This window comes from Neorhizobium sp. SHOUNA12A, from assembly GCF_023006505.1.
Lineage (GTDB): Bacteria > Pseudomonadota > Alphaproteobacteria > Rhizobiales > Rhizobiaceae > Neorhizobium.
On the sequence record NZ_JALBGV010000053.1, the window covers coordinates 1 to 43,056 of the forward strand.

At 61.6% G+C, this 43,056-nt stretch carries 50 protein-coding genes; 31 read left to right on the forward strand and 19 right to left on the reverse strand.

Annotation, left to right across the window (positions count from 1 at the left end; all coding sequences use genetic code 11):
- Positions 1–108 precede the first annotated feature (108 nt).
- The gene (locus tag MOV63_RS21240; protein ID WP_247036578.1) at positions 109–690 is read left to right on the forward strand and encodes a DUF1349 domain-containing protein; all 582 of its coding nucleotides are present in this window, start codon (positions 109–111) and stop codon (positions 688–690) included.
- A 23-nt stretch (positions 691–713) separates the two neighbouring features.
- Here MOV63_RS21240 and MOV63_RS21245 read toward each other — a convergent pair whose 3' ends face one another.
- The 4 genes from MOV63_RS21245 to MOV63_RS21260 all read right to left on the reverse strand — a co-directional run bounded on the left by MOV63_RS21245 (position 714) and on the right by MOV63_RS21260 (position 3,529).
- Positions 714–1,079 carry a tRNA-binding protein gene (locus MOV63_RS21245; RefSeq protein WP_247036580.1) on the reverse strand — a complete coding sequence of 122 codons (366 nt, stop codon included), beginning with the start codon at positions 1,077–1,079 and terminating at the stop codon, positions 714–716.
- A 10-nt stretch (positions 1,080–1,089) separates the two neighbouring features.
- Positions 1,090–1,908 (reverse strand): pyrroline-5-carboxylate reductase, encoded by an 819-nt coding sequence (proC, locus tag MOV63_RS21250; RefSeq protein WP_247036582.1) that lies wholly within the window; start codon positions 1,906–1,908, stop codon positions 1,090–1,092.
- The gene (locus MOV63_RS21255; RefSeq protein WP_038544200.1) at positions 1,908–2,408 is read right to left on the reverse strand and encodes a YbjN domain-containing protein; all 501 of its coding nucleotides are present in this window, start codon (positions 2,406–2,408) and stop codon (positions 1,908–1,910) included. The genes proC and MOV63_RS21255 overlap by 1 nt, the downstream gene beginning before the upstream one ends.
- Before the next feature lie 866 nt (positions 2,409–3,274).
- Positions 3,275–3,529, reverse strand: a complete 255-nt coding sequence (locus MOV63_RS21260) for an accessory factor UbiK family protein (protein WP_007758074.1) — start codon at positions 3,527–3,529, stop codon at positions 3,275–3,277.
- Positions 3,530–3,748: 219 nt separating this feature from the next.
- Between MOV63_RS21260 and lgt the strand changes: the two genes are divergently transcribed.
- From lgt to MOV63_RS21300, 8 genes are all read left to right on the forward strand, one after another.
- Positions 3,749–4,573, forward strand: coding sequence for a prolipoprotein diacylglyceryl transferase (gene lgt / locus MOV63_RS21265; RefSeq protein WP_405029362.1), 825 nt, complete (start codon positions 3,749–3,751; stop codon positions 4,571–4,573).
- Positions 4,574–4,587: 14 nt separating this feature from the next.
- Complete coding sequence (locus MOV63_RS21270) at positions 4,588–5,688, forward strand: class I SAM-dependent methyltransferase (protein ID WP_247036586.1); 1,101 nt, start codon at positions 4,588–4,590, stop codon at positions 5,686–5,688.
- A 132-nt stretch (positions 5,689–5,820) separates the two neighbouring features.
- Positions 5,821–6,615, forward strand: coding sequence for a peptidoglycan editing factor PgeF (pgeF, locus tag MOV63_RS21275; protein WP_247036588.1), 795 nt, complete (start codon positions 5,821–5,823; stop codon positions 6,613–6,615).
- Between the two features lies 1 nt (position 6,616).
- Positions 6,617–7,768, forward strand: coding sequence for a Xaa-Pro peptidase family protein (locus tag MOV63_RS21280; protein ID WP_247036590.1), 1,152 nt, complete (start codon positions 6,617–6,619; stop codon positions 7,766–7,768).
- Between the two features lie 81 nt (positions 7,769–7,849).
- Positions 7,850–8,629: a hypothetical protein gene (locus tag MOV63_RS21285; protein WP_247036592.1), complete on the forward strand. Its 780-nt coding sequence runs from the start codon at positions 7,850–7,852 to the stop codon at positions 8,627–8,629.
- A gap of 174 nt (positions 8,630–8,803) precedes the next feature.
- Positions 8,804–9,736, forward strand: coding sequence for a ribose-phosphate pyrophosphokinase (locus MOV63_RS21290; RefSeq protein ID WP_038544209.1), 933 nt, complete (start codon positions 8,804–8,806; stop codon positions 9,734–9,736).
- A gap of 63 nt (positions 9,737–9,799) precedes the next feature.
- Positions 9,800–10,237, forward strand: coding sequence for a hypothetical protein (locus tag MOV63_RS21295; protein ID WP_247036595.1), 438 nt, complete (start codon positions 9,800–9,802; stop codon positions 10,235–10,237).
- Positions 10,238–10,351: 114 nt separating this feature from the next.
- Complete coding sequence (locus tag MOV63_RS21300; RefSeq protein WP_038544211.1) at positions 10,352–10,609, forward strand: hypothetical protein; 258 nt, start codon at positions 10,352–10,354, stop codon at positions 10,607–10,609.
- 6 nt (positions 10,610–10,615) lie between these two features.
- Here MOV63_RS21300 and MOV63_RS21305 read toward each other — a convergent pair whose 3' ends face one another.
- Positions 10,616–12,679, reverse strand: a complete 2,064-nt coding sequence (locus MOV63_RS21305; RefSeq protein WP_247036597.1) for a bifunctional diguanylate cyclase/phosphodiesterase — start codon at positions 12,677–12,679, stop codon at positions 10,616–10,618.
- Between the two features lie 138 nt (positions 12,680–12,817).
- Positions 12,818–14,263: a hypothetical protein gene (locus MOV63_RS21310; RefSeq protein ID WP_247036599.1), complete on the reverse strand. Its 1,446-nt coding sequence runs from the start codon at positions 14,261–14,263 to the stop codon at positions 12,818–12,820.
- Positions 14,264–14,508: 245 nt separating this feature from the next.
- Between MOV63_RS21310 and MOV63_RS21315 the strand changes: the two genes are divergently transcribed.
- The 6 genes from MOV63_RS21315 to prmB all read left to right on the forward strand — a co-directional run bounded on the left by MOV63_RS21315 (position 14,509) and on the right by prmB (position 20,783).
- Positions 14,509–15,114: a 50S ribosomal protein L25/general stress protein Ctc gene (locus MOV63_RS21315; protein WP_038544217.1), complete on the forward strand. Its 606-nt coding sequence runs from the start codon at positions 14,509–14,511 to the stop codon at positions 15,112–15,114.
- Positions 15,115–15,328: 214 nt separating this feature from the next.
- Entirely contained in the window at positions 15,329–17,707 is a 2,379-nt protein-coding gene (locus MOV63_RS21320; RefSeq protein WP_247036601.1) for an EAL domain-containing protein, read from the forward strand.
- A gap of 67 nt (positions 17,708–17,774) precedes the next feature.
- On the forward strand, positions 17,775–18,500 hold the full coding sequence (locus MOV63_RS21325; RefSeq protein ID WP_247036603.1) for an ABC transporter substrate-binding protein: 726 nt from the start codon (positions 17,775–17,777) through the stop codon (positions 18,498–18,500).
- Between the two features lie 79 nt (positions 18,501–18,579).
- Positions 18,580–19,308, forward strand: coding sequence for an aminoacyl-tRNA hydrolase (gene pth, locus MOV63_RS21330; protein WP_247036606.1), 729 nt, complete (start codon positions 18,580–18,582; stop codon positions 19,306–19,308).
- A gap of 5 nt (positions 19,309–19,313) precedes the next feature.
- Positions 19,314–19,757, forward strand: coding sequence for a GNAT family N-acetyltransferase (locus MOV63_RS21335; protein ID WP_247036608.1), 444 nt, complete (start codon positions 19,314–19,316; stop codon positions 19,755–19,757).
- An 81-nt stretch (positions 19,758–19,838) separates the two neighbouring features.
- A complete protein-coding gene (gene prmB, locus MOV63_RS21340) occupies positions 19,839–20,783 on the forward strand; it encodes a 50S ribosomal protein L3 N(5)-glutamine methyltransferase (RefSeq protein WP_247036610.1) in 945 nt (314 codons plus the stop codon).
- Positions 20,784–20,789: 6 nt separating this feature from the next.
- On the opposite strand, the gene clpS is transcribed toward prmB, so the two are convergent.
- From clpS to MOV63_RS21355, 3 genes are all read right to left on the reverse strand, one after another.
- Positions 20,790–21,098 (reverse strand): ATP-dependent Clp protease adapter ClpS, encoded by a 309-nt coding sequence (gene clpS / locus MOV63_RS21345; RefSeq protein ID WP_038588323.1) that lies wholly within the window; start codon positions 21,096–21,098, stop codon positions 20,790–20,792.
- A 101-nt stretch (positions 21,099–21,199) separates the two neighbouring features.
- On the reverse strand, positions 21,200–21,598 hold the full coding sequence (locus tag MOV63_RS21350; protein WP_247036612.1) for a type II toxin-antitoxin system VapC family toxin: 399 nt from the start codon (positions 21,596–21,598) through the stop codon (positions 21,200–21,202).
- On the reverse strand, positions 21,588–21,854 hold the full coding sequence (locus MOV63_RS21355) for an AbrB/MazE/SpoVT family DNA-binding domain-containing protein (RefSeq protein ID WP_247036614.1): 267 nt from the start codon (positions 21,852–21,854) through the stop codon (positions 21,588–21,590). Before MOV63_RS21355 ends, MOV63_RS21350 begins: the two co-directional genes overlap by 11 nt.
- 146 nt (positions 21,855–22,000) lie before the next feature.
- On the opposite strand from MOV63_RS21355, the gene ychF reads away from it, so the two are divergent.
- The 3 genes from ychF to MOV63_RS21370 are packed head-to-tail and all read left to right on the forward strand — an operon-like array spanning position 22,001 to position 24,060.
- Positions 22,001–23,104 carry a redox-regulated ATPase YchF gene (gene ychF / locus MOV63_RS21360; protein ID WP_038544226.1) on the forward strand — a complete coding sequence of 368 codons (1,104 nt, stop codon included), beginning with the start codon at positions 22,001–22,003 and terminating at the stop codon, positions 23,102–23,104.
- 21 nt (positions 23,105–23,125) lie between these two features.
- Entirely contained in the window at positions 23,126–23,596 is a 471-nt protein-coding gene (locus MOV63_RS21365) for a MaoC family dehydratase (RefSeq protein ID WP_247036616.1), read from the forward strand.
- Positions 23,593–24,060: a MaoC family dehydratase gene (locus MOV63_RS21370; RefSeq protein ID WP_247036618.1), complete on the forward strand. Its 468-nt coding sequence runs from the start codon at positions 23,593–23,595 to the stop codon at positions 24,058–24,060. The genes MOV63_RS21365 and MOV63_RS21370 overlap by 4 nt, the downstream gene beginning before the upstream one ends.
- 44 nt (positions 24,061–24,104) lie before the next feature.
- Here MOV63_RS21370 and MOV63_RS21375 read toward each other — a convergent pair whose 3' ends face one another.
- From MOV63_RS21375 to petA, 4 genes are all read right to left on the reverse strand, one after another.
- Positions 24,105–24,644: an adenine phosphoribosyltransferase gene (locus MOV63_RS21375; RefSeq protein ID WP_247036620.1), complete on the reverse strand. Its 540-nt coding sequence runs from the start codon at positions 24,642–24,644 to the stop codon at positions 24,105–24,107.
- Positions 24,645–24,756: 112 nt separating this feature from the next.
- Positions 24,757–25,632 carry a cytochrome c1 gene (locus MOV63_RS21380; protein WP_247036622.1) on the reverse strand — a complete coding sequence of 292 codons (876 nt, stop codon included), beginning with the start codon at positions 25,630–25,632 and terminating at the stop codon, positions 24,757–24,759.
- Positions 25,633–25,659: 27 nt separating this feature from the next.
- Positions 25,660–26,931, reverse strand: a complete 1,272-nt coding sequence (locus MOV63_RS21385) for a cytochrome b N-terminal domain-containing protein (protein WP_038544238.1) — start codon at positions 26,929–26,931, stop codon at positions 25,660–25,662.
- 14 nt (positions 26,932–26,945) lie between these two features.
- A complete protein-coding gene (gene petA / locus MOV63_RS21390) occupies positions 26,946–27,524 on the reverse strand; it encodes a ubiquinol-cytochrome c reductase iron-sulfur subunit (RefSeq protein WP_038544239.1) in 579 nt (192 codons plus the stop codon).
- A 392-nt stretch (positions 27,525–27,916) separates the two neighbouring features.
- Between petA and MOV63_RS21395 the strand changes: the two genes are divergently transcribed.
- Complete coding sequence (locus MOV63_RS21395; RefSeq protein WP_038544243.1) at positions 27,917–28,855, forward strand: endonuclease/exonuclease/phosphatase family protein; 939 nt, start codon at positions 27,917–27,919, stop codon at positions 28,853–28,855.
- Positions 28,856–28,860: 5 nt separating this feature from the next.
- Here the strand turns inward: MOV63_RS21395 and MOV63_RS21400 are convergent, their stop codons facing one another.
- Positions 28,861–30,723, reverse strand: coding sequence for an ABC transporter ATP-binding protein (locus MOV63_RS21400; RefSeq protein WP_247036624.1), 1,863 nt, complete (start codon positions 30,721–30,723; stop codon positions 28,861–28,863).
- A gap of 154 nt (positions 30,724–30,877) precedes the next feature.
- Here MOV63_RS21400 and MOV63_RS21405 point away from each other — a divergent pair, with 154 nt between their 5' ends.
- Both MOV63_RS21405 and MOV63_RS21410 read left to right on the forward strand, forming a co-directional pair.
- Entirely contained in the window at positions 30,878–31,138 is a 261-nt protein-coding gene (locus MOV63_RS21405) for a CopG family ribbon-helix-helix protein (RefSeq protein ID WP_247036626.1), read from the forward strand.
- A complete protein-coding gene (locus MOV63_RS21410; protein ID WP_247036628.1) occupies positions 31,138–31,416 on the forward strand; it encodes a type II toxin-antitoxin system RelE/ParE family toxin in 279 nt (92 codons plus the stop codon). The genes MOV63_RS21405 and MOV63_RS21410 overlap by 1 nt, the downstream gene beginning before the upstream one ends.
- A gap of 59 nt (positions 31,417–31,475) precedes the next feature.
- Here MOV63_RS21410 and MOV63_RS21415 read toward each other — a convergent pair whose 3' ends face one another.
- Positions 31,476–33,332: an ABC transporter ATP-binding protein gene (locus tag MOV63_RS21415; protein ID WP_247036630.1), complete on the reverse strand. Its 1,857-nt coding sequence runs from the start codon at positions 33,330–33,332 to the stop codon at positions 31,476–31,478.
- A gap of 377 nt (positions 33,333–33,709) precedes the next feature.
- On the opposite strand from MOV63_RS21415, the gene MOV63_RS21420 reads away from it, so the two are divergent.
- The 4 genes from MOV63_RS21420 (at position 33,710) to MOV63_RS21435 (ending at position 35,706) form a co-directional block, all read left to right on the forward strand.
- Positions 33,710–34,195, forward strand: coding sequence for a tRNA (cytidine(34)-2'-O)-methyltransferase (locus MOV63_RS21420; RefSeq protein WP_247036632.1), 486 nt, complete (start codon positions 33,710–33,712; stop codon positions 34,193–34,195).
- A gap of 66 nt (positions 34,196–34,261) precedes the next feature.
- The gene (soxR, locus tag MOV63_RS21425) at positions 34,262–34,741 is read left to right on the forward strand and encodes a redox-sensitive transcriptional activator SoxR (RefSeq protein ID WP_293406867.1); all 480 of its coding nucleotides are present in this window, start codon (positions 34,262–34,264) and stop codon (positions 34,739–34,741) included.
- Positions 34,742–34,816: 75 nt separating this feature from the next.
- Positions 34,817–35,119, forward strand: a complete 303-nt coding sequence (locus MOV63_RS21430) for an addiction module antidote protein (protein WP_038544253.1) — start codon at positions 34,817–34,819, stop codon at positions 35,117–35,119.
- Between the two features lie 158 nt (positions 35,120–35,277).
- The gene (locus MOV63_RS21435) at positions 35,278–35,706 is read left to right on the forward strand and encodes a hypothetical protein (protein ID WP_247036636.1); all 429 of its coding nucleotides are present in this window, start codon (positions 35,278–35,280) and stop codon (positions 35,704–35,706) included.
- A 9-nt stretch (positions 35,707–35,715) separates the two neighbouring features.
- Here MOV63_RS21435 and MOV63_RS21440 read toward each other — a convergent pair whose 3' ends face one another.
- Positions 35,716–35,973, reverse strand: coding sequence for a hypothetical protein (locus MOV63_RS21440; RefSeq protein ID WP_037076370.1), 258 nt, complete (start codon positions 35,971–35,973; stop codon positions 35,716–35,718).
- Between the two features lie 175 nt (positions 35,974–36,148).
- Here MOV63_RS21440 and hemF point away from each other — a divergent pair, with 175 nt between their 5' ends.
- The 3 genes from hemF to MOV63_RS21455 all read left to right on the forward strand — a co-directional run bounded on the left by hemF (position 36,149) and on the right by MOV63_RS21455 (position 37,753).
- A complete protein-coding gene (gene hemF / locus MOV63_RS21445; RefSeq protein WP_247036640.1) occupies positions 36,149–37,063 on the forward strand; it encodes an oxygen-dependent coproporphyrinogen oxidase in 915 nt (304 codons plus the stop codon).
- Positions 37,064–37,190: 127 nt separating this feature from the next.
- Positions 37,191–37,457 (forward strand): hypothetical protein, encoded by a 267-nt coding sequence (locus tag MOV63_RS21450; RefSeq protein WP_247036642.1) that lies wholly within the window; start codon positions 37,191–37,193, stop codon positions 37,455–37,457.
- Between the two features lie 104 nt (positions 37,458–37,561).
- Positions 37,562–37,753, forward strand: coding sequence for a DUF1059 domain-containing protein (locus MOV63_RS21455; protein ID WP_037076377.1), 192 nt, complete (start codon positions 37,562–37,564; stop codon positions 37,751–37,753).
- Positions 37,754–37,843: 90 nt separating this feature from the next.
- On the opposite strand, the gene MOV63_RS21460 is transcribed toward MOV63_RS21455, so the two are convergent.
- The 3 genes from MOV63_RS21460 to MOV63_RS21470 are packed head-to-tail and all read right to left on the reverse strand — an operon-like array spanning position 37,844 to position 40,358.
- Positions 37,844–39,106 carry a CCA tRNA nucleotidyltransferase gene (locus MOV63_RS21460; RefSeq protein WP_247036644.1) on the reverse strand — a complete coding sequence of 421 codons (1,263 nt, stop codon included), beginning with the start codon at positions 39,104–39,106 and terminating at the stop codon, positions 37,844–37,846.
- Positions 39,103–39,738, reverse strand: coding sequence for a CoA pyrophosphatase (locus MOV63_RS21465; RefSeq protein ID WP_247036646.1), 636 nt, complete (start codon positions 39,736–39,738; stop codon positions 39,103–39,105). The genes MOV63_RS21460 and MOV63_RS21465 overlap by 4 nt, the downstream gene beginning before the upstream one ends.
- On the reverse strand, positions 39,735–40,358 hold the full coding sequence (locus tag MOV63_RS21470) for a DUF1285 domain-containing protein (protein ID WP_247036648.1): 624 nt from the start codon (positions 40,356–40,358) through the stop codon (positions 39,735–39,737). Before MOV63_RS21470 ends, MOV63_RS21465 begins: the two co-directional genes overlap by 4 nt.
- A gap of 250 nt (positions 40,359–40,608) precedes the next feature.
- Between MOV63_RS21470 and MOV63_RS21475 the strand changes: the two genes are divergently transcribed.
- The 3 genes from MOV63_RS21475 to MOV63_RS21485 all read left to right on the forward strand — a co-directional run.
- Entirely contained in the window at positions 40,609–41,622 is a 1,014-nt protein-coding gene (locus tag MOV63_RS21475) for a MoxR family ATPase (RefSeq protein WP_046601347.1), read from the forward strand.
- 25 nt (positions 41,623–41,647) lie between these two features.
- Complete coding sequence (locus MOV63_RS21480) at positions 41,648–42,571, forward strand: DUF58 domain-containing protein (RefSeq protein ID WP_247036650.1); 924 nt, start codon at positions 41,648–41,650, stop codon at positions 42,569–42,571.
- On the forward strand, positions 42,568–43,056 hold a 489-nt coding region (locus MOV63_RS21485; RefSeq protein WP_247036652.1), incomplete at its 3' end, for a BatA domain-containing protein. The genes MOV63_RS21480 and MOV63_RS21485, both read left to right, overlap by 4 nt.

Here is a 43,056-nt window from a genome sequence, read left to right on the forward strand (position 1 = left end):
CCGCGACATCGCCCGCGCCCATGGCGGCAACGTCACCCTCGCCGACAGCCCCCGCGGCGGCTTGCGCGCCGTCGTGCGCGTTCCCGCCTGATCGTTGACGAGGAACCGATGCCGATCGACCTTTCCGAGATGTCCTGGCTGAACCCGCCGCCCGAAAGCCGCAAGCAGGATGGCCGATTGATTACCCGCTCCGGCCTGGAAACCGATTTCTGGCAGGGCACCTATTACGGCTTTCATCGCGACAGCGGTCACTTCCTCTACCGGAGCCGAAAGGGCGACTTCACCGCCGAAACCTCCTTCGTCGGGAGGTACGAGGCGCTCTACGATCAGGCCGGGCTGATGATCCGTCATGACGAAAAACACTGGATGAAATGCGGCATCGAATTCACCGATGGCGCCCGCCATTTCAGCGTCGTGGTGACCAACGGCCACTCCGACTGGTCCGCCTTCCGGCTCACCGACGATTTCGAGGAAATTTCCGTCCGCGTCACCCGCATGGGCGACGCCCTCTTTGTCCAGTACCGAACCGGCACACAGCCCGACTGGCGCATGGCGCGGCTCGCTTTCTTCCCACCCGAACTCACCGACCTCTCCGTCGGCATGACCTTCTGCTCGCCGCAACGCGAAGGTTTCGAGGTGGAGTTCCGGTCGTTCAGCCTCGGCGACGTCGAGAGCCGCGATATCCACTGACGATATGCGGATCAGCGCCCGGGCTACATCAGCTTCCGGCCGTTCGGCACCGGCTGTTCGACGGCGGCAAGCACGATTGCACCGTTTTCGTCCTCGAATCCGAGGGTCAGTACTTCCGAGCGGAACGGCCCGATCTGCCGCGGCGGAAAATTGACGACGCCGAGCACCTGCCGTCCGACAAGCGTTTCCGGGGTATAATGCACGGTGATCTGCGCCGAGGATTTCTTGATGCCGATCTCCGGGCCGAAATCGATCTTCAGCTTGAAGGCTGGCTTGCGGGCTTCCGGAAACGGCTCGACCTCGATGATCGTGCCGACGCGGATGTCCACCTTTTCGAAGTCACTGAAAGTGATCTTCTCGAAGTCGGAATAGGTGATGTCCTCAGCCATTCGAACTCACTCAGGCGCCGAGTTCTTCGGCTCTGTCGCGGGCAGCCGCGATCGCCTTGTCGAACAGCGGCTGCATGCCGTCGTCGGCCATCAGCACGGCAAGTGCCGCAGCCGTCGTGCCGTTCGGCGAGGTGACGTTCTGGCGAAGCCTGGAAGCGTCGTCCGGGGACTGGTAGAGGAGCTCACCAGCCCCCGAGACAGTTTCCCGCGCAAGCCGCATGGCGAGGTCCGCCGGCAGGCCCGCTTTTCGGCCCGCTTCCGCCATGCACTCCACGAGATAGAACACATAGGCCGGGCCGCTGCCCGAAACGGCGGTCACGGCGTCGATATCCGCTTCGCTCGAAACCCATTCCACCGGTCCGCTGACCTTGAGCAAGGATTGCACCGCTTCGCGCTGGGCTTCGGTGACCTTGGGATTGGCATAGGCGCCGGTAACGCCGCGGCCGATCATGGCGGGCGTATTCGGCATGGCACGCACCATGGCGGATTCGCCGAGATGCTTTTCGAGATAGGCGAGCGTCTTGCCGGCCGCAACCGAAACGACGACCGTGCCGGAACCGACGACCGGCTTCAAGGGCGGCAGGACGGCATCCATCAGCTGCGGTTTGACCGCGAGAAACAGGATATCCGCGGACGCACCGTCGGGCAGCGCGGTAAAGTGATGCGCACCGGCCTCGGACATCATCGTTTTCATCGCATCGGAAGGCGATGGGTCGATGACCGTCACGGACGCGCCGGGCACGCCCTTTTTCAGCCAGCCGGACAGCATGGCGCCGCCCATATTGCCGGCGCCGACCAGAATGATGGATCCCAACTGACCAGAGGCCATCAGCACTCGCCCACGGTTTCGAACAGAACGGCTTCCATGGCGGCCTTCGCCTCCATGCCCGACCATACGACAAACTGGAACGCCTGATAATAGGATTCGCAGGCATCGAGCGCACTCGAAAGCAGCACTTCGACCTGCTGGTTGTTGGGTTCGGCGCCGCCGGCCAACAGCAGCGACTGCCGGAAGATGACCACGTCTTCCTGGCGCCATACGTCGAAATGGCCCATCAATACCTGGCCGTTGACGTGGCTCAGCAGGCGGATGACCTCGTTGACGCGAGCGTCGGGGATCTTGATGTCGAAAGCGCAGGCGAGATGCAGCGCTTCGAACTCCTCCATCCAGGAGAAGGAAACATGGTAGTCCGTCCAGCGGCCTTCCACGGTCATGGCGATCTCGTCTTCACCCGACCGTTCGAACGTCCAGTCGTTCGAGGCAGCAACGAATTCGATCATATCGACCGGATTCGACTGGCGTTCGATTTCCATTTCCATAAGCGTCATGCGGCACCTTCTTGACCGGAATGAATGCGAATTCGTGCGGTAAAACGCCAAAAACACGCGAACACTAACCGGGAACAACACTGTCGATGATCGTCCGACGCTTCCAGAATAACGCAGTCACCCTGTCTGGAGCTTACCAAGCCGTTTCGAATCATCCTTTAAAATCAGTGTACCTAGACGGAGTCCGGCTGCCAGCCCCTCCATCGGTTTTTACATGGGCAAAACTTGAAACATGGTTCGCAGCGGAGATCAGAACCGAGTCATAAGCGACTCTGGACGCTGGCTTTTTTGACAGTGTCCACAGGGTGTCACTTTTTTGTTTCAACACCTGCGCCCGCGCCGAAAATCTGTTCGGCACGGTTCGATCGGAGAGCCCACACGAATGCGGAACCTCATAGTAAAATAATAATATGGCTCCGCATTCGCGTGGCCTTCGGCGTCTTGTCGGGGCTTCCGGCCCCTACAGGTGATCATCTCGCCTCGCTGCGTGGCTTTATTCGCGCCCGTCCTTTCGGGACAGGCCTGCCACTTGCACGGCTCAACCGAACCGGACATGGCTGTCCGGGGGAGGCTTGATAGGAAGGCTTGCCTTTCAGCGCACCCTCCATGGCTTTCACCTCTTCCACCATCGCCGCACGTTACGGTTCTGATGAAAGCGCCGGCTCCCGCCTGCCCGCGAACGTCTCGCGAAACACTCCGGCGACGGAAGCAAGCGGATTGTAGGCAGGGCTTGGAGGGGCGGGGAAGGTATTGGGTACGCCCTTTTCCTCTCCCCATGGGAGGAGAAAAGAAAAACAGCATCTTAGCTGACGAGCTAAGTGCTAGATTTTACGCAAGAGAGGCAGATCGTCCCCGGGAAACGCAGATCACTGCCCCGAAAGCTTGGCTTCCAGCGCTTCGATCCGCGCCTTCAGCGCTTCGTTTTCGTCGCGGGCGCGGGCTGCCATTTCGCGGACGGCCTCGAATTCCTCGCGCTTGACGATATCCATGCTGTTGAGGAACCGCTCGGCCTGGGCGTGAAATGCGGTTTCGACCTCCTTGCGCACCCCTTGGGCAGCGCCAGCGGCATCGGTCATCAGCCGCGCGAAGTCGTCGAGAATGCGGTTCGTGCCGGTTGCCATGGTTCTGAACTCCCATATCGTCTGGCCGGCAATCCGGCCGGCGAATGTCCATAGGGTTCAAGTAGGGCCTGTGCGGGCCGCTTGCAAGCATCATCCACCGTTCGCATGAGCACTCGCTTAGATTCACCTTGACCGTCGATGGCCGCAACGCCATGTTCCGCGCAATGCCGTTAGGTTGGACCCTGTAATTTGTACGAAGCGCTTCATCTTTTCGCTCTGATGCCGTTCCCGAACATCGATCCGGTGGCCTTCTCCATCGGCCCGCTCGCCATCCATTGGTATGGGCTCGCCTATGTCGCCGGCATCATGCTCGGCTGGTTTTATGCGCGTCGGCTGGCTGCCAACGCTTCCCTGTGGAGAGACGGCCAGTCGCCGATTACGGCTGCCCAGCTCGACGACTTTCTCGTCTGGGTCGCGGCCGGCATCGTGCTTGGCGGCCGCATCGGTTATATCCTCTTCTACGACATGGCGGCCGTGGCCGCGAATCCCATCCGCGCGATCGAGATCTGGAACGGCGGCATGTCCTTCCATGGCGGCTTCATCGGCGCAACGATCGCGATGATCATCTTCGCCCGCCGCAATGCCATTCCGGTCTGGAGCATGTTCGACACGGTCGCAGCCGTCGTGCCTTTCGGCCTGTTCTTCGGCCGCATCGCCAATTTCATCAACGGCGAACTCTGGGGACGTCTCAGCAGCGCGCCCTGGGCGGTCGTCTTCCCGACCGGCGGCCCGTTCGCGCGCCATCCGAGCCAGCTCTATGAAGCAGGCCTCGAAGGCATCGTGCTGGTACTCGTCCTCGCCCTGCTGATGTTCCGTTTCAAGGCGCTGAAAGTCCCTGGCACCATCGCCGGCACCTTCGTCGTCGGTTACGCGCTCTGCCGTATTTTTGTGGAATTTTTCCGCGAGCCGGATGCGCAGCTCGGTTATCTGCTCGGCACTAATTGGCTGACCATGGGCATGGTTCTGTCGCTGCCGATGATCGCAGCAGGCCTTTGGGCCATTGTCCGGGCCCGCGCGGCGGCAACGTCCGCGGCGAAAGCTTGAGGGAGGCACACCCGGTGAGCACTCCCCTCACAGAGAAGATCAAGACCCTGATCCGCACCAACGGCCCGATCAGCGTCACCGACTATTTCGCGCTGTGCCTCGCCGATCCGGAATACGGCTATTATCGCACCCGCGAGCCTTTCGGCCGTCACGGTGATTTCATCACCGCGCCGGAGATCAGCCAGTTGTTCGGCGAGATGATCGGCGTCTTCATGGTGCACGCCTGGCAGCAGCACGGAACGCCCACGGGCGTCCGGCTGGTGGAGATCGGCCCCGGCCGCGGCACGATGATGACCGACATGCTGCGGGTGATCAAACGCATCGCGCCGCGCTTTTTCGAAGACCTGCACGTGCATCTGGTCGAGACCAGCGAGCGTTTGCGCGGCGTCCAGCGCATCACGCTCGAGGCTTTCTCGACCAAGATTTCCTGGCATGACAGTTTCGAGGAAGTCCCCGAAGGTTTCACGCTGATCGCCGCCAACGAATTGTTCGACGCGATCCCGATCCGCCAGTTCGTCAAGACGCCGACCGGTTTTCGCGAACGTCTCGTCGGCCTTAACGCCGAAGATGAACTCGGCTTTGCCGCCGGCGTCGCGACGCTCGACCCGCAGCTCCTTTCCTCGCCCCTCGCCGGCATTCCCGACGGCACGATCTTCGAACTGTCGCCGGCCCGCCAGGCGGTGATGCTGACGCTGTGCGAACGCTTGAGGACCTTCGGTGGCACGGCTCTGATCATCGACTACGGCCATCTGGTCACCGGTTTCGGCGATACGCTGCAAGCCATCCGCCACCATGACTACGATCCGCCGCTCGAAAATCCCGGCGAAGCGGATCTCACCAGTCATGTCGACTTCGAGGACCTCGCACGCATTGCCGTTTCCACGGGCGTGCACTTGAACGGCGGCTTGCACCAGGGTGATTTCCTGTTCGGCCTCGGCCTTGCCGAGCGGGCGACCGCGCTTGCCAAGGACAAGGAGCCGACCGAACAGCGCCTGATCGCCGCCGCCGTCGATCGGCTTGCCGGCGAAGGTGCCGGCAAGATGGGCGAACTCTTCAAAGTCATCGCGGTATCGAGCCCGGCATTGAAGCTGATGCCGTTCCGGGCGGTGGAGTGAACAGCGGCCGTCAATTCATCAACCGATTGACATCCGCCCTTTTCTTGCGCCACTCTCGCCCTAAATCGAAGCAGCGGGCACGCCTTGAGAGAAGCCCAAAACCTCTTCAAATCAACGGGATAGATAACACCGATGCGGGACAGACCCTTGCCGGAGCCGATCGAGAGCCCCCTGTTGAACGACAGGGCCGGCGCCCGTGTTCGTCACGGTTTCTTCACCCGCAAGGGCGGCGTTTCCGAAGGTTTGTACGCCGGTCTCAACGTCGGCATCGGCTCTGACGACGACCGCGAGAAGGTGATCGAGAACCGCAACCGGGTGGCCTCCTGGTTCGGCCTGCCCGTCGAAAAGCTGGCGACCGTCCACCAGGTCCATTCGCCCGACGTCTTCGTCGTCGACGAGACCTATGCCGGCGAACGGCCGAAGGTCGACGCGATGGTGACGAGTGTGCCGGGCGTGGCACTCGGCGTGCTTGCTGCCGACTGCGGCCCGATCCTGTTTGCCGACGGCGAGAACGGCGTGATCGGTGCCGCCCATGCCGGCTGGAAGGGTGCGCTGACCGGCGTGCTCGAAAACACCATCGAGGCAATGATCTCGCTGGGCGCCGCGCGGGAAAACATCACCGCGGTCCTCGGCCCCTCGATCGGCCCGGCGAGCTACGAGGTCGGCCCGGAATTTGTCGAGCGGTTCCTGGGCTACGACCCGTCCTATGAGGCCTTCTTCACATCGTCATCGAATACGGGGCATTCTATGTTCGACCTGCCCTCGCTGACCATAAGGCGGCTGAGGGCTGCCGGGGTGCGGGCAGAAAGCCTCGGCCTCGATACCTATCCGGATGCGGAACGGTTCTATTCCTACCGCCGCACCACCCACGCCAAAGAGCCGGATTACGGCCGTCAGATTTCAGCAATCGCACTTCAGGAGAATTGATATGGCCCTGCATTTCGAGAGGAGCGAATACGCCGACCGGCTGACGCGGCTGACGGAGAAGATGCGCGCCGACAAGCTGGATGCGCTTTTGATCTTCGCCCAGGAAAGCATGTACTGGCTAACCGGCTACGACACGTTCGGCTACTGCTTTTTCCAGACCCTGATCGTCAAGGCGGACGGCAGCATGACACTGCTCACCCGCTCCGCCGACCTGCGCCAGGCCCGCCACACCTCGATCGTCGAGAACATCGTCGTCTGGGTCGACCGGGTGAATGCCGATCCGACCCTCGACCTCAAGAACCTGTTGAGCGACATGGACCTGCTCGGCGCCAGGATCGGCGTCGAATACGATACCCACGGCATGACCGGCCGCATCGCCCGCCTCCTCGATAACCAACTCGCCACCTTCGGCCAGATCAGCGACGCCTCCTACCTGGTCAGCGCACTGCGCCTGGTCAAAAGCCCGGCGGAAATCGCCTTTGCACGCCGCGCTGCCGAGCTTGCCGACGATGCGCTCGATGCAGCGCTGCCACTGATCAGGGCCGGCGGCGGCGAGGCGGAAATCCTCGCCGCAATGCAGGGCGCCGTCTTTCTCGGCGGCGGTGACTACCCCGCCAACGAGTTCATCATCGGCTCCGGCGCCGATGCCCTGCTCTGCCGCTACAAGGCCGGGCGCCGCAAGCTCGACGCGACCGACCAGCTGACGCTCGAATGGGCGGGAACAGCTGCGCATTACCATGCGGCGATGATGCGCACGGTCGTTGTCGGCGAACCGTCGCCTCGCCACCGCGAACTCTACAAGGCCTGCCTCGAAACCATCAAGGCGATCGAGGAAGTGCTGCGCCCCGGTCAGACATTCGGCGATGTCTTCGACACCCATGCCCGCATCCTCGACGAACGCGGCCTGTCGCGCCACCGCCTCAACGCCTGCGGTTATTCGCTCGGCGCGCGCTTCTCGCCCTCCTGGATGGAGCACCAGATGTTCCATTTCGGCAATCCTCAGGAGATTTTGCCGGACATGACGCTGTTCGTGCACATGATCATCATGGATTCCGACAGCGGCGCGGCGATGACCCTCGGCCACACCTACCTGACGACCGAAGGCGATCCGCAGCCACTTTCCCGCCATGCTTTGGAGCTCATTCAGCGCTGAATGCTCAAAAAATCAGGCAATTGACAGTTTGGGAAAGCAAACTCTAAGCTCCTGCCGAGGAATCTGTGGCGGGAGACGGGTATGCGGCCTTTCGGAACACTGCTGTCCGCTGCCCTGCTGGCGGTTGCGCTTGCCTCCTGCAACACCACGGAAGCGTTGACGCCACAGACGAATGTCGGCGGCGGGGCCGCCCGAACCTCTTCGCCCGTTACCCAGGCCGAAACCGACCGCATGGCCCGCTCGGCACAGCCGGAAACCTATAACAGCAGCGGCGGCTATCAATCCGGACCCCAGAGCACGCTCGAAGCGCAGGCCCGGGCGCTGGAATCCGGCAGCGCCGTCTCGCCCTCCTCCTCCGGCCAGCCGCCGCAATGGGAGGGCCAGGGGAGCCAGGGCCAGCAGCAGACCATGCAGCAGCCTCAGGCGCAGCAGCCGACCGCGGCACCCCAGCAACAACAATCCCGTCAGCAGCAGAGCGCCTCATTGCCGCCCGTATCCGGTCCGACGGTCCGCTTCCTGCCGATTATCGGCGCCCCGGTCCAGGCGGTGACGCCGCTGTCCCGCCAGCTCGGTGCTCAGGCCCGCGCCAACGGACTGACGATCCGGCCGTCGAGCGACAACAGTACCGAGCATATCCTGAAAGGTTATTTCTCCGCCTTTTCCGACAGCGGCAAGGTCACCATCGTTTATGTCTGGGACATTCTTGACAGTTCCGGCGCCCGGCTGCACCGCATGCAGGGCCAGGAGAGCGTGCCCGGCAGCGGCCAGGATCCCTGGGCCGCGGTTCCGGCTTCGACCATGGAGACCATCGCCGCCAAGACGATCCAGGACTATGTGGCCTGGCGCCAATCCCAAGGCTGATCGATCCGGCTTTGGCTATCTTGGGGCAATCGCGGCGGCCGATTCTTACTGAACCTCAAAAGCCACTGGTCACAGTTTCTTCATAAAAAAGGGTGAGCGGGCGCGAAACGCACTTGCATTCGAAGGCGGCGGCGGTAAAAGGCCCGCATCCAGCTTCAAAACAGGCGGACCGCAATGAAGGTTTTCGCAGGCAATTCGAACCGGCATCTCGCCGACGCGATCTGCAGCTATCTTAATGTTCCAGTCGGAAAAGCCAGCGTTAGGCGATTTGCAGACCAGGAAATCTTCGTTGAAATTCAGGAGAACGTGCGCGGCGAGGATGTCTTCATCATCCAGTCCACGTCCTTCCCGACCAACGATCACCTGATGGAACTGCTGATCATGATCGATGCGTTCCGCCGGTCGTCGGCCAAGCGCATCACGGCGGTCCTGCCGTATTTCGGTTACGCCCGTCAGGACCGCAAGGCCGGCCCGCGCACCCCGATCTCGGCAAAGCTCGTCGCCAACCTGATCACCGAGGCCGGCGCCGACCGCGTCCTGACGCTCGACCTGCATGCCGGGCAGATCCAGGGCTTTTTCGACATCCCGACCGACAATCTCTTTGCGGTGCCGGTGCTCGCGCGAGACGTCAAGGAACACTACGACCTCAACAACGTCATGGTCGTCTCGCCCGATGTCGGCGGCGTTGTTCGCGCCAGAGCGCTCGCCAAGCGCATCGACTGTCAGCTGGCAATCGTCGACAAGCGCCGCGAACGGGCTGGCGAATCCGAGGTGATGAACGTCATCGGCGAAGTCGACGGCAAGGACTGCCTGCTGATCGACGATATCGTCGATTCCGGCGGCACGCTCTGCAACGCGGCTGAAGCGCTTCTCAAGAACGGCGCTACCAGCGTCACCGCCTACATCACCCACGGCGTGCTGTCGGGCGGCGCGGTTGCGCGTATCGGCGCCTCCAAACTCAAGGAACTGGTGATCACCGACTCGATCCAGCCGACCACGGCGGTCCAGTCGGCGCACAATATCCGGGTCATCACCACCGCCAACCTGCTCGGCGAGGCGATCAACCGCACGGCAATGGAATCCTCCGTCTCCAGCCTGTTCGACTGACCTTCTTCTGTCACAAGTATTTGGATAGACTCGCCTTCGAACACAAACGGAGGGTGAGTCGCGATGATTTCCTTTATCGGCCTCTCGAAGAGACTGGCCATTTTCCTTCTAATTCCGTTGCTGTCGGCCTGCGTCGACGGCGGTAGCAGGCCGGGCGGCTACTATCCGCCGGAACGGCCGCGGCCGGACTGGAACCGTCCTCAGAGGCCTGATCGCCCCGACTGGGATCGTCCGCAGCGGCCCGACCGTCCGGATTGGAACCAACCCGGCAGGCCCGGTCGTCCGGACCGGCCGGATCGCCCGGATCGCCCGGACTGGAACCAGCCAGGCCGTCCTGGTCGCCCGGATCGCCCCGGAAGGCCCGAGCAGCCCGGCTTCTGCACACGCGAATACCGTCCCGTCTGCGGCCAGCAGGGCGGACGCACCCAGACTTTCTCGAACGCCTGCGAGGCGGCAAATGCCGGCTTCAGCGTCGTGGCTTCCGGTGAGTGCCGCCGCTAAGCGGCTTTGCTGAAGCCTCCAAAATCGTCGACGGAAAACGCCGGAACCCTGGTTCCGGCGTTTTGCTTTGTGCCAAGGCTTCGGTTAGAAGGCGCTCCGAAGAAGGAGACAAAGATGGCCGCACGCGACCGCTATTCCCGAAAACTCGAATGTTCCCAATGCGGCAATGTCGGTTTCGCCGAGGTTTCCGAGACCGACGACAGGCGGCAGGGCAATCGCGATTTCCGCATTGATGAATTGCCGAAAGGCTTCATCACCGAATTCGCGTCGACCGATCCACGCAAATACATGATCCGTTGCGGCCAGTGCGGCCACAAGTTCCGTTTCGAGCAGAAGACGGTCTATGCACCGGGGGGCGAACCCCGACGCTGACGCAAGTCAGGCGACCTTGGCAACCACCGGGGTGCTCTCGTCCCGGGCTTCACCATTGACGATATGTTCGATCCCGGCCCGCGGACCGGGCTTGCCGAACAGATAGCCCTGGACCTGCATGCAGCCTTCTTTGCGCAGGAAGGCGATATGCGCATCGGTCTCCACCCCTTCGGCCAGCACCGGGATGTGGAGGCTGGAGGCAAGGATCAACGTCGAGCGCACGATCGCCGCCGACTGTTCGTTGTTGGAAAGCCCGTCGACGAAGGTTCGGTCGATCTTGATCTTGTCGAACGGGAAGGACATCAGCGTCGAAAGCGACGAATAACCGGTGCCGTAGTCGTCCATGGCGATCTTGACGCCGAGGCTCTTCAGATGGCGAACGATCTGAAGCGCCCGCTGATGGTCGCCGATGATGCCAGATTCGGTGATCTCGAGCTCCAGCCGGTCGGCACTGAGCCCCGTCTCGTTGAGGATATCGCGAACCTTGGTCGGAAATCTCGGATCGGCGAGCTGCTGGGCAGCGACGTTGACGGCAATGCCGAACGGATTTTTCCACGTCGCCGCCTCCAGGCAGGCGCTCCGGAGCACCCATTCGCCAAGCTCGACGATGAAGCCGGTGCGCTCTGCGATCGGGATGAATTCGCCGGGATTGACCAGGCCGCGTGCCGGATGGTTCCAGCGCAGCAGGACCTCGAAACCGACCACCTCTTCGGAGAACGTATCGTTTTGTCGCTGATAGTAGAGTTCGAACTGCCCGGCCACGAGACCGGAACGCATGTCCATGGCAAGTAAGTTGCGTTCGCGGGCGGCCTGGTCCATCGACGAATCGTAGAAGCACACCATGCTGTCGCCGGATTGCTTGGCGCGATACATGGCCACATCCGCCTGCGCCACGAGATCGTCGATCGTCTTTGCTTCTCCAGGATAGAGCGCGATACCGACGCTTGAGCCGACTGTGAGCGTATTCCCGTTCCATTCGATCGGCTTGCAGATTTCGGCAAGCAGCCGATTGGCAAGCGTCATCGCGTCGGAGCGCTTATAGTACAGGTGCTTCAGCGCTACGAATTCGTCGCCGCCGACACGGGCGATGAATTCGCCCTCGCCGACCGCCTGGGCAAGCCTGCTGCCGATCCTGCGCAAGACCTCGTCGCCGGCCGCATGGCCGTGGACGTCGTTGACCTCCTTGAAGCGATTGAGATCGAAGGAAAGTACCGCGATGCGGGACGCAAGGTCGGCCGGACGCATGGCGATATCGGCGAGTTGCTCGTTGAAGGCGGCGCGATTGGCAAGCCCCGTCAGCGCATCGTGCAGGGAAAGGCGGCGATACTGTTCGACGGCGGCCTGGGTCGTGCGGGCGTCGATCAGGTAGGTGGCCGCCGTCAGCGCCAGCAGGATCAGCATCAGCGACAATACGCCGAAGCCGAGCACGACCGGCGGAACGACCTCGTTCTGCATCACGGCGCGGGGGTCGAGGACGACATCGATCGCGCCCATTGCGGTGAAATGGGTCGTGGCGATCGCCAGGATCATCGCCAGCACGGAACTGTATTTGCAGAAATGCGTCACCGGACGCACGACGCGATTGGTCGTCAACACCCCGAATAGACCTGCAAAGATCAGCGAGGCAATGACGTAGCGGCGATCCCAGTCGATGCTGCCCTGCACCTCATAAGCGGCCATGCCCGTGTAATGCATCGCAGCGATGCCGAGCCCCATCACCATCCCGCCGGCCTCGGCAAGCAGGGACCGGCCGCCGTAACTTGCGACACTCAACCCGATCGTGGCCGTGGCGACCGCGATCATGAACGAAAGAAGCGTTTGAGCTGGTTCATATCCCGCCTGCCCGCCGGATAGATAACCGAGCATGGCCAGAAAATGCGTCGTCCAGGTGGTCGATCCCCCCATGAAGCCCGCGAGGAAAAGCCAGATGACCTTCTCTATCCCGCTCCCCCTCCGGGCGCGGGAAAAAAGCCGGATGGTCAGGAAGGAGCCGATCACGCAGATCAACACCGCGGAAGCGATATACCGAAGATCGTGCTCAATGAAGATGCAGGAGAGAACGCGAAACATGAATGCCTGTTACTTTTCAACGGGTTTTGTCGAGAAGCTTTAGCATTGAAACATGTCTGAACCGTTCCTTTGAATGGTAAATGCCGGCTGACTGGCAAAAGCAAAGCCGGCATCAAAAGGCGTGAACAGGTCGTCAGATCATTGGATCGGCTGCCCGTTGACGCTGAAGCTCTTGCCGTCTTCGAACTTGACGTCCCAGCGCAGGCGGCCGTCCGGTTCAGTCTTCGCCATGCCCTTCGCCATCATTATCGCGAATGAAACCTGGTTGAATTCGGGATCACTCTTGGCGGCAGTCTGGAAATACTGGATCAGCTTATCGATATCGCGGGCAAGGATCGAGGTTTCCAGCGTGTAGCGGTCTTTCTCATCCGGGTAACCCTTGACCTTGCCGGAGGCTTCGACGTCGTAGAGCGCGGATTTCGCAGCGACCCGTGGGAAATCGACGGTCAACTGGCCGTTGTCGAGGAAAGCTTTGCCGAGACGCTCGCCCTCCGCATCCGGTAGCTGACCGGGCTTGGAAAAGTCGATTTCCATGAAGGTGTCGATGAACCGCTGGAAGTTGAGGTCGGCGACACCGACCTCCATTTCCGCCATGTCCGGCACCAGCTGGGCGTAGAGCGGGGGAATGATGCCGTCCGGCGTAGAGATGTTCTCGATGCGCGCACCGAAGCCGATCCGGGTTGCCGCGGCGGGCTCGCTCATCGTGAACGTATAATCGAGCTTGTTAATACCAAAATCGCCGATCGGGCTTGCTACGGTGAACTGGTTGAAGCTGAACTTTTCGGAAAGCGCCGTGAAGAACGGCATCGCGCCGCGGATGAGATCCTTGAGCCTGGTGATCTCGGCCTGCGACGGCTTTTCATCCTTGACGAGTTCCAGCATGAACACGACGAGAGTACGGATCCTCTCGGCCATTACGCCCTGGACACCGACGTCGAAATCGAGGCTTTCGGCGCGGACCTGTATGGCTGGGGTTTCCGGCGTCGCAATCCGTTCGTAGAAGCGCGAGAACGAGCCCTTGCCGGTGAAATCGATGCCCCCGGCAGCCGCACTCGCCGCGGACGCCAGTGAATAGTTCATGCCGGCGACACTCGCCTCGACCTCCTCCGGACCACTCTTCGAGACCATTCGGAGCGGGCCTGACGTCACCTCGCCCGAGCGGAAGTAACTGATCGCCGGATCGAAAATGCCGGAAAACACCATGTCGGTGACGGAGTAGTTGAGGTTCGTCGGCTTGCCGTCGAGTCTCTTGCCCTTGACGGTGAAATTCATGTCGCTGTCGCTGTTGAACTTCCACTGGCCGTTGTCGAGGGGCGCAGCGAAGACCGAATACGGCTTCAGGCCGGAAACGGTGAAGTCTTTCTTGTTGATGGATTTCAGCAGCTTGGCGAAATCGTAGCTGATCTCGTAGCGTTCGCCGGCCGGCTTGACGGTCAGGAAACCCGTGGACTTGACCGTATCCGGCAGGAAGTGGATGAGGCTTTCCTTGAGGGTGCGGGCACCCTTGTCGTTGATCTCAGCCGCCGCAACCGGATATACGCAGGACGCAGCCATCAGTCCGGTCGCGATCAAAGTACGTTTCATGAATCAAACCCTTCCCTCATTCAACGGGCACCAATTTGGAAGACGGCCCGCCGAAGTCAAGCGCAAGCCCTTTGTTTCCAGGCCGAAAAGCTTGCACATCCTCGATCGTTGTATTATAGCCCGCCGGTCCGCGTAGACACCCTTGGAGGCAACGCGGATGAAGCGCATCGGATGATGCCCTTCAGTTTGACGCGAGCCGACAACGCTTGCGGAAAACTCTCCAAACAACCTCGAAAGGATATGCCATGAGCCACGCATCATACGAGCTCAAGGCCGAGGCGCGCGAACGGGTAGGTAAGGGGTCCTCCCGTGAACTTCGCCGCAACGGTTTCATTCCTGCTGTCATCTATGGTGACAAGCAGTCCCCCATCGCGATCGCTCTGTCGACCAACGAAGTGACGAAGCGCATCCATGCCGGCGGTTTCATGACCACGGTTGCCACGATCGACGTCAACGGCGAGAAGATCCAGGTCCTCCCGAAGGACTATCAGCTCGATCCGGTCCGCGACTTCACCATGCACGTGGACTTCCTGCGCGTCTCGGGCAACACGGAAGTTTCCGTTGAAGTTCCGGTTCACTTCGTCAACGAAGAGAAGTCCCCGGGCATCAAGATCGGCGGCGTTCTCAACATCGTCCGTCATGAAGTCGAGCTGCTTTGCCCGGCCAACGACATTCCGGAATTCCTGACCCTCGACCTGACGGGCGCGAAGATCGGCGACAGCCTCCACATCTCCGCCGTCAAGCTGCCGGCTGGCGTACGTCCGGTCATCTCCGACCGTGACTTCACCATCGCGACGATCGTCGCGCCGGCTGCAGGCGTTACCGAGGAAGAACCGGCTTCTGCTGAATAACCAGGCCGAAATTCTTGAAATGGGACCCGCTTTCGCAAGAAAGCGGGTTTTTTATTGTCCACCGAATACAGTTTAGTAACGCTGCTTCCGTAATTCGTTCGAATCTTGGCATCGTCGTTTCAGTGAAGTTTAATGAATAGGTGAAACGATGCACGCTACTTCAGCATGACGGGGAAAGTCCGGCGTCAGCCAGACGATGAATGCGGGGAGACGGATGACTCATTCCGTTGAGAGTCGTTTTATTGCGATTATTTCGGGCGCCCTTCTGGTCGTCGTCGCGCCCCTGTTCACGCTGTTTCTGGCGCTTTCCTCCCAGCAGGCCGCCAAGAACCTCAGCGAACACGTCAATGTCGTGCTGGTGACCAACTCCCAGGCGCTCGGAAAGCCGCTTTGGGATCTCGACACCGACAGCATCCACCAGGTCGCGTCGATGCTCGTCGCCGACCCGGCCATCAGCGGCGTGCAGATCAGCGACAATACGGGCAAGCTGAATATTTCCGAAGTCGACGTCAATCCGGCCGATTTCCGCGGGCTTGAAGCCATCTCCGAGCCGATCTTCTACAAATCGCAGCAGGGCACCCGCAATGTCGGCAGCATTACCGTCTATGTCCCGAAGCTCGGTTGGTTCTCCGCCTTGCACCAGATGGAAATGGCCTTCATCTCCATCTTCATCATCACCATCCTGACCGTCTTCGGCGCAGCGATCCTCGGCAACCGCGTCATGGTCATCAAGCCGCTGATGCGGCTGACCGCAGCCATCGAGGCAACCCGCAGGCTGGGTTCGCGCCACCATGTCGACTGGCGCTCGAACGACGAAATGGGGCGGCTGGCGAAGAGCTTCAACGAAATGCAGACGCTGCTGGAGCGCGAGGAGCGCGAACTGAAGCGTGCCCACCAGCAGACCACGGAAATCTACAACCTGACGCCGGCCATGCTGTTTTCGCTGACCTCGGGCGACCAGATCGCCGCCGTCAGCGATTATTGGCTGCTCGCGACGGGCTATCGCCGTGAGGACGTCATCGGCCATCCCTTTTCCGAGCTTGTCGCGCCGGCGGACCGGCAGATCTATGCAAGGCGCAAGCAGCAGGCGAAATCGACCGGCCTGGCGATCGAAGCCACCGTCCGCTTCCTCTGCGCCGACAGCCGCCTGATGGATGTGCTGATCGTCGAAATCGAACTCGGCACGGCCGGCGGCAGCATTCCCGGCTCGTTGAGCGTCATGACGGACGTCACGGAACTGAGGCAATCGGAACTGCGCAACCATCAGCAGGCCATCTCCGACCACCTGACCGGGCTTCTCAACCGCCAGGGCTTTGAAGCGACGCTCGACCAGAAGATCGCCGAGGCCGACAGGACACGGACGGAGGTCGCCTGCCTGTTCGTCGATCTCGACCGCTTCAAGGCAATCAACGACAATCTCGGCCATGCCGCCGGCGACGCCGTGCTCTGCCAGTTCGTCGAACGGACCAAGCCGATGCTCAACGACGGCGATACCGCCTCCCGTCTCGGCGGCGACGAATTCGCCATCCTGATCACCGGGGAAGGTGCCGAGCGCCGTGCCACCGAACTCAGCCAAAAGATCGTCGACATGTTCGAGGTTCCCTTCCGAATCCAGGGCACCGGCGTGCGGTTGAGCGCCAGTATCGGGCTCGCCTTCTATCCGAGCCATGCCGCCAGTGCGGCCGAACTGCTGCAGAAGTCGGACATGGCGATGTATGCCCGCAAACGCGACGGCAAGAACGGTGCGCAGGTCTACGATCCCGCCATTCTCGACCAGACGCGGGAACGGGCCGAGATCGAGAGCGACATCGAAGTCGCCATTGCCGCAAGCTGGTTCGAGGCGCATTTCCAGCCGATCGTCGACATCGAGACCGGCGTTCCGTCGGGCTTCGAAGCCCTGATGCGCATGCGCCACCCCCGCAAGGGGCTGATGTCGCCGGCCGGCATCATCAGCGTTGCCGAGGAGACCGGCACGATCGGCCAGATCGGCAACCTCATCCTGGAAGACGCGATGGCGAACCTTGCCCGCGTCTCACGCCTGCCGGGCATGGGCGAGGCCTATGTCGCGGTCAATTTCTCGCCGCTGCAATTCGAGCCCGGCCTGCCGGCCCGCCTTGCCGGTCTGCTCGGCCGCTACGGCATCGATCCGTCGCGCCTGGTGGTGGAAATCACCGAGGCCGTGCTGATGCACGACAACCCTGAAATCCGCACCATCCTCAACGAGATCCATCGCTTCGGCTGCCGTATTGCGCTTGACGATTTCGGCACCGGCTATTCGTCGCTGAGCTACATGAGCCGTTTCCCCGTCGATATCGTCAAGATCGACCAGTCCTTCATCCGTTCGCTCACCGAACAGACGGGTGACATAGGCAGTAAGAACAGGATGCTTGTCGAAGGCATCAGTGCTATTTCTCACAAGATGAACTGCAAGGTCGTCGCCGAAGGCGTCGAGACGGAAGAGCAGCGCTTATTGCTGCAGCAAATGGGCATCGACTACGCCCAGGGCTACCTCTTCTCGAAGCCTCGCGAAATCTCCGAACTGCTCTCGGCCCTCTCCGCCCGGCAGGCCGAAATCGAGTCCATGGCGAGCTGACAAGCCCTCCCCACCGGACCAGATGCTGGGTCAGAAATGACAACATGCGCATTTGGAAGGTGGACAGATGAAAATCGCAGTGCCGCTTCTTGCCAGCCTCTGCCTCACGGCGGGCGCCCATGCCCAGCAGCCGATCGTCTTTTCGACGGAGTCATACCCGCCCTTCAGCTACCAGGAGCCGGGCGGCAGCTATCGCGGCGTCGGTATCGACCAGGTCGAGATCATCATGCGCGACGTGGGCACGCCTTACACCCTGGAGATCATGCCCTGGGCTCGCGCCATTGCGGTGGCCGAGACCCAACCCATGCACTGCGTCTTCGCCGCCGCCCGCACGCCCGAACGCGAGCCGCGTTTCAAATGGGTCGTGCCTCTTTTCATCGACCGCAGCATCCTCGTCCGCCATGCAGGTTCGAAGGTCAAGGCGGCCACCCTGGACGAGGCCAAGCAATATACGACCGGTACCCATCGCGCCGACTATACCGAGGCGCTTCTGAAGAGTTTGGGGTTCCCGAAGATCGATCTCAGCGCCGACGTCGACACGACGCTCAGAAAGCTGCTCCAGGACCGTATCGACATGATGCCGATGTCGGAAGGCGTCTATCAAAAGCTGAAGGCGGACGGAACGCTGATCGAAAAGGTCATCCTGTTCTCCGAGCAGCATCTCGGCATTGCCTGCAACCTCGATGTGCCCGACGAACTGATCGTCAGGATGCAGGCAGGCCTCGACCGCCTCATCAAGGACGGCGTCCAGAATGCAATTCTGAGGCGCTACGGCATTGATGAGCTTCAATAAAGGCTCAAGTGTCGAAACCGGTTGACTTTGACGGCGTTTCGCGGTGGTGAAAAGCCAGCAGTCAAGGATGGACGTCTCCATGCTCATCATCGCCGGCCTCGGCAACCCCGGTTCCCAATATGCGGGCAACCGCCACAATATCGGCTTCATGGCGGTGGACGCGATCCAGCGTCGTCCCGGTTTTTCGCCCTGGTCGAAGAAGTTCAAGGCGCTGATCTCTGAAGGTGAACTCGCCGGCGAAAAGGTGCTGCTGATCAAGCCGCAGACCTTCATGAACCTCTCGGGCGAAGCGGTCGGCGAGGCCATGCGCTTTTACAAGCTCGGGCCGGAAAACCTCATCGCCATCTATGACGAACTCGACCTGCCGGCGGCCAAGGCCCGCATCAAGACCGGCGGCGGCCACGGCGGCCACAATGGCGTCAAATCCCTCGATGCCCATTGCGGCCGCGAATACCGCAGGCTTCGCCTCGGCATCGGTCATCCGGGAGCAAAGGAGCTCGTCCACAACCACGTGCTCGGCGATTTCGCCAAGGTCGACCAGACCTGGCTCTCACCTCTCCTCGACGCCCTCGCCGACAACGCCGAAATGCTGGTGAAGGGAGAGGATTCGCAGCTGATGAACAAGCTGGCGCTCGCCGTCGGCGGCAAGCCGGACGAGGAAAAGCCTAAACCGGAAAAAAAGCCGGTCGCCAAACCGACCGGGCAATCGCACATCCACCAGGCCCGCAGCGGCGGCAAACCGAGCCTGCCGACCTCAGGCCCGATGGCCGAGATGCTGAAGAAGATGTTCGGCGGCAAGGGCGAATAGTGTCGATGCCCTCTGCCGACTTCGTCATTCGCCCGGCCCGCGACGGCGATCTTGCCGACCTGATCGAACTCTATCACCACCTGAACCACGACCCGGAGCCGGCGCTGGCCGAGCAGCGTTTCGCCGCCATTCTCGCCCAGCCCGGCATGACGGTGTTGATCGGCTTCGCAGACGGGCGCGCGGCGGCCACGGTGACACTGATCGTCGTGCCGAACCTCACCCGCAAAGGCGCGCCCTATGCGCTGATCGAAAACGTCGTCACTCATGCCGACCACCGCAAGCGCGGTTATGCCGGCGCCCTCATCCGCAGGGCCATCGATCAGGCCTGGAGTGACGGCTGCTACAAAGTGATGTTGCTGACGGGTTCGCAGGACCCGGCAACGCTGCGCTTTTATGAAAACTGCGGCTTTCTGCAGAACAAGACCGGCTTCCAGATTCGCCGCCCATAAGGAGCCGTAGCACTCGTTCAAAGGGGTGGCGCGCCGCTTTCGGAGCGGCTATGGGAGGCCGATCGAAAATGGAAGCGCGACATGACCCAGGCCCCGAACATGGATGACATCACCGGCGAACTCGTCACCCTTCGCGACTATTGGCGTTATGCCATCTCCCGGTTCAGCGCCGCCAACCTCAGCTACGGCCACGGGACGACAACGGCAAGCGACGACGCTGCGTTCCTGATCCTCGACTCACTCGACCTGCCGATCGACGTGCTCGATCCCTTCCTCGACGCCCGCCTTCTGCCGGCCGAACGCCGCCTGCTGGCCGAGCGGATCGACGCCCGCGTCACCACCCGCAAGCCCACGTCCTACCTGACCGGGCATGCCTATATCCAGGGCGTCCGCTTCCTCGTCGACGAGCGGGTGATCGTTCCCCGCTCCCATATCGGCGAAATCCTGTTCAGCGAATATCTGAGCGAGAACGGCTCAACCTTCCTGCCCGATCCGCTGAGCGTCGAAAGCGCCGTCGATATCTGCACCGGTTCCGGCTGCCTTGCGATCCTCGCGGCAAAATTCTTCCCGAATGCGGAGGTCGATGCAGTGGACCTCTCGGCCGATGCACTCGAAGTGGCCAAGCTGAACGTTGCGGAACACGCCGTCGAAAATCAGCTCACGCTTTTCAACGGCGACCTCTTCGCGCCGCTCGGAAACAAGAAATACGACCTGATCATCACCAACCCACCCTATGTGGATCACGAAGCGATGGACAGTTTTCCGGCCGAATTCCGCTCAGAACCGGCAATGGCCTTCGACGGCGGCGTCGACGGTCTCGACCTCGTCCGCCGGCTGCTGGCGGAGGCGCCGGCGCATCTCAACGTCGGCGGCGGGATGATCTGCGAAATCGGCTCGGGCCGCGAAATCCTCGAAGAGGAATTCCCCGACCTCGACTTCCTGTGGCTGGAAACGGCCGAATCGCAGGACGCGGTCTTCTGGATCAGCGCCGAAGCGCTCGGCGTGAAGGCGGGAAAAAAGAGGTAACCCTCTCTATTCCTCGGGCTCGGTGATGAACATCAGCGGGAAACCCGCCTCCTTGGCAAGGTCGACCGCTTCCTTCGCCTTGGTTTCGGCGATGTCCTTGGTACAGACGACGACGACCGCCAGCCCCATCCGGTGCGCGGTCAGCATCACCCGGTAGCCGGTTTCCTCGCTCATCCGGAACACGGCTTTCAGCACCATGGTCACGAATTCGCGCGGCGTGTAGTCGTCGTTGACGAGCAGAACCTTGTAGAGCTTTGGCCGCTCCAGCTTGGTCTTGGTTTTCGTCTTTGGTTTTAGGGTGGTATCTTCGCTCATGGCGTCTCGCCTCCTGATGACGGCGTCCGACACTAGGCATTCCGGCTTATATCGCACCGCAACCGGAATTTTTCAAGCAGTTGATCGGAGTGGAATGCGGGTCAATCGGCATCCAGGAGAACGCAATTCCGGCCTTGTGCCCGGACGATCGAGGCCGCGCGTTTGTCGAAAGTCACGAAGGTCTCGCCCCCTAACCTCCTTCCCTCAAATTCGATCACCCCATCGGCGAAATCGCCTCCGGCGTCGAGGAATGCAAGGCCAGCATCCGCCACAGCACGATCGACAACAATGCGCTCATCTGCAATCAGAAGCCTGATAGCCTGGGCGATCTCAGGTCGCGTCCGGCGATAGATCTGACGCGCGACCCATACAAACTCGCACAATGCGACGGTGGAGATAAAAAGCCCTTCCGCCTCCCTGATATGATGGCGCGCCTCCGCAGCCTGCGCCTCGTCATCCCCGGCCCAGGCGCGGATAATGACATTGGTATCAGGGATCATCGTCGAACCGCACTTCACCGGCCCAACCGGCCTCTATAGCGTCTTGGATTTCCTCCAGTGTCGCATGAATATTGTGAGGATTCCCGAAGCTGCTAAAAAAATCCTCTATATTCCCGGTTGGTACACTCCGAAGATGAGCTCCTTTTTTCGGAAGCAGATCGACGTCAACTTCGTCACCGGGTTTTATCCCGAGATGATCGAGAACCTCCTTTTTCAAGGTGATTTGTCCTTTGGCCGTAACCTTCAACCTAACCATCGCATTACTCCTTAGCGAGTAAGTAAGGCAATTTTACCTTACTTACAAGATGTGTGAATGCGATATCCCGACCAAGCCTTGACCGCCCCGGCACTTTCCCCCATAGCCACAGCAACGAAATTTCTTCAGATACAGGGTCCGGACCCATGGGTTTCAAATGCGGTATCGTGGGCCTGCCGAATGTCGGCAAGTCTACCCTCTTCAATGCACTCACCAAGACGGCTGCCGCCCAGGCGGCCAACTATCCGTTCTGCACGATCGAACCGAATACCGGCGAAGTGGCCGTGCCCGATCCGCGCATGCAGAAGCTGGCCGCGGTCGCCGGCTCCAAGGAAATCATCCCCACCCGCATCTCCTTCGTCGATATCGCCGGCCTGGTGCGCGGCGCCTCGAAGGGTGAGGGCCTCGGCAACAAGTTCCTCGCCAATATCCGCGAAGTCGACGCGGTGGTGCATGTGCTGCGCTGCTTCGAGGACGACGATATCACCCATGTCGAAGGCCGCATCAATCCGGTCGGCGACGCCGATACGATCGAGACCGAGCTGATGCTCGCCGACCTCGAAAGCCTGGAGCGCCGTGTCGAGCAGACCCGCAAGCGCGCCGCCAGCAAGGACAAGGATTCCGTCGCGCAGCTGCCGGTCATGGATGCCGTCATCAAGCTCCTGAACGACGGCAAGCCGGCGCGTCTGCTCCTGAAGACGCTGGCGCCCGAAGAGATCGAGATCCTGAAGGACCTCAACCTTCTGACGTCGCACCCGGTTCTTTATGTCTGCAACGTCGCGGAAGCCGATGCCTCGACCGGCAACGAGCACACAAAAGCCGTCGCCGCCATGGCCAAGGAACAGGGCGCCGAATGCGTGATCATCTCGGCCGCGATCGAGTCCGAAGTGGCCCAGCTTCCCGAGGAAGAGTCCAAGGAATTCCTGTCGGCCCTCGGCCTAGAGGAAGCCGGTCTCGACCGGTTGATCCGCGCCGGTTACCACCTGCTCGACCTGATCACCTATTTCACCGTCGGCCCGAAGGAAACCCGCGCCTGGACGATCGTGCGCGGCACCAAGGCACCGGCAGCCGCCGGCGTCATCCATACGGATTTCGAGCGCGGCTTCATCCGTGCCTTCACCATCGCCTATGACGACTACATCGCCTTCAAGGGCGAAGTCGGCGCCAAGGAAGCCGGCAAGGGCCGCGACGAAGGCAAGGAATATGTCGTCCAGGACGGCGACGTGATCCACTTCCGCTTCAACACCTGAGACCGTGGGCGGGAGGGCCACATGACGGAATCCGCGTATTACTTCGAGGACTTTTCGGTGGGGCGGGTTTTCCCGCTGGCCTCCAAGCTGGTGACGGCTGACGAGATCGTCGAATTCGCCGCGGAGTTCGATCCGCAGCCAATGCACATCGACGAAGCCGCCGGCAAAGCGAGCATACTCGGCGGTTTGTCTGCGTCGGGCTGGCATACGGCGAGCATGTTCATGCGGATGATGTACGACGGCTGGCTGTCAAGCTCGTCGTCGGAGGGTTCACCCGGCATCGAGTTCATGGAATGGAAACGGCCGGTTCTGGCCGGCGACATGCTGTCGGGCCGCTCGACGGTGCTCGAATCCCGCACCCTTCGCTCGCGACCGGGCATCGGCATGGTGAAATTCCTGCACGAGGTGGAGAACCAGCGCGGCGAGATCGTCATGCGCGGCGAGAACCCGATCATGATGCGGCTGCGCGACGCCAGGGAGGACGCTGCATGAGGCTGATCGAGCTTTCTCCGCCCGGCCAGAAAATCATCACCGGCACGCTTCTCTTCACCGCCGAGGACATCGTCCGCTACGCGAAGAAATTCGACCCGCAGCCCTTCCATGTGGATGCCGAAGCAGCGAAGAACTACGTCTTCGGCGCGCTCTGCGCTTCCGGCTGGCACACCTGCGCCGGCTGGATGAAGACTTATGTCGCCTATTGGAAAGCGGAAGTAGCGCGGCTCGAAAGCGAGGGCATCACAGCCCCGAAGCTCGGGCCTTCGGCCGGCTTCAGGAAGCTGCAATGGCTGAAACCGGTCTATGCCGGCGACAGCATCACCTATTCCGTCGCGCTGACCGAGAGCCGCTCGCTCGCCTCGCGTCCCGGCACCTGGATCAACATGACAGTCTGTGACGGCGTGAACCAGCATGGCGACGTGGTGATGCGCTACGAAGGCACGGTGCTGGAATTCGCGTGAGGGATTTGCCCCTCACCCGGATCAGTCTTCGCGGCGGCGGCCTATCAATGGCCTGAAAACTCGACCAGCGTTCTGACTTCCACGCCGAGTTCTTCGAGCTTCCTGCGTCCGCCGAGATCCGGCAGGTCGATGACAAAGCAGGCCGAGACGATCTCGGCCCCAAGCTGGCGCAGCAGCTTCACGGCACCTTCCGCGGTGCCGCCTGTCGCAATCAGGTCGTCGGTGAGGATCACTTTCTCGCCGGCCTTTACCGCATCCACATGGATCTCCATCTCGTCGGTTCCGTATTCGAGGCTGTAGGCCATCCGCACGGTCTGGTGTGGCAGCTTGCCCTTCTTGCGGATCGGCACGAAACCGGCCTTCAGCTGATGCGCCAGCGCGCCGCCGAGGATGAAGCCGCGGGCTTCGATGCCGGCGATCTTGTCGATGCCAAGGCCCGCATAGGGCGCCACCAGCTCATCCACTGCCTGCCTGAAGGCGACGGCATCGCCGAGCAGCGTGGTGATGTCGCGGAAGATGATGCCCGGTTTCGGATAATCCGGGATGGAGCGAATGGCAGCGGAGAGAGCGTTTTTGGAAGACATATGACCCACATGTTTGGCGGCAGGAGGAGGACGAGCCTATCAACGGATGGCTCTCCTCCCAACAAAAAAGGCAGCCCGGAGGCCGCCTTTTTCAGATCACGAGGTGAAAACCTCAGTGTTCCTTGCTGGCATAGACCGACTTCTTGGTCAGGTAGATCAGGCCGGTGAAGATCAAGAGGAAGATCATCACCATGAAGCCGGTGCGCTTGCGCTCTTCGAGATGCGGCTCGGCGGCCCACATCAGGAAGGCTGCGACATCCTTGGCATACTGGTCGACCGTCTGCGGCGTACCGTCCTCGTAGGTCACCTGGTCGGCGCTGAGCGGCGGCGCCATGGCGAGCGAAGCGGCGGCGGAGAAATACGGATTGTAGTGGCCGCCCGGAGGAACCTGGACGCCGGCCGGCGGCTCCTGGTAACCGGTCAGCAGCGAATGGATATAGTCAGGGCCGCCCTGCTGGTACTGGGTGAACATGTCGAAGATGAACTGCGGGAAACCGCGGGTCACGCCGCGCGCCTTGGCGAGCAGCGACATGTCCGGCGGTGCGGCGCCGTTGTTGGCGGCAGCAGCAGCCTGGGTGTTCGGGAATGGCGACGGAAAATAGTCGGACGGAACGGCGGTGCGTTCGAACATCTCGCCCTCGTCGTTCGGGCCGTCCTGGACCTTGTAGTTGGCCGCGAACGCCTTCACCTGCGCTTCCGAGTAACCGAGACCTTCCAGCGTGCGGAAGGAAACGAGGCGCATCGAATGGCAGGCGGAACAGACTTCCGTGTAGATCTTCAGGCCGCGCTGCAACTGGCCCTTGTCGTAGTGACCGAAAGGACCGGCAAAGCTCCAATCGGTTTCCTTGGGATGGTTGATCGGAAAATGCGGCGTTTCCGAATGTTCTGCGGCCGGGGCCGCAGCGTGATTTTCCTGCGCCACGGCCGAGGCAACGCCCATTCCCGCCAGGAAGGCCAGCGAGACGAGGCTCGTAACAAGCTTTTTCATATTTCTAATCCCTCTCGGTCGCAGGCGTCAGGCGCGGGCTTCGGCGGATTTGCCGTTCTTTTTTTCAAGAACTGCTTCCGTGATGGAGTTCGGAATGCGCCTCGGCGTTTCGAACAGGCCGAGCAGCGGCATGATCACGAGGAAGAAGCCGAAGTAGTAGACCGTGCCGAGCTGCGAGAGCGTCGTGAAGATGCCTTCCGCCGGCTGCGAGCCAAGCCAGCCGAGCATGATGGCATTGGCGACGAACAGCCAGAAGAACACCTGGTACCAGGGACGGTAGACGGCGGAGCGAACCTTCGAGGTGTCGAGCCAGGGCAGGAAGAACAGGATGATGATCGAACCGAACATCACCAGAACGCCGCCGAGCTTGGAGTCGATCGGACCGACATTGAAGGTGATGGCGCGCAGCATTGCGTAGAAGGGCAGATAATACCATTCCGGAACGATGTGAGCCGGCGTCTTCAGGGCGTCAGCCGGAATGTAGTTGTCCGGATGGCCGAGGAAGTTCGGCATATAGAAGATGAACCATGCGTAGACGATCAGGAACACGGAGACGCCGAGCGCATCCTTCATCGTCGCATAGGGCGTGAAGGCGACGGTATCGGTCTTGGTCTTGACTTCGACGCCGGTCGGATTGGTCTGGCCGGTGACATGCAGCGCCCAGATGTGCAGCACGACGACGCCGGCGATCATGAAGGGCAGCAGGTAGTGCAGCGAGAAGAAGCGGTTCAGCGTCGGCTGATCGACGGCAAAACCGCCGAGCAGGAACTGCTGGATCCATTCGCCGACCAGCGGGAAGGCCGAGAAGAAGCCGGTGATGACGGTCGCGCCCCAGAAGGACATCTGACCCCAGGGCAGGACGTAGCCCATGAAGCCTGTCGCCATCATCAGGAGGTAGATCACCACGCCGAGGATCCAGAGGATTTCGCGGGGCGCCTTGTACGAACCGTAATAGAGGCCGCGGGCGATGTGGAGATAGACGGCAACGAAGAAGAACGATGCGCCGTTGGCATGCATGTAACGCAGCAGCCAGCCGTGGTTGACGTCGCGCATGATCTTTTCGACCGAGTCGAAGGCAGCGCCGGTCGACGCTACATAATGCATGGCGAGCACGACGCCGGTGATGATCTGGACGATCAGCATCACCGCCAGCATGGCGCCGAAGGTATAGGCATAGTTCAGATTGCGCGGAACGGGGTAGGAGATGAAGCTGTCATGGATCATGCGCGGCAGCGGAAGCCGCGAATCGATCCACTTCTCGATGCCGGTCGATGGCTGGTATGTGGAATGACCGCTCATAGGTATTTATCCCCTCACCCGATCTGGATAACTGTATCGGACTTAAAACTGAAAGTCGGAATGGCGAGGTTCTCCGGAGCCGGACCTTTGCGGATACGGCCAGCCGTATCGTAGACCGACCCGTGGCACGGACAGAACCATCCATTGTATTCGCCGGACTGGCCGAGCGGCACGCAGCCGAGATGGGTGCAGGAGCCGATCATCACGATCCAGTTTTCCTTGCCGGCGCCGCCCGAGCGGTCGATGCCGGTCGCCTTCGCATCTGGCGCCAGGTTGGCGTTGCGGGCGACCGGATCCTTGAGCGCGGCCATCGGCACGTCGGCGGCAGCCTTGATTTCTTCCGGGGTGCGGTTGCGGATGAATACCGGCTTGCCGCGCCACTTGACGGTCAACGACATGCCCGGCTGGAGAGCGGCGACATTGACCTCGATCGAGGCGAGCGCCAGCGTCGAAGCATCCGGACGCATCTGGTCGATGAAGGGCCATGCCACGGAAACAGCGCCGACGGCGCCGGCCATACCGGTCGTCAGGTAAAGGAAATCGCGGCGAGTGGGCTCGCCCGGTATTTCGCTATGTGTGTCGTGCTCGCTCACGGCTCAATCATCCTTCTCACGCAATTCGCGGAAACCGCCCTGCCCCCGTCCCGGCGAATCTCGGCTGAACACAATTCGACCATAGATTCCCCAGCAATCCGGCGCGTTCTATGCTTGATCGCAAAATATGTCCAGCCTTGGCAAGGGGCTGCGACCAGTTTGTCGCGGGAAAACCCGAAGGGTTCCGGGGCGGCGTGTCAGGCAGAACACAGGGCCGCCGAACATGGCGCGGCAAGGCCTGCTCGGCCCGGAAAAATCAGGCCTTTTTCAAGAAAAACGGCGGAAGACGCGCGCTTCCTGTTAACTGCCTTGCCGCGTGCCGCATTGCAACAAAATCGGCCTCATGTTAGTCCAACCGCACGACAGAAGGCGGCCGTCCCGGACATACCCGAATGAGACAAACACTATCGGTTGCCATCTGCGTCATCGTGTCGCTCGTACTGATGGCGATCGGGACGCGTTACGTACACCCTCACTGGATTTTGGGAACGCTTTACAGCCTGCAGCTGCACGCGGCGGCGGTCTGCGTGGCGGCCGTGGCCGTTGCGCTGCTCATCAAGCGCCACTTCGTCGTTTGGCTGCTGTTCGCAGTCTCGCTGCTCTTCGCCGGCCACGCCGTGCTGATGAGCCGCGGTTTCGCGGCCCCGATGACGTCGGCGGATGCCAATGCGCCGACCTTCAAGCTGATGTCCTTCAACATCCTCAACGACAACTTCGACCAAGCCGAAGACATCGTCGAGACCATCCGATCTTCCGGCGCCGACCTCGTCAACATCATGGAAGCAGCACCGCTCAGGGTCTATATGAATGAGCTGGCGAAGACCTATCCCTACCGGGTCGGCTGTGGAGTGCTGATCGAAGATTGCGACCAGCTGATGCTTTCCAAGGTGCCGATCGAGGCGCCGATGGTCCAGTCTCTAAGCGACATCTTCCCGGATCGCTTCATCCTTGCGAAAGTGACCGTCGCCGGCCGGCCGATCAATTTCGTCGGCATGCATACGACCAAGCCCTATTTCGACAATTTCCACTCGCTGGAACTCGACCGCGCCGCACTGGCGATCTCGGAAACAAGCGGCCCCCTGCTCCTCTCCGGCGATTTCAATGCCTCGAGCCTCGCGCCCAACATGCGCCGGTTCCTGAACAATACCGATCTGGCCACCGCCCCATTCGAACCCGCCACCTGGCCGATCCGGGCAGGCGCGTTCGGCCTGCCGATCGACCACGTCTATGCGCGGGCGCCGCTCAAGATAAAGTCCCTGACCCGCATTGCCGATGCACACGGCTCGAACCACTACGGGCTGATCGCCGAGATCGCCATCACCGGACAGTGAGCCTATTACTGGGCGGCATCCGCCGCCAGGAAGCCGCCGGATTGGCGCGCCCAGAGCTCCGAATAGAGCCCTCGCCGCGCGATCAGTTCGTTGTGTGTGCCGTCCTCGATGATCCGGCCCTTGTCCATGACGATGAGGCGGTCGAGCGCTGCGATCGTCGAGAGCCGGTGGGCGATGGCGAGCACGGTCTTGCCCTGCATCAGCCGCTCCAGGTTCGACTGGATCGCCGCTTCGACCTCCGAATCAAGCGCCGAGGTCGCCTCGTCGAGCACCAGGATCGGCGCATCCTTGATCATCACGCGGGCGATCGCGACACGCTGGCGCTGGCCGCCGGAAAGCTTGACGCCGCGTTCACCCACATGCGCGTCGAAACCCTTGCGGCCGCGCTGGTCTTCGAGGGCCGCGATGAACATGTCGGCTTCAGCCTTGCGCGCCGCCTCGACAAGCTGCGCCTCTGTCGCATCCGGCCGGCCGAACAGGATATTGTCGCGGATCGACCGGTGCAGCAGCGAGGTATCCTGGGTCACCATGCCGATCTGGCCCCGCAATGATTCTTGCGTCGCCTTGGCGATATCCTGCCCATCGATCAGGATCCGGCCGCCTTCGAGATCGTAAAACCGCAGGAGCAGGTTGACGAGGGTTGACTTGCCGGCGCCGGAACGCCCGACGATGCCGAGCTTCTCGCCCGGCCGGATGGTGAGCGACAGGTTGTCGATGACGCCCTTCGCCTTGCCATAATGGAAGCTGACATTCTCGAAACGGATTTCCGGGCGTTTTACCACCAGCTGCGTTGCATCCGGCGCATCCACCAGCCCGATCGGCTGCGAGATCAGCTCGGCCGAATTCTGGATCGTGCCGATATTGCGCATGATGCCGTTGAGCTGCGTCATCAGCCGGCCGAGCAGGAAATTCAGCCGCAGCATCAGCGCCATGGTGAAGGCGACCGCACCGGACGAGATCAGGCCGGAAAGCCACAGATGCACGCTCATCGCCGCCATGGTGACGATCATCGTGCCGGAGAGGAAGGCCATCGAGGCGCGCACGCTGGTGAGCAGTCGGGTGAACGCGATGATCGTCGCCTGGAAGCTCTCGAAACCGGAGAGCATATAGCGGTCGTTGGCCTCGTCGCGGCCGAACAGCCGGAGCGTCTGGATGTTCGAATAGGCGTCGACCATGCGGCCGCTGATCATCGACCCGGCCTCGGCCGAGGCCTTGGAGTGTTCGCGGATGCGCGGCACGTAATGGCGGGCGAGCAGCGCGAAGATCGCAAGCCATGCGACGACCACCACGGCGAGCCGCCAGTCGAGCCCTGCGACCAGCGCGATGGTCGAAACGGAATAGATGCCGACGAACCAGACGCTTTCCATGAAGGAAGTCAGCACGTCACCAGTCGCCTGCCCCGCCGACCAGACTTTCGTAACGATACGGCCGGAGAAATCGTTCTGGAAAAAGGATAGCGACTGGCGCGACACATGGATGTACGACTGCCAGCGCACCAGGTTGTAGAAACCGGGCGTGATGATCTGCTGGTCGACCAGCGCCGTCATCAGCCCGATCAGGAAGCGGCCGATGCCGACCACCAGCGCCATGACCACCAGTTCGGTGCCATGGTTGGCCAAAAGTCCCGACCATCCGTCGGCGGGCTTCGTCGTGTCGAGGATATCGACCAGGCGACCGACATACCAGAACATCGCCGCCTCGACGCCGGCGGCAAGACCGCCAAGCACCAGCATGGCGAAGAAGGGAAGCTTGGCCTGGCTGACATAGAACCAGACGAAGCCGATCAGGCCCACAGGCGGTTTCAGGTCGTCCCGCCTCGCAAACGGCTTGATAAAGCTTTCGAAGATGCGGAAGACCGGTTTCAACATGGACCGGATATAGGCGGATTCTGATCGCCGGCAAAGCGAAAGCGGCCGGGCCGCGGCTTACATTTTCTTAATGTGGAAGGCCTGCCGGGCGGACCTTCGCGCCCATTGGACATAATCAGAATCAATCATTATGATTTGTCCCAAAGGAGTTCCTATGGAAACCCGCGTTCTGACGACACATGTGCCGGTTCAGCTGGCTGAGAAAGTGGACGAACTGGCAACCCGCCTGGAACGTTCAAGGGGCTGGATCGTCAAGCAGGCACTCGCCAGCTGGATCGAGCTCGAAGAGGAGCGGCGGCGGCTGACGCTGGAGGCAATGGCGGACGTCGATGCGGGAAACGTGGTCGATCAGGAAGAGGTCGAAAAGTGGGTTGCCAGCCTGGGTGCTGACAAGCCCCTGCCCCGTCCCCTTTAATGGAACTGAAGTGGTCGTCAAAAGCGGTGTCCGATCTCAACCGCCTTCATGATTTTCTGGCTGCGGTGAACGCACCCGCGGCGGCGCGCACGGCTCAAAACCTGGCTGCAGCACCCAAGAAACTCATCCAGCATCCGCGGCTAGGTGAAAAGCTGGATGAGTTCGCACCGCGTGAAATCCGACGACTTTTGATTGGTGGTTACGAGTTGAGATACGAGATCCAGGGCGAGACGATCTTTCTCCTCCGTATCTGGCACACCCGCGAAAACCGAATCTGAATTCTGCGGAAGCATGCCCTGGAATACGACCTTAGAGCGAGAAGGGGCGACGGCGGAGATTACTCCGCCGCCTCTTCCTCGATCACGTCGTCATGGCCGATGAAGCCGCCGGACTGGCGGTTCCAGAGGTCGGCATAGATGCCGCCGCTCCGGGCGAGTTCGCGATGGGTGCCGGCCTCGACGATCCGGCCGCGATCGAGCACGATCAGCCGGTCCATTTCGGTGAGCGTCGACAGGCGGTGCGCAATCGCAATCACTGTCTTGCCCTCCATCAGCGCGAACAGGTTCTCCTGGATCGCCGCTTCGACTTCACTATCGAGCGCCGAAGTCGCCTCGTCGAGCACCAGGATCGGCGCGTCCTTCAGGAAGACGCGGGCGATCGCGATGCGCTGCCGCTGCCCGCCGGAAAGCTTCACGCCGCGTTCGCCCACATGCGCGTCGAGACCCTTGCGTCCCTGCATGTCGGCAAGTCCGTCGATGAACTCCCAGGCGTTTGCCCGCTTTGCCGCCTCGATGATGTCCGCATCGGTCGCGTCCGGCTTGCCGTAGGCGATGTTGTCGCGGATCGAGCGGTGCAGCAGCGAGGTATCCTGGGTGACCACGCCGATCAGCGAACGCAGGCTGTCCTGCATCACGGTCGATATGTCCTGGCCATCGATGGTGATGCGGCCGCCCTCCAGATCGTAGAAGCGCAACAGCAGGTTCATCAGCGTCGTCTTGCCGGCGCCGGAGCGGCCGACCAGACCGATCTTCTGCCCGGCCGGGATATCGAGCGTCAGGCCTTCGATAACGCCCTTGCCCTTGCCATAGTGGAAGTGGACGTTGTCGTAGCGGATATGGCCTTTTTTAGCCGTCAGCGCCGAAGCGCCATTCCGGTCCACCACGTCATGCGCCTTTGTCATCATCGACATGCCGTCATAGACGGTGCCGATGTTTTCAAAGAGCGCAGAGACTTCCCACATCACCCATTGCGACATGCCGTTGATACGCATCGCAAGGCCGATGGCGATGGCGATCGCCCCGATCGAGATGACACCATCGAGCCAGAACCAGATCGACAACGCGCCGACGGTAAACAGCGCCACGCAGTTGTAGAAATAGACCAGCGCCTGGAAACCCGTCACCTTGCGCATCTGCGCATGGACGGTTTTCAGGAAGATATCCATCGCGTCCTGCGCATAGGCCTCTTCCCTTCCCGCATGCGAGAAAAGCTTGACGGTAGCGATGTTCGTATAGCTGTCCACCACGCGACCGGTCATCATCGAACGCGCATCCGCCTGTTCCGCAGAAATCTTCCTCAGACGCGGCACGTAATAGGCGACTGTCATCGAGTAGCAGACGATCCAGAGGACGAGCGGCACCGCAAGGCGCAGATCCGCCGCCGCGACGATGGCGATCATCGAGATGAAATAGGTGAAGACGTAGACGAATACGTCGAGCACCTTCATCACCGTTTCGCGGATGGCGAGCGAGGTCTGCATCACCTTGGTCGAGACGCGGCCGGCAAACTCGTTGGCGAAGAACGTCATCGAGTGCCGGAGCAGGAACCGGTGCATCTGCCAGCGGGCGATCATCGGGAAATTGCCCATCAGAATCTGATGCATGATCAGCGAATTGAGGGTGGCGATCGCCGGCAATGCGATCAGCACCACGAAGGCCATGAAGAACAGTTTCGGCCCTTCGCTTTCAAGGAACGTCGCCCGATCGGCATTGGTCAGCCAATCGACGATATCGCCGAGGAACTGGAACAGCGCCACTTCGCCGATGGCAATCAGCATCGTACAGGTCGACATGATGACGACCCACGGCCAGACGGGCTTGGTGTAGTGCCACAGGAAGGCCGCAAGGCCGGCGGGCGGTAGTGAGGGCGCTTCGTCCGGATAAGGATCAACGCGCCGTTCGAACCACGAGAACATGAAAAAGCTCCGTAAGTCGGATGCCGCACCGGTTCAGCACGCAAGGCGGCCGGAATCGGACGACGTAAACCTGGATAGCGAGGCCGGATGTCGGCCGCGTAACGAATGAGGAAAGAAAGAGTTTGCGAGAAACCGCGAACGCCTAAGCCAGAGACAGGGAAATCCGGCGGCGGAGGCGCGAGAGCACGGTCATATCCATGTGGGCCTCCTTGAGTGGGCGTTGAGTTGCGCGTTTCTTGTAGCCTCTCGGGCATCAATTGAAAAGGGCAAATCGCCGTATCCCGCCACCCTGAGCTTTTCTGTTGCCCGATCGTCACAGCCATGCCGCGCATCGAAAGGGCTTGAGCCGCAGCCTCGGTTTCCCGTAAGGACGGTGCATGAGTGACATCTCGCGCGGACTTCGCATCGCCCTTTACCAGCCGGATATTCCCGGCAATACCGGCACGATCCTCCGGCTCGCCGCCTGCCTCGGCCTGTCGGTGGATATCATCGAGCCGGCCGGTTTCGACATTTCCGACAGGAACCTGAAGCGCTCCGGCATGGATTATCTGGAGAACGTCACGCTCGCCCGCCACGTCAACTGGCAGCGCTTCGACGAATGGCGCAAGGCGAACGGCCGGCGTGTCGTGCTCGCTTCCACCAAGGCCGCCCTGCCTTATACCCGCTTCGAATTCCGGCCGGACGACATCCTCTTCTTCGGCCGCGAAAGCGCCGGCGTGCCGGACAACGTGCATGAGGCAGCCGACGCCCGCATCCTCATCCCCATGGTCGAAGGCCAGCGCTCCATCAACGTCGCCATGTCGGCGGCGATGATATCAGGCGAGGCGCTGCGACAGACGGGTTTTCCTTCTTCATTGACCTAGGCTCCGGTTTTCTTTCAGGAAGCCTATGCTATAGAACCTCAAGTAATATTGAGGTCAACAGCAATGATGAAGAAAAATCCGGGCACCAGGCTGGAGCTGGAACTGACGGTCGGCGAAGTGGCGACACGCAGCGGCGTGGCGGTCTCGACCCTGCATTTCTACGAGACCAAAGGACTGATCCAGAGCCGCCGCAACCGTGGCAACCAGCGCCGTTATCCACGCGTCGTGCTGCGCCGGGTCGCCGTCATCAAGGTGGCCCAGAAGACCGGCATACCGCTTGCCGATATCGCCGAAGCGCTCTCTGTCCTGCCGCACGACCGGCCGCTGACGGCAAAGGACTGGCAGCGTCTATCGGAAACCTGGAAACGCCAGCTCGACGACAGGATCGCCAGCCTCACGGCGCTCCGCGACCACCTGACCGGCTGCATCGGCTGCGGCTGCCTGTCGATGGAGGACTGCCCGCTCAGGAACCCACTGGACATGCTCGGCGAAAAGGGTGCGGGACCGATCTTGCTGGAGGCGGAAGAGCAGGTGGATACGGATTGATTGCACGTATAGGCCTATTCTAAACTGAGGGTCATACCCTGCTGAACAACGCCTCCGGAAATGGAAGGACGACCGATGGCTTTGGAAACGCATCCGTTCGACATCGCTGAACATTTGGATACCGAAGAGGGCATCGAAGAGTTCATGAAGGCAGCATTCGAAGAGGGCGACGCCGCCTTCATCGCGAGATCTCTCGGCATCGTCGCGCGGGCGCGGGGCATGACCAAACTCGCCCGCGATGTCGGAGTGAACCGAAAGGCGCTCTATACTGCCCTGAGCGGCGAAGGAAATCCGGAATTCGCGACGATCCTGAAGGTGATGAAAGCCCTCGGCCTCGAACTCACCCCGGTTCTCGTCAAGGCGGAGGATGCCGCCTAAGCGCTATCGGCATCTGACGGATGGTCCGCCTCCCCCCGTTTAGCATCTTTTGAAAAACACATGTCAAACCGATCGAAGCCCATGGGCCAAACATCGGGGATCGCATATGTTTCCGCAATCGAGCTTCTTCTTCCCAGCCCAAGCCATCAAGGACCGAGATGCGCAATCTGCTTTGCTACAAGATGACCGTTGCCGCTCTTGCCCTGATGGCTTTGTCCGTCCGCGCCCAGGAGGCCGAGCATTATACCGCGGTCAGCAAGACGGCGATGAGCGTCACCGGCGATGTCTGGCTGGACGATTTCAGCATCACCTTCGAGAACGAAGAATCCCTCGAATTCTCCGACCTCGTTGCCGATAATTTTCGGGTGGATGGCAGGCGTGTGCCGGCATCGGTCTATCGCGTCGCGAAACCGGCCGATCCGGAACTTGAAAACGGCAACCAGCTCTGCGGATCGGGGGACGTCACCTATGTCGCCAACTGGGCATCCGGCAAGGGAATGTCGGCGATTGCCGTATTTACGGGGCGAAATCCACCGAAGAGCAGCGCCGAAATGTGCGCGCTCTACACCTACGAAGATCCGCAATAATGGATCGGATCAATCCGCAGTCGGCAGCCGTCGCATCGTGAATTCGATCTGGTCGCCTTCGAGCTGGCGCCAGCTTTCCACTTCGGTCCAATAGGCGGCCTTCGGAAATTCGTGAAACCACTCGCGCGCCTTTTCGCGCGCTTCTTCGCGTGAGAGCTGAAATGTCTGCCGCACGAACATGCCCTGGCGCTCACCGGCTTTTTCCTGCCGGTGGCGGTCGATCCTGCGTTTCAGCCCGTCGAGCGGCGGGGGTGTGAACTTTGCCATGAAAGCCTCTGATCAGCACCTGTTTATGCGGTAAAGATAGTGCCGGGCGACACGCTTTACGAGTCTCATTTTCCACCCGCGACAATCGATGGAATGGTTCGCGAAAGCCAGAAATGCTAATTCCCGATCGGAAAAATGCGAGTCGCGCCAAGGGGATGGCGAGAGGAATAGAGATATGGAACGGCCGGTACTGCCCAAGGGGCTGCCCGAGGACATCGAAGACAAGAAGGTGGCTGCGAGGACCTGGTTCGAGAGCCTGCGCGACACGATCTGCGCCTCGCTGGAAGGCCTCGAGGCCGAGCTGACCGGCCCCCTCTCCGATCAGGAGCCCGGCCGCTTCAAACCCAAGGACTGGCTGCGCGATGGTGGCGCGGGCGGCGGCGGACGAATGTCGATGATGGAAGGCCGCGTCTTCGAGAAGGTCGGCGTCCACACCTCGACCGTCCACGGCGAGTTTTCCGCCGATTTCCGCAGCCAGATGCCGGGTGCCGAGGAAGACCCGCGCTTCTGGGCGTCGGGCATTTCGCTGATCGCCCATCCGGTCAATCCCAACGTGCCGACCGTGCACATGAATACCCGCATGGTGGTGACGTCGAGCCAGTGGTTCGGCGGCGGCGCGGATCTCACCCCGGTCCTCGACCGGCGCCGCACCCAGGACGATCCGGACACCACCCTCTTCCACCGGGTCATGGAAATCACCTGCAAGCGCCATGAGGCGGTCGCCGACTACGATCACTACAAGGCCTGGTGCGACGACTATTTTTTCCTGAAGCATCGCAATGAACCGCGCGGCGTCGGCGGCATTTTCTTCGACTGGCTGCATCCGGTCGCGGAAAAAGGCGGCTGGGATGCGGATTTCGCGTTTGTGCAGGATGTCGGACGCGCCTTCAACCTCGTCTATCCGCGGATCGTCAGGGCCAACTTCAACAAGCCCTGGACGGAACATGATCGCGACGAACAGCTGATCCGTCGCGGCCGCTATGTCGAGTTCAACCTGCTCTACGACCGTGGCACTATTTTCGGGTTGAAGACCGGCGGCAATGTCGAGTCCATCCTCTCGTCACTGCCTCCGGTTGTAAGGTGGCCTTAGATCGAGAACCACAAAGTTAACGATATCCGGTATAAACCGGCCCTAATATCTCATCCTTAACAAATGCGATATCGGAATCAGTGCGATGGTGGTAGCGTCCCTTTGGTTGTACCGGAGGAGGATCGCCATGATGGCACCGAATAGCATGCCCATGCCGGAAGCGTCTAAGGACAGGGACTCCCGTTCCCTTGATACCGCTGAAATGATCGACCGCCTCGCGACGGAAATGCGCGCGAGAACTGGCGGAGAACTCCCCCATTCCTTTTATGTGGACCAGGTAAGGCGCCAGCTTGCCGGCAAGTCGGTTGCCATGTCGGCCGCCAACACCGAGACGGCGCGGGAAAAGGGTAAGGAAGAGGCTTCCGTTTTCCACGCCTGGGCGTTTTCCGAATAGGCATCGGGAACAGCGTCGTCGCTTTCGAGTTATCGGGATTGGGGCCGGCGGATATGAGGAGCTGTCCGCCCGCCTCCAGTCCGACGACAATAGGAGGAAGTATCATGCGACTGTTCGAATGCGGTACGCTCGTCCCCGGTTGCCAATGGCATACCCGGGCCGATGAAGACGCCGAAGTGGTTCGCCGCGCCGTGGAACATCTTCGCACTGTCCATGGCGAAGAGATCATCCGCGAAAACATGGTCGAGAACATCAAGGCACGCATTCGCGACGAAAACGGAGCGGCGGCGGCCTGACGCCCGGCGCGACCGAAGTCGGTCATCCGCATCAGAGTGGCTGTATCTGATTTCGAAACACCCGATGTCAGAGCGGCGATACGCTTGATGTCAGAGTGATCTGCGGATCATATCCTCCAGCCGGGCGGTCAGCGCCGCCCGGTCGGGAGCGAAATTGCGCTCGACCCAGAAATCTTCCAATTCCTTCAGGATTTCGCCGACCCGTTTTCCGGCCGGCACGCCGGCTGCGACGATATCGGCACCACTGAGCGGAAAGACCGGCTTCTCGTAGTCCTCAGCCCTCTTCAGCAAGACCGACAGCCGCGCGGATCTGCGCATCGCCGCCGGATCGCCTTCGGCCGCAGTTCGCGCCGACGCCAGGGCCAGCCTCAGCCGGATGACCAGCCCCTCCGCACCATGGCGGTAGAGCAGCCGGTCAAACCCGACATCCGTCACTTCGTCCGGCAGCACCGGCGCATTTGCCCAGGCCGCAAGCTTGGCAGCCTCTGCATTCGACATCTTCAGCCGCTTCGCGAGCGCATCCAGCCTCTCGGCATCCGGCGGCACGATCGCCGCCAGCCGCAGGATCGGATCGGCCGTCCAGCCGAGCGACTTCTCGGCCGCCACGAGGCCGTGGATGCCGTCGATACCCCACTTTTCCGTCTCCGGCAGGATTTCGGTGAGCACGCCCGCCTGCCGCATCCACAGCAACGCGCGGGAAGGATCGGCAGCCGACAGCAGCTTCTTGGTTTCCGCCCAGATGCGTTCGGCCGACAGCGTCGAAAGCTTGTCCTTGGCGCGGGCGCAGGCCCTCAGGCCATCCGCATCCGGCCGGCCGGAACCGTAATGGGCGAAGAAGCGGAAGAAGCGCAGGATGCGCAAATAGTCCTCGGCAATCCGCTCGGCCGCATCTCCGATGAAGCGGACGGTGCGCGTCTCGATATCCGGTAGACCGTTGACAAGGTCGATCACCTCGCCTTGAGCGTCCGCATAAAGTGCGTTGATCGTCAGGTCCCGTCGTTCGGCATCCGTCTGCCAATCGGTGCCGAAGGCGACCTTGGCCCGCCGACCGTCGGTCTCGACGTCGCGGCGCAACGTGGTGACCTCGAACCCGTGGCCTCCGATGACCAGCGTCACCGTGCCGTGCTCGAAACCGGTCGGCACGGCCTTGATACCGGCCGTCACCGCCCGCTCGACCACCTTTTCCGGTAAAAGCGTGGTGGCGACGTCGACATCGGCGACGGGAAGCCCCATCAGTGCATTACGCACCGCGCCGCCCGCCACCCGCGCCTCACCGCCGTCGGCATTGAGCAGGGTCAGGATGCGCTGCAGCGCCGGGTCCCGGAACCAGGCCTCGTCGGCTACACTCGTCATGCATAAAGCCTTTCGTAGAGCGTGCGCAGGATGCCCGCGGTAATGCCCCAGATGTTTCGTTCCTCGTAGGGCATCACATAGAAATGCCGTTCCTTGCCGTCCCATTCCCTGCTGCCGCGCTGGTGGTTGGCCGCGTTCATCAGGAAGGACAGCGGCACCTCGAAGACGTCGTCCACCTCGGCCGGATTGGGCGTGATCTCGAAGCCGCGCCTGACTACCGAGAGCACCGGCGTGATCCGAAAACCGGTCGCGGCATAATAGGTCGGCAGTCGCGACAGCGTTTCGACGAAGGAACGGTCGAGGCCGATTTCCTCTTCCGCCTCGCGCAACGCCGCCTGTTCCGGCGAGCGGTCCTCCGGATCGATCCCGCCGCCCGGAAAGGCGATCTGGCCGGAATGCTTACGCATCGTCGATGTCCGCTGCGTCAGGATCACCTTGGCTTCGTCGCCGTCGTCGACGACGGGCACCAGCACGGCGGCATCCTTGAGCTTCAGCCCCGCGGCGAGATCGACGAGCGTCGGATTGAGCAGGTGGTCGCCATGGTCGCGCCAGGCGTGGTCGACCGGCCCGCCATTCTGGTTCAGTGCCCGGCGGCGAAAGTCGCCGGCCGAAAAAAGGGGAAAGTCACTCATTGCGATAAGGCGTCCAATTCGGCCTCGGGCATCATGGGAAACACCTCCGTTCCGGAGCGGACGGAGAACATCGGCACTCCGTCTATCACGATCGCCTCGCCGAGTTCCACGAGATCGTACATGACAGCACGGGAGACCAGTGCCTCCAACCGGCCGCGCACCAGGAGATAGGGTTTCAGCTCGCGGTTTTCGCCCGAAATCTCGAAGCGCAAGGGATGTTCTGGCCCCGCCTCCACCACATCACCGACATTTGTCCTGAACGTGAGCACCTGTTGGCCTTCACGCTGCGTCATCTGCATCTCGACCGCAAGGAAGGGAGCGTCGGCGACACGGATGCCGACCTTTTCCACAGGTGTTACGAGATAGGTCCGATCGTCCTCATCCTTGCGCAGCACCGTCGAAAACAGCCTCACGAGCGGTGCCCGGCCGATCGGGGTGCCCATATAGAACCACGTGCCGTCGGCACGGATTTCCATGTCGATATCACCGCAAAAGGGCGGATTCCACCGCTCGACAGGCGGTAAACCACGCTTTCCGTCGCCGCTCTGCTCGGAAGCACGCGAGATCAGCGCCGCAAGCCCTGCGGCATCGGGTGCCGAATTTATCGTTTGCGCTGCCATCTTTCAGTCCCGGTTCGACCGTAAGCATCCACCAAAGCAATTGTTCCTCACGAGATAGTCATTCAATACGTGCTTGTCAGCCATATTTCGGGGAATAAGTTTGATCGGATAAGCCGGATGCTGCGACGCAGCGATTCGCCGCCGGGATATCAATGAGCCCGGCCTGGAAAAGCCAGCCGGTTTCTAAGTGCCAGCAGGTTCTGGATGCCAGCCAGTTTGGATGCCGCCAGTTTGGATGATGGAGAGCGACATGGGCCTGATGAATTCCACCGATACCGTCCTCGATGAGAAAGCCATCATCGCCTCCGCGGAAATGGCCCTTTCCGACATCGCCGCCATTCGCGCCGAAGTCGCGAAAGTGATCTTCGGTCAGGAAAAGGTGGTCGAGAACACGCTTCTGGCGGTCCTGTCCGGCGGCCATGCACTGCTGGTCGGCGTCCCCGGCCTCGCCAAGACCAAGCTCGTCACCACGCTCGGCACCGTGCTCGGCCTCGGCGGCAACCGCATCCAGTTCACGCCCGACCTGATGCCTTCGGATATTCTCGGCTCGGAAGTCATGGATACCGACGATACCGGCCGCCGCTCCTTTCGCTTCATCAAGGGGCCGGTGTTCGCTCAGCTGCTGATGGCCGACGAAATCAACCGCGCCTCGCCGCGCACCCAGTCGGCACTGCTACAGTCCATGCAGGAATACCACATCACGGTGGCCGGCCAGCGCTACGATCTGCCCGCTCCCTTCCACGTGCTCGCGACCCAGAACCCGCTGGAGCAGGAAGGCACCTATCCGTTGCCGGAAGCGCAGCTCGACCGCTTCCTGCTGCAGGTGGACGTGCTTTATCCGGAACTTGCCGCCGAGCGGCAGATCCTGCTCGAAACCACCGGCCTTTCGGAAGCCAAAGCGCGCGGCGTCATCGATGCTGCCCGGCTCCAGGAAATCCAGATGCTGATCCGCCAGATGCCGGTCAGCGACAAGGTGGTCGATGCGATCCTGTCGCTGGTGCGCTCTGCCCGCCCCGGCCACGGCAATGCCCATACCGACAAGCACGTCGCCTGGGGTCCCGGCCCGCGCGCCGGCCAGTCGCTGATGCTGACGGCCCGCGCCCGCGCCCTTTACGAAGGCCGTCTGGCCCCGTCGCTCGACGACGTTTACGCGCTTGCCGAACCGGTGCTTGAACACCGCATGGCGCTGACGTTTGCGGCCCGCGCCGAAGGCATGTCGGTGCGCGACGTCATCGCCGGCCTGGTGAAGCAGGCCCGCGGCTAAGTCCGCCGGCTAGAAAGGATAATGCGTGGCTTCCACCATTGGCCAGATCGTAGAGCAGACACCGAGTAGCGAACTCCTCTCTCGAGCCCAGGCCCGCGCGACGCTTGTGCCGGATTGCATGGTGGAAGCAAAGCGCATCGCCAACACGGTGATCGCCGGTTGGCATGGTCGCCGCAAGCGCGGCGTCGGCGAAAATTTCTGGCAGTTCCGGCCCTATGCCGAGGGTGAAAGCCTGTCTCGCATCGATTGGCGCCGCTCCGCCCGCGACGACCATACCTATGTCCGCGAGCGCGAATGGGAAGCCGCCCACACCGTCTGGCTCTGGGCCGACATGTCGCCGTCGATGATGTACAAGTCGACGCTTGCCATCGCTTCCAAGGAAAGCCGGGCGCTGGTGCTGATGCTGGCGCTGGCCGAAATCCTTGCCCGGTCTGGCGAGCGCATCGGCTGCCCGGGCATCATGGAGCCGGTATCGGCCCGCAACGCCGCCGAGCGGCTCGCCGCCTCAATCATGCACGCGCCGCTGACCACCGGCTTGCCGGAAACCGCGATGATCCGCGGCCATAGCGACATCGTGCTGATCGGCGATTTCCTCGACGACGCCGATCGGGTCATGGAGCGCATCGCCCCGCTCGGCCGCCGCGGCCTGCGCGGCCACGTGGTCGAGATCGCCGATCCAGCGGAGGAAACTTTTCCCTATACCGGCCGCACGGAGTTTACCGATCCCGAGACCGGCGAAAAGCTCGTCTCCGGCCGCGCCGAAATGATCCGCGAGGATTATCAGCGCGCCTATTTCGCCCGTCGCGATGCACTCGGTGAATCGCTGCGCCGTCTCGGCTGGAGCTTCGTTTTCCACCGGACCGACCACCTGGCCTCCGAGGCGCTGGTTGCCGTGCATGGTTATCTTTCCGGCATGCCGTCACCGAAACCGGTCGGAGACAGGTCATGAGCGCGCTGATTTTCGCCAATCCCGCCATTCTCTTCGGCCTGATCGCGCTGCCGGTCATCTGGTGGCTGCTGCGGCTCACCCCGCCGCGCCCGAAGGCGGAAATCTTTCCGCCGCTCCGGATACTTGCGACGGTCCTGAAGCGCGAGGAAACGCCCTCGAAAAGCCCCTGGTGGCTGACGCTGCTGCGCATGCTTCTCGCCGCCGCCGTGATCCTGGCGATCGCCGATCCGGTGATGAACCCGCGCGCCAATTCTCTGAATGCAGGGGGCCCGCTGGTGCTCGTCGTCGACAACGGCTGGGCGACCGCTGCCGACTGGGAACGCCGCGTCCAGACCGCCAACCTTTTGATCGACGACGCCGAAAGCGCCGACGTGCCGGTCTCGATCACCTTTACCGCCGATGCCAGCCATGAGGCGGTACCCGGGACCGCCGCCGCCGCCCGCGACAAGCTGACGGCCGCCAACCCCAAGCCGCTGGTTCCCGAT

Bases quoted from the DNA above. Each gene is read 5' to 3' on its own strand.
- MOV63_RS21240 (WP_247036578.1), top strand. From the start codon at position 109: ATGCCGATCGACCTTTCCGAGATGTCCTGGCTGAACCCGCCGCCCGAA.
- MOV63_RS21245 (WP_247036580.1), bottom strand. From the start codon at position 1,079: ATGGCTGAGGACATCACCTATTCCGACTTCGAGAAGATCACTTTCAGT.
- proC (WP_247036582.1), bottom strand. From the start codon at position 1,908: ATGGCCTCTGGTCAGTTGGGATCCATCATTCTGGTCGGCGCCGGCAAT.
- MOV63_RS21255 (WP_038544200.1), bottom strand. From the start codon at position 2,408: ATGACGCTTATGGAAATGGAAATCGAACGCCAGTCGAATCCGGTCGAT.
- MOV63_RS21260 (WP_007758074.1), bottom strand. From the start codon at position 3,529: ATGGCAACCGGCACGAACCGCATTCTCGACGACTTCGCGCGGCTGATG.
- lgt (WP_405029362.1), top strand. From the start codon at position 3,749: ATGCCGTTCCCGAACATCGATCCGGTGGCCTTCTCCATCGGCCCGCTC.
- pgeF (WP_247036588.1), top strand. From the start codon at position 5,821: ATGCGGGACAGACCCTTGCCGGAGCCGATCGAGAGCCCCCTGTTGAAC.
- MOV63_RS21280 (WP_247036590.1), top strand. From the start codon at position 6,617: ATGGCCCTGCATTTCGAGAGGAGCGAATACGCCGACCGGCTGACGCGG.
- MOV63_RS21285 (WP_247036592.1), top strand. From the start codon at position 7,850: ATGCGGCCTTTCGGAACACTGCTGTCCGCTGCCCTGCTGGCGGTTGCG.
- MOV63_RS21290 (WP_038544209.1), top strand. From the start codon at position 8,804: ATGAAGGTTTTCGCAGGCAATTCGAACCGGCATCTCGCCGACGCGATC.
- MOV63_RS21295 (WP_247036595.1), top strand. From the start codon at position 9,800: ATGATTTCCTTTATCGGCCTCTCGAAGAGACTGGCCATTTTCCTTCTA.
- MOV63_RS21300 (WP_038544211.1), top strand. From the start codon at position 10,352: ATGGCCGCACGCGACCGCTATTCCCGAAAACTCGAATGTTCCCAATGC.
- MOV63_RS21305 (WP_247036597.1), bottom strand. From the start codon at position 12,679: ATGTTTCGCGTTCTCTCCTGCATCTTCATTGAGCACGATCTTCGGTAT.
- MOV63_RS21310 (WP_247036599.1), bottom strand. From the start codon at position 14,263: ATGAAACGTACTTTGATCGCGACCGGACTGATGGCTGCGTCCTGCGTA.
- MOV63_RS21315 (WP_038544217.1), top strand. From the start codon at position 14,509: ATGAGCCACGCATCATACGAGCTCAAGGCCGAGGCGCGCGAACGGGTA.
- MOV63_RS21320 (WP_247036601.1), top strand. From the start codon at position 15,329: ATGACTCATTCCGTTGAGAGTCGTTTTATTGCGATTATTTCGGGCGCC.
- MOV63_RS21325 (WP_247036603.1), top strand. From the start codon at position 17,775: ATGAAAATCGCAGTGCCGCTTCTTGCCAGCCTCTGCCTCACGGCGGGC.
- pth (WP_247036606.1), top strand. From the start codon at position 18,580: ATGCTCATCATCGCCGGCCTCGGCAACCCCGGTTCCCAATATGCGGGC.
- MOV63_RS21335 (WP_247036608.1), top strand. From the start codon at position 19,314: ATGCCCTCTGCCGACTTCGTCATTCGCCCGGCCCGCGACGGCGATCTT.
- prmB (WP_247036610.1), top strand. From the start codon at position 19,839: ATGACCCAGGCCCCGAACATGGATGACATCACCGGCGAACTCGTCACC.
- clpS (WP_038588323.1), bottom strand. From the start codon at position 21,098: ATGAGCGAAGATACCACCCTAAAACCAAAGACGAAAACCAAGACCAAG.
- MOV63_RS21350 (WP_247036612.1), bottom strand. From the start codon at position 21,598: ATGATCCCTGATACCAATGTCATTATCCGCGCCTGGGCCGGGGATGAC.
- MOV63_RS21355 (WP_247036614.1), bottom strand. From the start codon at position 21,854: ATGGTTAGGTTGAAGGTTACGGCCAAAGGACAAATCACCTTGAAAAAG.
- ychF (WP_038544226.1), top strand. From the start codon at position 22,001: ATGGGTTTCAAATGCGGTATCGTGGGCCTGCCGAATGTCGGCAAGTCT.
- MOV63_RS21365 (WP_247036616.1), top strand. From the start codon at position 23,126: ATGACGGAATCCGCGTATTACTTCGAGGACTTTTCGGTGGGGCGGGTT.
- MOV63_RS21370 (WP_247036618.1), top strand. From the start codon at position 23,593: ATGAGGCTGATCGAGCTTTCTCCGCCCGGCCAGAAAATCATCACCGGC.
- MOV63_RS21375 (WP_247036620.1), bottom strand. From the start codon at position 24,644: ATGTCTTCCAAAAACGCTCTCTCCGCTGCCATTCGCTCCATCCCGGAT.
- MOV63_RS21380 (WP_247036622.1), bottom strand. From the start codon at position 25,632: ATGAAAAAGCTTGTTACGAGCCTCGTCTCGCTGGCCTTCCTGGCGGGA.
- MOV63_RS21385 (WP_038544238.1), bottom strand. From the start codon at position 26,931: ATGAGCGGTCATTCCACATACCAGCCATCGACCGGCATCGAGAAGTGG.
- MOV63_RS21395 (WP_038544243.1), top strand. From the start codon at position 27,917: ATGAGACAAACACTATCGGTTGCCATCTGCGTCATCGTGTCGCTCGTA.
- MOV63_RS21400 (WP_247036624.1), bottom strand. From the start codon at position 30,723: ATGTTGAAACCGGTCTTCCGCATCTTCGAAAGCTTTATCAAGCCGTTT.
- MOV63_RS21405 (WP_247036626.1), top strand. From the start codon at position 30,878: ATGGAAACCCGCGTTCTGACGACACATGTGCCGGTTCAGCTGGCTGAG.
- MOV63_RS21410 (WP_247036628.1), top strand. From the start codon at position 31,138: ATGGAACTGAAGTGGTCGTCAAAAGCGGTGTCCGATCTCAACCGCCTT.
- MOV63_RS21415 (WP_247036630.1), bottom strand. From the start codon at position 33,332: ATGTTCTCGTGGTTCGAACGGCGCGTTGATCCTTATCCGGACGAAGCG.
- MOV63_RS21420 (WP_247036632.1), top strand. From the start codon at position 33,710: ATGAGTGACATCTCGCGCGGACTTCGCATCGCCCTTTACCAGCCGGAT.
- soxR (WP_293406867.1), top strand. From the start codon at position 34,262: ATGAAGAAAAATCCGGGCACCAGGCTGGAGCTGGAACTGACGGTCGGC.
- MOV63_RS21430 (WP_038544253.1), top strand. From the start codon at position 34,817: ATGGCTTTGGAAACGCATCCGTTCGACATCGCTGAACATTTGGATACC.
- MOV63_RS21435 (WP_247036636.1), top strand. From the start codon at position 35,278: ATGCGCAATCTGCTTTGCTACAAGATGACCGTTGCCGCTCTTGCCCTG.
- MOV63_RS21440 (WP_037076370.1), bottom strand. From the start codon at position 35,973: ATGGCAAAGTTCACACCCCCGCCGCTCGACGGGCTGAAACGCAGGATC.
- hemF (WP_247036640.1), top strand. From the start codon at position 36,149: ATGGAACGGCCGGTACTGCCCAAGGGGCTGCCCGAGGACATCGAAGAC.
- MOV63_RS21450 (WP_247036642.1), top strand. From the start codon at position 37,191: ATGATGGCACCGAATAGCATGCCCATGCCGGAAGCGTCTAAGGACAGG.
- MOV63_RS21455 (WP_037076377.1), top strand. From the start codon at position 37,562: ATGCGACTGTTCGAATGCGGTACGCTCGTCCCCGGTTGCCAATGGCAT.
- MOV63_RS21460 (WP_247036644.1), bottom strand. From the start codon at position 39,106: ATGACGAGTGTAGCCGACGAGGCCTGGTTCCGGGACCCGGCGCTGCAG.
- MOV63_RS21465 (WP_247036646.1), bottom strand. From the start codon at position 39,738: ATGAGTGACTTTCCCCTTTTTTCGGCCGGCGACTTTCGCCGCCGGGCA.
- MOV63_RS21470 (WP_247036648.1), bottom strand. From the start codon at position 40,358: ATGGCAGCGCAAACGATAAATTCGGCACCCGATGCCGCAGGGCTTGCG.
- MOV63_RS21475 (WP_046601347.1), top strand. From the start codon at position 40,609: ATGGGCCTGATGAATTCCACCGATACCGTCCTCGATGAGAAAGCCATC.